Raw genomic sequence first — 41,065 nt, 5'->3', positions numbered from 1 at the left:
CGACCGCTACGGCAGCCCCGTCGGCGCCTGGAACTTCTGGCAGAACAACCACTGGTACTAAACCACCAGCGGCAAAGACGCAGACGCACCCCCGAGCACGGGTACGCATGCGAGGGCCCCGGTGGCCGGCCTCCCCAGGTCCGGCCCCCGGGGCCTTCGGCTTCCCATCCCACTGGGTTCGGTGCGCGCGGGGGTTCAGTGCGCCCCCGCGCGGGCGGTCACAGGCGCTGGATGATCGTGCCGGTCGCGAGCGCACCGCCCGCGCACATGGTGATCAGCGCGAATTCCTTGTCGCGGCGCTCCAGCTCGTGCAGCGCGGTGGTGATGAGGCGGGCGCCGGTGGCGCCCACGGGGTGGCCGAGGGCGATGCCGCCGCCGTTGACGTTGACCTTCTCCAGGTCCTGGTCGAAGACCTGGGCCCAGCTGAGGACCACGGAGGCGAAGGCCTCGTTGATCTCGACGAGGTCGATGTCCTTGAGCGACATGCCGGCCTTGCCGAGGACGGCGCGCGTCGCGTCGATCGGCCCGTCGAGGTGGAAGTGCGGGTCCGATCCGACCAGGGCCTGGGCGACGATCCGGGCGCGCGGGCGGAGCTTGAGGGCGCGGGCCATCTTGCGCGAGGCCCACATCACGGCGGCGGCCCCGTCGGATATCTGCGAGGAGTTCCCGGCGGTGTGGACGGCGGTGGGCATGACCGGCTTGAGTCGGGCCAGTGCCTCCATGCTCGTGTCCCGCAGGCCCTCGTCGCGGTCGACCAGGCGCCACATGCCCTGCCCGGCGGCCTGCTCGGCCTCCGTCGTGGGGACCTGGACGGCGAAGGTCTCGCGCTTGAAGCGCTCCTCGGCCCAGGCGGCCGCGGCCCGTTCCTGGGAGCGCAGCCCGAGCCCGTCGACGTCCTCGCGGGTCAGGCCGCGGTGGCGGGCGATCCGCTCGGCGGCCTCGAACTGGTTCGGGAGGTCGACGTTCCACTCGTCCGGGAAGGGCTTGCCGGGGCCGTGCTTGGAGCCCGAGCCGAGCGGCACCCGGCTCATGGCCTCGACGCCGCAGGCGATGCCGATGTCCATGACGCCGCCGGAGATCATGTTGGCGACCATGTGGTTGGCCTGCTGGGAGCTGCCGCACTGGCAGTCCACGGTCGTCGCGGCGGTCTCGTAGGGCAGGCCCATGGCCAGCCAGGCGTTGCGGGCGGGGTTCATGGACTGCTCGCCGGCGTGGGTGACGGTGCCGCCGACGATCTGCTCGACGCAGTCGGGCTGGATCCCCGTACGGGCGAGCAGCTCGCGGTAGGTCTCGCCGAGCAGGTAGGCGGGATGGAGGTTGGCGAGCGCGCCCCCGCGCTTGCCGATCGGGGTGCGTACGGCTTCGACGATGACGGGTTCCGCGGCCATGAGCTCGTCCTCTCCTGCACTGCGCCGACGCGGCGGGCCGTCCCGGCGCCCCGCCCGAACTAGTACGCGTTCTAGTTCTCCCCGCAGTCTTATGACCCGACACCCCGTCACGCAAGGGTCTTGCACGCGGCCTGCACGGATTCCACACGCAACAGGTGGCGCGCCGACCCTTGTCACTTCTGGAACTCGTTACTACCTTCGAGCCAACTTCTGATGGGCCGTCAGACCTTGGAGTCGCCCGATGTCCTGCCCCGCGCTGCCCGAAGGATTCGACGCCACCGACCCCGACCTGCTCCAGAGCCGCGTCCCGCTCCCGGAGTTCGCGCGGCTGCGGCAGAGCGCGCCCGTGTGGTGGTGCCCGCAGCGGCGCGGCATCACCGGTTTCGACGACGAGGGCTACTGGGTCGTGACCCGGCACGCGGACGTCAAGTACGTCTCCACGCACCCGGAACTCTTCTCCTCCACCACCAATACGGCCATCATCCGCTTCAACGAGCACATCCAGCGTGATGCGATAGATGCCCAGCGGCTGATCATGCTGAACATGGATCCGCCGGAGCACACGCGCGTACGCCAGATCGTGCAGCGCGGCTTCACCCCGCGGGCCGTCCGCGGCCTGGAGGGAGCGCTTCGGAACCGCGCCCGGAAGATCGTCGAGGAGGCCGCGGCCGTGTCCGGCGACGGCAGCTTCGACTTCGTCACGCAGGTGGCGTGCGAGCTCCCGCTGCAGGCGATCGCCGAGCTGATCGGCGTACCGCAGGAGGACCGGTCGCGGATCTTCGAGTGGTCGAACAAGATGATCGCCTACGACGACCCGGAGTACGCGATCACCGAGGAGGTCGGCGCCAACGCGGCGATGGAGCTCATCGGCTACGCCATGAACCTGTCCGCCGCGCGCAAGGAGTGCCCGGCCCAGGACATCGTGACGCAGCTGGTCGCCGCCGAGGGCGAGGGCAACCTCGGCTCCGACGAGTTCGGCTTCTTCGTCCTGCTGCTGGCCGTCGCGGGGAACGAGACGACCCGCAACGCGATCAGTCACGGCATGCACGCCTTCCTCACCCACCCCGACCAGTGGGAGCTCTACAAGCGGGAGCGTCCGGCGACGGCCGCCGAGGAGATCGTGCGCTGGGCCACCCCGGTGGTGTCCTTCCAGCGCACCGCCACGCAGGACACCGAGCTGGGCGGCCAGAAGATCAAGGCGGGCGACCGGGTGGGGCTGTTCTACTCCTCCGCGAACCGCGACCCCGAGGTCTTCCGGGACCCGGAACTCTTCGACATCACCCGCGACCCGAACCCGCACCTCGGCTTCGGCGGCGGCGGCCCGCACTTCTGCCTCGGCAAATCCCTGGCGATCATGGAGATCGACCTGATCTTCAACGCCCTGGCCGACGCCCTGCCGGACCTCCGCCTGACAGGCGAGGACCCCCGACGCCTCCGCGCGGCCTGGCTCAACGGCATCAAGGAACTCCGCGTAACCCACCCCTGACCCCACCACCCCCGCGTCGCCACCTCCTATGGCGCGACCCCACCACAGCCCGGGCGCGGACCACCCATTTGAGGCACGGGCCCATCCAGCCCCGCCGGCGTTTGAAGCGCGGGGGCATCCAGCCTCGCCAACGTTTCAGGCGCGACCCATCCAGCCTCGCCAACGTTTCAGGCGCGACCCATCCAGCCTCGCCGGCGTTTGAGGCGCGGGGGCAAGGGGCGGAGCCCCAACCAGCCCACCGCCGCTTCAGGCACGGGACCCGCCCCAGCCCCGCGAGCATCTCAGGCGCGCCCCATCCAGGCGCGGGGGCAAGGGGCGGAGCCCCAACCAGCCCCGCCGGCGATTGAGGCGCGGGGCTCGGGCAGCGCCCCGGCGGCGGACACGCACCCGCCCGAGCGGCCCCCGCCGCCCCGCACCGGCACCCCGCCGGACCGGACCGGGCCGCAAGACCCCCGCCCCCCCGAAGGGCTACGGCGCGCCCACCCGCACCCTCGGCGCCACCGCCCGCTGCCCAGGCAGGCTCACACTCAGCCGCCGCGGCCCCGACAGCGCGTACACGAGCCCGAACCCGGCCCCGACGACCACCGCCCCGCCGACCGCGTCCAGCACCCAGTGGTTCGCGGTGGCGACGATCGCGCACACCGTGATCAGCGGGTGCAGCGCCCCGAGCAGCTTCTGCCAGCCCTTCGGCGCGAGTACCACGATCACGATCCCGCACCACAGCGACCAGCCGAAGTGCAGCGAGGGCATCGCCGCGTACTGGTTGGAGATCGCCGTCATGGCCCCGTACGACGGGTTGGCGAGGTCCTGCGGCCCGTGCACGGTGTCGATGAAGCCGAGACCGGGCATCAGCCGCGGCGGCGCCAGCGGGTACAGCCAGAACCCTATGAGGGCGAGGACGGTGGCCAGCCCCAGCGAGGCCCGCGCCCACCGGTAGTCCCCCGGGCGGCGCCAGTACAGGACGCCCAGGATCGTCAGCGGGACGACGAAGTGGAAGGAGGTGTAGTAGAAGTTGAAGAACGACTCCAGCCAGGGCGTGTTCACCACCGCGTGGTTCACGGCATGCTCGATGTCGATGCCCAGGACCCGCTCGGTCCCGAGGATCTGGTCGGCGTTGCCCTCGGCGAGCGAGCGGCTGGTGGGGGCGGCGGCGCGGATGTGCGAGTAGAGCGAGTACCCGACCCGTATCAGCAGGAGTTCCAGCAGCAGGTTGGGCCGCGACAGCACCCGCCGCCAGAACGGCAGCAGCGGCACCCTCGCCCAGCGCGCCGGCGCGGGCTTCCCGTAGGCGGTGGGCACCGGCGTGCGCCAGTACTCGGAGGAGCGCGGCAGGAACGGCACCGCGCAGGCCGCGGCCAGCGCGGCCAGCAGCAGCACGTTGTCGCGTACGGGGGCCAGCGGCGCCAGGTTCGGCAGCAGCACCGTGCTCGGCAGGGTCATCGCCAGGACGACGGCCACCGGCCACACGGACCGGTCGGCGGCCCGCTTGCCGACCTTGCCGGCGACGGCGAGCAGCACCCACAGCAGCTGGTGGCGCCAGCCCGCCGGGGATACCGCGACCGCCACGCAGCCGGTGACGGCGACCGCGAGGAGCAGCTGCCCGTCACGGGCGTAGCGCACCGCGCGGCGCAGGCCGACCCAGACGATGCCGGCCGCGAGGGCGGCGTAGAGAAGGACCTCGACGGGCCCGGTCAGGCCCAGGCGCAGCAGCGCGCCATGCACGGACTGGTTGGCGAGGCTGTCGGGGGCGCCGCCGAGGCCCGTGCCGGCCAGGTGCTGGGCCCAGTACGTCCAGGAGTCGCGCGGCATCGCCGCCCAGGACAGCGCGGTGGCTCCGGCGAAGGTGGCGGCGGCGGTCTTCGCGGCGGGGCGGCGCCCGGACAGCCACAGCAGCGGGGCGAACAGCAGGAGCGCCGGCTGGAGCGCGGCGGCCAGGCCCAGGAGGAAGCCGGCGGGACGGTCGGCCGGCACCCGGAACACGGCGAGGAGCACCAGCAGCACCGGAAGGACGGCCGTCTGACCGGGCGAGGCGGCCTCGCGGACGGGCAGCGAGACCATCATCAGGGCGGTCAGGACGGGCGCGGCGAGCAGCGCGGTGCGCCGCGGTACGGGATCGGGCAGGCCGCGCGCGGCGACGAGGCCGACGGCGGCCACGAACAGCAGTGTCGCGCAGGTCCAGGCCACCTCCAGCGACGGGGCGGCGAAGCCGGTCAGCGGCTTGAGGACCAGCCCGGCGAAGGGGGTCCCGGTGAACTGGCCGGTGTCGTAGAGGGTGCCGGGCAGGGCACCGGGGAGGTGGAAGCCGCTGAGCCACTCGCCCGGAGGCACGCGCAGCACCGCGGCGGCCTGTCTGACCGCCAGCGCCCCCGCCAGCGCCCACAGGAGCAGTCGCGCCGCCCCCAGCCGGCCGCTACCGCCTATGACCCCGGCATGTCCGTTCGCACCACTGTGCTCCGCCGCGTTAGCCACGCCTCGCCGGCCTCCCGCCCTGTTGAACGCAACCCTGACTTCGCCCGGCTGCCGCGCTTCGTACCGCGTTTCATTACCGGGACGACGATATCCCCCGCGGGGTACCTAGGATGGCGCGCATGAGCATCGTGAAGATCAACGCACTGACTGTGCCCGCGGAGCAGCGTGAGGTCCTGGAGCGGCGCTTCGCCTCCAGGGCGGGGGCCGTGGAGGCGTCGGACGGCTTCGAGTGGTTCGAACTGCTGCGCCCGGTGGAGGGCACCGACCAGTACCTCGTCTACACGCGGTGGCGGTCCGAGGAGGACTTCCAGGCGTGGATGGACGGCCCGATGAAGGCGGCTCACCAGGGCGGGGAGGGCGGCGGGGAGCGCCCGAAGCCTGCCGCGTCGGGGTCGTCGGTGTGGTCGTTCGAGGTTGTCCAGCAGGCCGCGCCGAAGAAGGCCTGACGCCGCAGGCATGACGGGGAGAGGCCGGCGGCGACAGCGGCGCGGCCGTCTCCCCGGGCCGCCCGGGGGGGCTTTCGGTGAAACAGGTCACGTCGCGTTCTGCCGCATGCCGAGCCGCAGGAGTGCGGGCGCGGGCCGGTGCGGGTGCGGGCGGGTGCTCAGCTCCAGAAGGCGTCGATCTCGTCGATGTCCGCGGTGCACTCGTCGATGTCGGTGACCTTGTGTCCGATGATCGTGCAGAAGAGGCCGCCGCGGATCTCGATTCCGCGGTCGCCGCGGTCGCCGCGGGAGGTGTGGATGGCCATCACGTGGCCCCGGCCGTCGGCGAGTACCGTCTCCAGGTCGACCCGGAACGTTCCCTTCGTCTCCTCCCCGAGCCGCCGGTAGAGGTCGAGGACCGCCTCGCGCCCCTTGTGGTGCCCCGACAGCGGGCTGCTGCCGGGCACGTGGTGGATGACGTCGGCCGTCATCAGCGTGCTCAGGGTCTCCATGTCGCCCTTGCCGAAGGCCTCGTAGGCGCGGCGGATGAGGGCACAGTCCGGGTGCTCCGACATGGGGGTCCACCCTCCGTAGGTGCGATTTTCCTGTTTTCCCATCATGTGCCCGTGCTTGTGGATATTCCACGCGGGAGATCGCCGCCGGACTCCACAATGACGCCATGGACACACACAGCGAATACCGCACACCCACCGCCACCTCCCCTTCCTCGCCGGCTTCGTCGGCGGCTTCGTCGTCGGCCTCCGGTACGGCCTCGACTGCGACTTCGACCGGGGCCTCGACCGGGGAGGCGGCGCGCCGTGCCGACGGCCCGTCGTGGACCGTGGCGCCGGAGGCGTTCACCACGGCCGACGCCACGCGTCTGCGCCGCGCCTACTACGCGGAGGTCGCCGGCCGGTACTGGAAACGGGCCGTCAGCGAAGCGGAGGTCGACCAGGGGCTGCTGGACTTCCCGGATGACGCGCTGGTCCCGCCCACGGGCCGGTTCCTCGTCGGCAGACTCGGCGGCGAGCCCCTGGCATGCGGCGGCATACGGCTCCTGGACCCCTCCACCGCCGAGCTGACCAGGGTCTACGTCGACCCGCGCGCCCGCGGCACCGGTGGCGGGGCGGCCCTCCTCGCGGCGCTGGAGGACGAGGGTCGCGCGCTGGGCGCCGAGCGGGTCCGGCTGGACACACGGTCGGATCTGGTGGAGGCCCGCTCGTTGTACGCGCGGCACGGGTACGCGGAGATACCCGCGTACAGCGCCGGCCCGTATGCGGAGCACTGGTTCGAGAAGAGCCTCGCCCGTCCCGTCGGAGGCCGTCCGGCACGCTAGTGCGCGGCGTGGTCCCGTCGGGGGGCGGCGTCGTAGGGCTCCTCGGCGTCGGATCCGCAGAGCTCCGTGTTGATCTCGCGGACCAGCTCGATCAGGTCCGTCGGGCGGTCCGGGCCCCACCAGTCGCCGAGCAGTTCGGCGAGGGACTCCTCCCGGGCGCCGGCGAGCTTGGCGGCGGCCACGCGCCCCTTGTGGGTCAGGATGAGGGCCAGCCCGTCCCGGGAGGCGAGCCCGCGCTCCTCGACCTGGCGGGCGGCCTCGGTGACGGCCTTCAACGGCACGGCCGTGCGCTCGGCCAGCACGGCGGGCTCGGTCGACCCGTACCTGTTGATCCGCAGCAGCAGCCAGCTGGCGGCGGGCAGCAGGTCGTATCCCGCCTTCTGCGTGATCCTCTCGTAGACGTGGCGGCGCCCCTCACGGGTGCCGAGCACGGTCAGCGCGCGGGCTACCTCGTCGTGGGAGGAGCGGTGGACGGGGTTCGAGGCGAGGGTCTCGGTGACATCGGGCGCGGTGACCGAGCCGCGCAGTGTGTCCTCCTTGAGGAACCAGGCGATGACGAAGGCGACCAGGACGACGGGCACGGCGTAGAGGAAGACGTCGGTGATGGCGGAGGCGTAGGCGTCCAGGACACGGGGCCGCAGTTCGGGGGGAAGGGCCCCGATGGCCCGGGGGTCGGCCTCCAGCTGGGCGACGTCCGCCCCCGGGGGCAGCGCGACTCCGGCGAGGGAGGAGGACAGCTTGTCGTCCAGGCCGTTGGTGAAGACCGTGCCGAAGATCGCGACGCCGAAGGAGGCGCCGATGGAGCGGAAGAAGGTGGCGCCCGAGGTGGCGACGCCGAGGTCGGCGTAGCTGACGGAGTTCTGCACGACCAGTACGAGCACCTGCATGACCAGTCCGAGGCCGGCGCCGAAGACGAAGAAGTAGACGCTCATCTCCCAGGTCGAGCTGGTGCGCTGCAGCTGGTGCAGCAGGAGCAGGCCGACGGCGGTGACGGCGGTACCGGCGATGGGAAAGACCTTCCAGCGTCCGGTGCGGCTGACGACCTGGCCGGAGGCGGTGGAGGAGATGAGCATGCCGACCACCATCGGAAGCATGTGGACGCCGGACATGGTCGGCGAGACGCCCTGGACGACCTGGAGGAAGGTCGGCAGGTAGACCATCGCCCCGAACATCGCGAAACCGATGACGAAGCTGATGATCGAGCAGAGGGTGAAGGTGCGGATGCGGAACAGCGTGAGCGGCAGGACGGGTTCGGCGGCCCTGCGCTCCACGAGGACGAAGACGGCGATCAGCACGACGCTCAGGACGGCCAGTCCGATGATCCGGGCCGATCCCCAGCCCCAGGTGCCGCCGAGGGAGGCGACGAGCACGAGGCAGGTGGCGACGCAGGCGATGAGGAAGGTGCCGAGGTAGTCGATGGTGTGCTTCGAGGAGCGGGACGGGATGCGCAGCGCGCCGGCGATGACGGCCAGCGCGATGAGACCGATGGGGAGGTTGATGTAGAAGACCCAGCGCCAGGACAGGTGGTCGACGAACAGTCCGCCCAGCAGCGGGCCGAGGACGCTGGTCGCTCCGAAGACGCCGCCGAAGAGGCCCTGGTACTTGCCTCGTTCGCGGGGCGGGACGATGTCGCCGACGATCGCCATGGACAGCACGATGAGGCCGCCGCCGCCGAGGCCCTGCAGGGCGCGGAAGCCGATGAGCTGGGGCATGTCCTGCGCGATGCCGCAGAGGGCGGAGCCGATGAGGAAGAGGACGATGGCGTACTGGAAGAGCTTCTTGCGGCCGTACTGGTCGCCGAGCTTGCCCCACAGGGGGGTGGCCGCGGTGGAGGCCAGCATGTAGGCGGTGACGACCCAGGACAGGTGCGCCATGCCGCCGAGCTCGCTGACGATGGTCGGAAGGGCGGTGGAGACGATGGTCTGGTCGAGCGCCGCGATCAGCAGGCCGAGCAGCAGTGCGCCGATGGAGACGAGTACTTCGCGCGTGGGGTGCTCGGCGTCGGGGCCGGCCTTTCGCGGCCCGGAACCGGGGCCCGCGGCCCCCGTGGTCACATCCTGCGCCATCGATTCCTCCTCTGGCCGGATCAACATCTCCATCCTGAGCGGTGTGTCCGGTTATGGCCTCTCGGAGAGGTTGGGAGGTCCTCGGAGGGTCTGCATAATCGCAGGCAATGATGGCCAGGAAGGGATTCCAGTGAGCGGTGAGCACTGTCCAGATTGCGGCGCTGTCGGTGCCGGCTGCCGGTGTGCGCCGGGTGCGGGTTTCGATCCCTTGCGCATCCGCCCGTACGTGACGCTGCCCGATCCCGTCGAACCGGACGAGCCGCCGGTCACGGGCATGGTGGCTCCCGGGTACGACACGGCGCACGGGAGACCTCACGAGATACCGCACGCCGAACGCCGCGGCGGCCGGGGTGCGTTTCAGGGGTCCGGCGAGGCGGCGGCACCGGGACGGCACGACGAAACCCCGGCGTACGGCGTTCCCGTACCGCCGCCCGGCCGGCCCTGGCCGGACGCCCCGCCGACGCCGCCCCGCGCGGCCGACACGGTCCAGCTCGGCACAGTCCCGCCCGGCGGCGCGGCACCGCCCGGCACAGTCCCGCCCGGCGGCGCGGCACCGCCCGGCGCGGGCCTGCCCGGCGGCGCGGGACTGCAGGAACGGGGGACGCCGTTCAACAGGGGAAGGGGTGGGGGCGGGGGCGGGGGCCCCGAGGGGCGGGTCGGCTCGCCGTCCCGGCGTCGCCTGCTGCTGCCGCTCCTGCTCGGCGGCGCCGCGACCGTAGCCCTCGGCGGGACGGCGCTGGCTCTGTGGGCGCTTCCGGGCTCGGGGGACGGGGGCACGGCCCGGCTGGATGCCGCGGCGTCGGCCCCGCCGTCGAGCGCGGCGCCGGCCGTACCGTCGCCGGACCCCACCGCCGGCCCCACGGGCCCCTCCGCGTCCCCGTCGGCCTCCGCGTCCGCGTCCCCCTCGCCCAGCGCCTCGCGCTCCGCGTCCCCCTCCGCCTCCCCCAGCCCCTCCGTGTCGTCCTCGTCCTCGGCGTCCCCGTCCCGGACCCCGTCCCCGAGCGCGAGCCGCGCCCCCAGCTCGTCGCCGCCGCGTCCCGCGCCGGGCCCGACCCTGCGGTACGGGGACTCGGGCGCGGAGGTCGAGAAGCTGCAGCGGCTGCTGGCCGCGGAGGGGCTGTACCAGGGCAGGGTGCACGGGAAGTTCGACTGGCGGGTGGAGAACGCCGTGTCGACCTTCCAGTACGAGAGCGGCATCGACGACGAGGAGTGGGGCGTCTACGGCCCCGTGACGCGTCAGGCACTGGAGGGATGAGGGTCACACCCGCGAGAGTGGCGAGACCGCCCCGTATTTTGTATCGTGAAGGAACAAAGTGGTTCCGTCCTCAACCCCTGACCGGGGGACGGAACCGCTTGTTTTCTTTCCGGCCCGTCACACACCGCCCCACCGCACCTCCCGCACTGTCTGGAGACCCGCCGATGTCGGCAAGCACCACCACCACGCCCCTCGTCCTCACCGCCAAGGCCCTGCTCCTGGACATGGACGGGACGATCGTCAACTCGGACGCGGTGGTCGAACGCTGCTGGCGGGAGTGGGCGGTGTCGCACGGGCTGGACCCGGAGGAGGCACTCAAGGTGGTCCACGGCCGCCAGGGCTACGCCACCATGGCCATCCTCCTCCCCGATCGGCCGGTCGAGATCAACCACGCGGAGAACGCGGTGATGCTCGCCCGCGAGACCGCCGACACCGACGGCGTGGTCCCGGTCGCGGGCGCCCCGGAGTTCATGGCCGCCATCGACGGCCTCCCGCACGCCCTGGTCACCTCCGCCGACACGGCCCTGGCCACGGCCCGGATGACCGCCGCCGCATTGCCGATGCCCGCGGTGCGGGTCACCGCCGAGTCGGTGCGGGCCAGCAAGCCCCACCCCGAGGGCTTCCTCAAGGGCGCCGCCGCCCTGGGCGTGGATCCGGCCGACTGCGTCGTCTTCGAGGACTCGGCCGCGGGCATCGCCGCCGGCCGCGCGGCGGGCATGCGCGTCATCGGCGTCGGCCCGCGCGCCGCCGCCCACGCCCCTACGGCCCACGTCCCGGACCTGACCTCGCTGACCGTCACGCCCGCCGCCGACGGCTCGATCGACATCACCATCCGGCCCGCGGCCTGACCGGGACGGCTGTCGGCCGGCCCGCGTCCCCCACCGGGGGTCACCGCTCGTACTGAGGTGGCCGCTCGTCCCGGTGGCGGGCGTTCCCCGCGGGCGAGAACCCGCGACGCGGGGCCCCGAGGCCCCGAGGCCCCGAGGCCCCGAAGGATCGCGGCCCGCGACGGTCCCCCCGGACAACACCAGCCCTGCTGTTCCCCCCGAGGACCGGCGCCTACGGCCTGCCGGGAAGCCGCACCGTGACGAGGAGCCCGCCGGCGGGGCGCGGGGCGAGGTCCAGGGTCCCGTCGTGGGCGCGGACGATGCTCCGCACGATGGCCAGGCCGAGGCCGACACCGGCGTGCTCGTCGGTGCGTACCCGCTCCGTTCCGCGCCGGAAGGGTTCGGTGAGGGTCGGTACCAGTTCCGGTGGCAGTCGGCGGCCCGAGTTCTCGACCCGCAGCACGCTCGTGTCACCGTGGGGCTCGGTGTGGACCGTGACGGTGCCGCCGGCGGGGTGGTTGTGGACGACGGCGTTCTGGACGAGGTTCGTCACCAGGTGCAGGAGGAGCTCCGCGGACCCGCTGGTCGGGGCCGTCCCGCCGGTGACGTCGAGGGTGATCCGGCGGCGTTCGGCGAGGGGGAGCAGCGTCTCCGCCGCCTCCTCGGCGAGGAGGGAGAGGTCGACGCTCTCGCGGGTGACGTGTCCGCGGTCGCCGCGGCTGAGCAGCAGGAGGGCTTCGGTGAGGTCGATCGCCCGCGTGTTGACAGCGTGCAGGCGTTCGACGAGTTCGTCCCGGTCCCGGGTGGGGTCCTTGCGGGCGACATCGAGGAGCGTCCGTGAGATCGCCAGCGGGGTGCGCAGTTCGTGGGAGGCGTTCGCGGCGAACCGCTGCTGCTCGGCGACGTGGGACTCAAGTTGTTCGAGCATCGAGTCGAACGTGTCGGAGAGTTCGCGGAATTCGTCCTGGCGGCCCGCCATGCGGATGCGGTGGGACAGCGACCCGTTTCCGGCCGTGCGGGCCGCGTCGGCGATCTGTGTGAGGGGTGCGAGCATGCGGCCGGCCAGGATCCATCCGCCGAGGAGGCCGAACACGAGCAGGCCCGCCATGGCCACGGCCGCGGCGGGGGCGAACGTGCGCACGAGGAGGTAGCGGTTGGGGGAGACCCCGAGGAGGCCCTGGGAGTTGTCGGGGACGTAGCGCAGCAGGTACATCCATACGACGGCCAGCAGGAGGGCTCCGGCGAGGAGGAGGAATCCCGCGTAGCTGAGGGTGAGTTTCAGTCGGGCGCTGGGGCCGGGGCGTCTACGCATGCGTGCTGCCGCGGCGGGTGGGGTCCGTAGGGGTGTCGATCCGGTAGCCGACGCCGGGCACGGTGGCGATGGTCCATGGTTCGCCGAGTCGTTTGCGCAGTGCGGAGACGGTGATGCGTACGGCGTTGGTGAGGGGGTCGGCGTTCTCGTCCCAGGCCCGTTCCAGCAGTTCCTCGGCGCTGACGACACCGCCCTCGGCGGCGATGAGGACTTCCAGGACGGCGAACTGCTTGCGGGTGAGTGCGACGTGGCGTCCGTCGCGGAAGACCTCGCGGCGGAAGGGGTCGAGCCGCAGGCCGGCGATCTCGCGGACCGGGGGCCGGGCGTGGGCGCGTCGCCGGTCGAGGGCCCTGAGGCGCAGGACGAGCTCGCGCAGTTCGAAGGGTTTGGTGAGGTAGTCGTCGGCGCCGAGTCCGAAGCCGGAGGCCTTGTCGTCGATCCGGTCGGCGGCGGTGAGCATGAGGATCGGCATGCCGCTGCCGGAGGCGACGATGCGGCGGGCGACCTCGTCGCCGGAGGGGCCGGGGATGTCGCGGTCGAGGACCGCGAGGTCGTAGGTGTTGACGCCGAGCAGTTCCAGGGCGGAGTGGCCGTCGCCGGCGATGTCGGCGGCGATGGCCTCCAGCCGCAGGCCGTCGCGGACGGCTTCCGCCAGGTAGGGCTCGTCCTCGACGATCAGCACACGCATGGGTGCAGCCTAAGCAGCGCCGCGTATCGCCGCCGTATGCGAAGGCGGGTGCGCGCCGGGCACGCCGCTCAGCGCGCCGCGACCAGTGCGGGCCGGGGCCGGTCGGGCGACGCGTCCGCCCTGGTGCGCCACCAGCGGCGTGAGGCGACTGCGGCCAGCGCCGCGCCGGCGGCGTTGACCAGTACGTCGTCCACGGAGGACACCCGGTCCAGCCGTAGGACGTACTGGGCGGTTTCGACCAGCACCGAGCAGCCGGCTCCGAGGGCCAGGATCCGGGGCAGGGAGGCCAGCGCCGCGCACCGCACGGGTGCGAAGAAGCCCAGCGCCGCGAAGACCAGCAGGTTGCCGATGATCCCGCCGGGTCCCATCGTGAGCAGGTCCCGCAGCGGTATGAGGCTCGTCCGGCCGGGGACGGTGCCGGGCGCGGCCCCCGGCATCAGGGTCATCCAGAGGAAGGGCACCGTCCCGTGGACCATGCCCACCTCGGCCAGCGACAGCCGCCACGCCGACGGGACGCCGGCGGCGCGCCGTCGGCGTGCCAGGGCCCACGCCGCGAGCAGGGCCACCGGCACGGCGAGCAGGGTCATGAGGACGACGCCGTTGAAGGTGTCGAAGCAGCCGTGCCACCGCCCGGCCATGCACGCGGGCGCGGCCATCAGCAGCGGCCGCCGCAGGACGAGGACGGCGCCCGCCACGGCGAGGATCGCGGCGCAGAGGAGCACGATTTCGCGCGTGCGGCGGCGCGGGGGTGCGTGGTGGTCCATGCCCTGATGGGACGCGAGGGGGCGTTGCCGTGCCGTATGCGTTTCTCGATACGCCCGCGATATCTCCGGCGGGGGAGGGCCGTCAGCCCGCGATGGCCTCGTAGAGGGAGAAGGCGGCCAGGGCGGCCATGACGGCAGCGGCGATCTTGGTGATGAGGCGCAGCGGCACGTACCTCATGAGCGTGCGTCCGCCCAGGATGCCGATGCCGGCGACCGCCCAGAGGGCGAGTACGGCGCCGAGGCCGACGGAGACGGGGTTGTCGTAGCGGGCGGCGAGGTTGGCGGTCATGATCTGGGTGAGGTCTCCGAACTCCGCCACCAGGATCAGCATGAAGCCCGCTCCGGACACCTTCCAGAAGGACTGGTCGGCCGGCGGCTTGACCTCCTCGTCCTCGTCGTTCTTCTTCAGGAGCAGCATCGCCGCGCCCGCGAGGAAGAGGAGGCCGACGACGGCCTGGACGAGGCGGTGCGGGAGGAGGGTGAGGACGCTGCCCGCGGCGATCGCCAGTGCGACGTGGACGGTGAAGGCGGCGGCGACGCCCGCGAAGACGTACGAGGCGCGGTAGCGGGTACCGAGCATCAGGCCGGCGAGGGCGGTCTTGTCGGGGAGTTCGGCGAGGAAGACGACGCCGAAGGCGATCGCCGTGACGCTGAAGCTGAACACGGGGTGGAACCTCGATCGGTCGGGCAGGACGCCAGCGGTACCGAGAGACCTGGGGTGGTGCGGGGGTCGCTTCGGCTCGGCGGCGCCCTGGGGTGCGCGGGCGCGCACGAGGGCGCCTACGCGGGACAGGACACTGCGGCCGAAGGTCTCGCTGGCCCGCCGCCGTGGTGCGCGGCTTGCCTCCGGGCGCCGGCTGGGGTGACCCAGCAGTATGTCGACGGTCCGGCGAAGAGCTACTCCCCTTCTGCTCCGTACAGGGTACGTGACGCGCGGGGGTGGCCGGTATGGGCCTTTGGTCCCGGCTTCGGGTGACTCGGCTGGGGCGGCATCCGCTCCACCTGCGTGCGGAACGTCAACTTCCGCTCAATCCGGCCCCGTTGACCACTTGATGTGACGTGCCCATGTCGCCAGGCTGTCATCTGGCGCCCATCCCCGTGACATCCGGCGCCGCAAGCATGGCCGCGCCCCGCCGGGGCCGTACAGCCACACCCCCCGCACCCAGGGAGCCCTCATGGCACTCATATCCAGCGTCTACGCGCGTCGCATTGGCGTGCTCGCGTCAGTAGCGGCGCTCGCTTCCCTCACCTCCCTCGTCAACGCCCCGACCGCCGCGGCCGCGCCGCCCACCCCCATCAGCGCCTCGGCCGCCCGCTCCTACCTGGCGACCGTCACGCCGAAGGCGGAGGGGTCCAGCAGCGGCTACAGCCGCGACCTCTTCCCGCACTGGAGCACCGTCTCCGGCAGCTGCAACACCCGCGAGACCGTCCTCAAGCGCGACGGCGTGAACGTCGTCCAGGACTCCGCCTGCGCCGCCGTGAGCGGAAGCTGGTACTCCGAGTACGACGGCGCCACCTGGACGGCCGCCTCGGACATCGACATCGACCACATGGTCGCCCTGGCCGAGGCCTGGCGCTCCGGGGCCAGTTCCTGGACCACCAGCAAGCGCCAGCAGTTCGCCAACGACCTCAGCCGCCCGCAGCTCATCGCGGTCACCGACAACGTCAACCAGGCCAAGGGCGACCTCGACCCGGGCAAGTGGCTGCCGCCGCGCACCGCGTACCGCTGCACATACGCGCGCATGTGGGTCCACGTGAAGCAGCACTGGGGCCTGAGCATGGACTCGGGCGAGAAGACGGCCCTGGTCAACATCCTGAACGGCTGCTGACGCACGCGGAGATCCTCCCCCCGCCTCTCCCCCGCCAGGGGGAGGCGGAGCGGCCCCTCCGCGTCGTACGGTGATCGCAGGGGACACGAAGGAGGGGGAGTCGCATGGCCGGATTGCGGCTGGGGCCGGTGCTGCGCCACGTCGACTGGGACACGGGCGGTTCGGCCACCATATGGGTCGAGTCCGACCGCCCGTGCACCGCGGAGGTGCGGTGCGCCGACGGTGGGAGCGGCAGCGTGCGCACCTTCCAGATCGCCGGCCACCACTACGCGGTGGTGCCGGTGACGGGACTGACTCCGGGTGCCACGACGGAGTACGAGGTGCTCCTGGACGGCGTCCGCGTGTGGCCGCTGCCCGACAGCGGCTTCCCGCCGAGCACGATCAGCACGCCGGCCGTGACGGGCTCCGCGCTGACCTCGCCCGCTCTGCGCGTCACCTTCGGATCCTGCCGGCAGGCCGCGCCGCCCGCCGGGCGCCACGGTCCGCACGGCGCGGACGCGCTGGACACCCTCGCGGCGCGGCTGGCGGCCGACCCGGAGGCGGAGCGTCCGGACCTGCTGCTGCTGCTCGGCGACCAGGTGTACGCGGACGCGCTGTCCGCGGAGACCAGACGGTGGCTCGCGGCCCGCCGCGACCTGAGGGACCCGCCGGGTGCGCAGGTCGCGGACTACGAGGAGTACACCCGCCTCTACTACGAGTCCTGGCTCGATCCGGAGATCCGCTGGCTGCTCTCGACGGTGCCGAGCCTGCACATATTCGACGACCACGACGTCATCGACGACTGGAACACGAGCGCGGCGTGGCTGGCCGAGATGCGGGCGACGCCGTGGTGGCAGGAGCGCGTGCTCAGCGGGCTCATGTCGTACTGGGTCTACCAGCACCTGGGCAACCTCTCGCCGGCCGAGCTCGCGGCGGACGAGCTCTACGGGCTGGTGAGGCAGACCCCGGACGGCACGGACGCGCTGCGCACCTTCGCGGCGATCGCGGACGCCGACCCCACCACAGCGCGGTGGAGCTACCGGCGCGACTTCGGCCGGACCAGGCTGCTGATGGTGGACACCCGGGCGGCGCGGGTGCTGGCCGAGGACGGGCGGGCGATGCTCGACGCGGGAGAGCAGCAGTGGCTGCGCGACAACGCGCTGGCGGGACACGGGGGTTACGACCACCTGCTGATCGGCTCCTCGCTGCCGTGGCTGATGCCGCCGCTCATCCACGACGCCGAGACGTGGAACGCGGCGCTGTGCCGCGGGGAGCGGGGGCCGCGCTGGGCGCGGATCGGGGAGAACCTGCGCCGGCGCAGTGATCTGGAGCACTGGGCGGCGTTCCCGGCCTCGTTCGCGGCGCTGACCGATCTCATCGAGGAGGTCGGGACGGGGCCCCGGGCGCCGGCGACGGTGTGCGTGCTCTCCGGGGACGTCCACCACGCGTATGTGGCCGAGCCGCGCATACCGAGCACGTCGCGGGTGTTCCAGCTGACCTGCTCGCCCGCGCACAATTCGATCCACACCGCGGTGAAGTGGGGTTTCCGGTTGGGCTGGTCGCGTACGGGCCGGTGGTTGGGGCGGGGCTTCACCCGCCACGGCCGGACGGGGCGGCCGCCGCTGAGCTGGCGTCGTACGGGCGGCCCGTGGTTCGGGAACCAGCTGATGACGTTGGCCCTGGCGGGGCGGACGGCCCGGTTGCGGCTGGACCAGGCACGCAAGGGCCGCCAGGGCGCCCGACTGGTGACAGTGCTCGACCGGGAGCTCTCCGCGCCGGAGTGAGCCGCGGTACGGGGGCCGTCCCGCACCCGCGGCGGGCACGGGGGCGGGGCTAGGCGGGGCACGGGGCGGGCCCCGGGCGTCCGGGGAGTGGACACCGGGCGTACGCTGTCTGGCTGTCAAGCCGCTCCTGCCGCTCCCCGCGACGTCGCGGCGCTTCATGCCGCAGCACGTCAACCGGACTGGGGAGTCCCGCCTTGTTTGAGACGCTGGGGTCGCTGACCGCGAGCCCATGGATCTACGCCGTGGTGGCGGTGTCGGTCGTGCTCGACGTCTTCCTTCCGGTGCTGCCCAGCGGGGTCCTCGTGATCACCGCGGCCGCTGCCGCGGCCGCGGCCGGGGCGGCGGGGCCGGTGCCGGTTCCCGCACAGGTTCCGGACATCCTGGCCCTGCTGGTGATCGCCACGACGGCCTCGGTACTGGGCGACATGGCCGCGTACCGGCTGGCGCGGCGCGGCGGGGCCCGGCTGGACCGGGCGATCGCCCGCTCGCGCCGGCTGACACGGGCGCACGAGCGCCTCGGTACGGCTCTGGCGCGGGGCGGCGGCGCCCTGGTGGTGATCGCCCGCTTCGCACCGGCGGGGCGCTCCGTGGTGTCGCTGGGGGCGGGCAAGACGCATCGCAAGGTGACGGAGTTCCTGCCCTGGTCGGCTCTCGCGGGCATGGCCTGGGCCGGGTACAGCGTGGCGCTCGGCTACTTCGGGACGCAGTGGCTCGGCACGCAGTGGTTGGGGACCGCGGTGTCGATCGTCGCCCTCTTCGCGGCGGGGGCGCTGGCCGCGTTCCTCGTCCGCCGTCCGGTCGCGGCGCCGGCCCCGGCGGCGTAGCCCCCTCCCGCCCGGTCGCCCGCCCGCTCGGACCGCGGCGTTCCCCCGGGCGGAGCAGTGGCTCACCCGTTCACCCGGCCCCGATCGCCGGTCCCGGGCCTGGCTCCTAGCGTCCAAGACACGGTGCGAACCGAATCCGCGTCACACCCGTGGCCTGGTCGCACCGTTTCGAGGAGCCCGAGGAGTTCTCTCCATGCACGCCACGCCGCCTGCCACACCCCGCGCCACGCCCCTCGCCACACCGCGCCGCCTGCTGGCCGTCACCGCCGCCACCCTCGTCGTCGCTGCCGCCACTCCCGCCACGCTCGCTTCCGCCGCCCCCTTCGCCACCGTCTCTCCCTCGGCCGTCGCGCCGGGGGGCCGGGTCGCCCTGAACATCGAGGGCTGCGGCACCAGGACGGGCCGGGTGACGTCGAGCGCCTTCGGCGAGGTGCGGCTGACGCCCGGCAATCTGGAGGCCACCAACCTCTTCGGTGGCGCCACCGTGCACGGCAACGCCAATCCGGGCGCGCACCGCGTCACCTTCGAGTGCGGCGGTACCGGGGGCCAGCGCGTCACCCTCTCGCTCCAGGTCACCCCCGGCGCCGCGCGCGGCGGGACCGGCGGCAGCACGGGCTCGATGAGCCCGGCGCAGATCGCGGCGGGCGGCGCGCTCGTCGCGGGTGCGCTCGTCGCCGGGGTGTGGGTGGTGCGCCGCCGCTCCCACAGCGGCGCCTGACCAACTGCCCCGACCCGCCTGCCCCTGATCGCCTGACCAGCTGCCCCGACCCGCCTGCCCCTGACCGCCTGACCCGGCTCCCCGCCGCCGCGGCCTCCCCGCCCGCGGCTCAGGCGGGGGCGGTGCGGCCCCGTACATGCACCCCGTCGAGGAGGTCCCGGGTCGCTTCGGCGATGGCGTCCACGGCGGCCTCGAACACCTCCCGGTTGTGCGGCGCGGGTGCGCGGAAGCCCGACACCTTGCGCACGTACTGCAGGGCGGCGGCGCGGATCTCCTCCTCGGTGGCCTTCTCGGGGATGGCCGGCGGGCGCAGGGTCTTGATGGAACGGCACATACCTCCACTATCCCGCTAGCCGGGGAGCTCCGCCCCGGAAAGTCTCAGGATCAGTCCGGCTTGGAGCCGGGCCTTGAGGACCGGGTCGGCGACGTCGTCGAGCAGGCCGATGGCCTGCTGCGTCGTCTCGGCGGCCCGGCGGTCGTCGCGCAGCGAGGCGGTCTGGTCGGCCATGTGCTTGAGCGCGATGTCGGCCCGGCGGTGGAACAGCTGCCCGACGAGGGTGGTGACCAGCCCGAGCGCGCTCAGGACCACGCCGAGGTACAGCTCTCCCCCGGCCTCGGCCTTCCATACGGCGAGCGCCACTCCGAAGAGCAGGATCGCCGCGCCCGCCCCGGCGAAGAGCTGGCTGGTCGCGAAGCTGCTGCGGGCCTGGGTCAAGCCGTAGGCGTAGTACTCCACGAGGAGCGGCGTGAAATCGTCCCGCCGGTCGCCGAGCCGCGGCGGGCGCTGGCGCGGAATCCCGCCGACGTCCTGGAATCTCGGCAGCGGGTCCTCGACGGCGGCCGGCTCGGCCACCTGCGCGAGCAGCCGCTCCCGTTCCTCGGCCCGCCTGCGCTCGAAGAGGGAGCCGCGCACCAGCTCCAGCGCCGCGGGCGCCCCGACCACCACCACGGCCGCACCAGCGCCCAGGAGCCACTCCGTCACCGCCGCCATGCCCTCACCCCCGCCCCGACGATCCCACGGCGGCGAGCCGCCGAAACCCCGGCGGTGCGGCGGTTCGAAAGCGCCGGCCGCTGCCCGCGTGGGAAAGCGTCCTGAACCGCCTCTGATGCGGAGGAACCGGGGCGAATCTAAACTGGCGAGGCCATAAGTCACCGACGAGGGAGACGCCCACCATGGCCAAGCGAGGCAACAAGCGACGTGCCCGTAAGAAGAAGAAGGCCAACCACGGCAAGCGCCCCAACGCCTGACCACGCGAGCACAGGCCCCCCGCCCCACCGGCCGGGGGGCCTCCGCACGCCACCCGCGGCGTCCGGGCAGAAGGCACGGTCCGGGCGGCCGCCCCGGCACGCAAAGGCCCCCCGCCGTGATCGGCGGGGGGCCTTCGTGGTGGTGGGTGTGGACGGTTTCGAACCGCCGACATCTGCTGTGTAAAAGCAGCGCTCTACCCCTGAGCTACACACCCGTGGATGAGTCGACAGCCTACATGGCAGACGCACCCCCCACGCAAACCCGTTGCCGTGGGGGAGAATGGACCGGGGCACGGCGGACGCGGTACGGGAGAGGGATTGTGACGACGGCATCCCGGCGTTGGTTCGGTGGGCGGGACGAGAGTCGGCGGGCGGATGCGCAGGCGGCGAAGGATGCCGCCGCCGCCGCGTTCTACGAGCTGGACACGGCGCAGCGGGACCTGCGGATCTCGGTGGAGACCATCGCCGCCGCGGACGGTTCGCCGGCGGCGCGGCAGGCGGGCGAGGGGTTCGCCGCGCTCGGTCAGCGGATCGACCAGGTCAGCCACGCGTACATCGAGGCGATCGACGCGCACGACCTGGACCACCCCGAGCTGGAGGCCTCCGTCGCCGCGCAGGCCGCGCAGGAGCTGACCCGGGCGCGCGAGGAGCTCGTACGGGTCAAGGCGGAGCTGGACCGGTTCGCCCAGGGCCTGCAGCCGCTGCTGGACAAGGCCGAGACGCAGCTGGCGCGGGTGGCGCCCGCGCGGGAGCGGGCGAAGGCGGCGCTGCTGGCGGCGAGTGACGCGCTGGACGCGGTCCGGGCCTCGGGGATGCGCGCGGACGATCTGGCGGCGCGGCTGGCCGCGCTGGGGCCGGAGCTGACCAGGCTGAACCAGGGCGCGGGGGTCCACGGCGTGCAGGCGACGGTGCAGCGCGCCGACCGGGTCCTGCGGGACGCGGAGGGGGTGCGGGCCGAGGCCGCGCGGCTCCCGGAACGGGCCGCGGAGATCGACCGGAGGCTGGTGAGCCTGCGGACGCGGGCGCAGGCGCTGCGCAACCGGGCGGACCGGGTGGATCCGGTGCTCAGTGAGTTGCGCAGGCGGTTCAGCGCGGCGTGCTGGCAGGACCTGCAGCAGGTGCCGGACGAGGCGGTACGGGATGTGGCGCGCGCGGAGGAGCGGTTGCGGGACGCGGCGCGGGCGCGTGAGGAGCAGCGCTGGGCGGACGTCGGGACGCTGATCGAGGAGGTGCGGGCCGCGCTGGACTCCACGGACGGGGCGGTGTCGGCGGCGCAGGACCGGCTGACGCGGCTGGAGGCGGTGGCGCGGGACCCCCGGGCGGAGGTGGACCGGACGAGGTTCGCGATCCGGGACGCGCAGCGGCTGGCGATGGCGGGCCGCAGCGTGCCGGACCCCCGGCACGCGCGACCCCTGGACGAGGCGGTGGCCCGGGTGGCGCGGGCGCTGGCGGGGTTGGAGGAGCGGCATCCGGACTACTGGGCGTTCCTCCTGGAGATGGAGGACGTGCGGGTGTCGGTGAATCGGGTCGTGTCCGGGATCCGGGAGGACCTCGGCGGCCACGAGCACGGGCACTGACACGGCGTACGGGCGCCGGGTTGTCCCGGGGCGGCGGGCAGCGGATGCTGGGAGGGACGTACCGGCCGAGTGGAGGAGGGCGGTATGGCTTCGCACACCGCTCCGCGCGGCGCACACCTCAGGCGGCCCGTCAGGACCCGGCTGGACGAGCACCTTCCGGTGGACCACAGGCTCAGCAAGGTGTACCGCGTCGGCGCCGGGCTGACCGGCCTGCTGCTGGTGGTGTTCGGGATCCTGGGTCTGATCGACCGGATCGGGTTCTTCGACACCGGCGGGGACCGCGTGCTGACGCTGAACACGAACGGGGCGCTGAGCGTCCTGTCGATCGCCGTGGGGCTGCTGCTGCTGGGCGGCATGGTCGTGGGCGGGAACTTCGCGTCGACCCTGAACATCGTGCTGGGCCTGCTGTTCATCGCGAGCGGGTTCCTGAACCTCGCCCTCCTCGACACGGGGCTGAACTTCCTGGCCTTCCGGATCCAGAACGTGCTGTTCAGCTTCGTCGTCGGCGTGATGCTGATGTGGTTCGGCATGTACGGGCGGGTGGGCAGCGCGCTGCCGCACGACAATCCGTACTGGCGTGCCCGGCACCCCGAGCAGGCGGCCCGCGAGCAGCGTGCGGCACGGGCCCGGGGCGGACCGGCCGGGCGGGGGCCGGCCGGCTCCGGGGCGGGGCCGTTCGCGGGGCGGGCGTAGGCCGTTCGCGGGCGCTCGGGGGGTGGGGATACCCCTCGCGCGCCCGGCGGCTTAGCCTGTGCGCATGCCTCGATACGAGTACCGCTGCCGGACCTGCGACGACACCTTTGAGGTCAGCCGGCCCATGGCCGAGTCCGCCGCCCCCGCCGACTGTCCCGCCGGGCACGCCGACACCGTCAAGCTGCTGTCGGCGGTCGCCGTGGGCGGCGTCGGCGGCGCTTCGGCGCCCGCGCCCTCAATGGGCGGCGGTGGCGGCTGCTGCGGCGGTGGCGGCTGCGGGTGACCCGCCGCCGCGCTCCCTCGGCGGCCGGCCGCCGCTGACGCCTGCGTGGCCGGCGGGGCGGTCCCCCGCCGCCCGCGACGGCGTCAGCGCTTGCGCGACAGGGTGAGGCCGTCCGAGATCGCCAGCAGGACGGACTCCATCCGCGGGTCCGCCGAGACGTGGTCGTTGAAGGCGCGGACCCCCGCCGCCGAGCCGGTGGCCGACGCGTCGAGGACGGCGCCGTGGAAGAGGGTGTTGTCCGTGACGATCAGGCCGCCGGGGCGGAGCCGGGGCACCAGTTCCTCCCAGTAGGCGATCTGGTTCTCCTTGTCCGCGTCCACGTAGGCGAGGTCGATGTGCGGCTCCGCCGGCATGGCGCGGAGCGTGTCCAGCGCCGGGGCGATACGCAGTTCGATGCGGTCGGCGACGCCGGCCGCCTCCCAGGCCCGCCTGCCGTACGTCGTCCACTCCTCCGAGACGTCGCAGGCGATGAGGCGGCCGCCCTCGGGCAGCGCCCGGGCCATGGAGAGGGTCGAGAAGCCGGTGAAGGTGCCCACTTCCACGATGTGGCGGGCGCCCGTCAGCCGGACCAGGAAGGCCAGCAGGGGGCCCTGCTCCTCCGCCGACTGCATGTCGGCGACGTCGGGGAACTTCTCGTAGGTGGTCGCCACCAGCCCCCGCTGGATCTCGTCCAGCGGGGGGTTGTGGGCGAGCATGTACCGGTAGAGCTCGTCAGTGATCTTGGTGCTGTTGCCCTTGGTCATGCGCCCAGTGTGCCGAGCCGCTCCGCTTCGCGGATGAACGCGCGGACGATTTCCTCGCCGGCCAGGACGCCCGCCGTGGCGAGGGCCGTCACCGCGGGCGCCGTCCAGCCGGCGTCCGCGAGTTCGCCGTGGCCCGGGCGCCATGCCGCGTCCGCCGCCAGGAGCAGGTCGGCGTCGAGCAGGGAGTCGCCCGCGGCGAGGGTCGCGGTGGCCCCGGTCCGGCGGGCCACCTCGCGCATCGCCGAGCTCTTGGTCAGCGGTTTGGGCACGGCGTAGATCTTGCGGCCCTGGAGGGAGACGGTCCAGCCCCGCTCCTCCGCCCAGCGGGCGAGGGACTTGACCCACTCCTCGGGGACCTCGGCGCGTTCGACGACGAGGTACGCGAAGAGGTCCTCGGCCAACCGCGCCTTGCGCAGCCATGCCGGGTCCGCCACGGCCAGGAGGTGGGCGTGCACCTCCGCCAGGGGGGCGCACTCCTCGGCCAGGCGCGCGGCGACCTGCCGCCGCCAGTCGCGGTCCGGGACTCCGTCGACGAGCAGCTGGCCGCCGTTGGCGCAGATCGCGTACGGGATCGGCCGTCCGGGGAAGCGGATCCGCTGGTACTGCTTGCGTGTGCGGGTGGTCGTGGGGACGAAGACGACCGTCGGGTCGGCGGTCAGTTGCGCCAGCAGTTCCGCCGCCGTCTCCGTCATGTAGGACAGCGGCTTGCTCTCGTGCACCTCGACGCTCAGCAGCCGGGGCGCCACCGGGTCGGGCATGGTCAGGCCGAGGGCGGCCGCCGAGTAGATGAGCGTGCGGTCGAGATCGCTGGCTATCAGGACAGTCACTTCGAGGCCACAGCCTTTCCGTCGGCGCCGGTGGCGCCGCGCGTGAATCGGGGGTGGATGAGTCCGACGCACGTGTACGGCAGTCCGTCGACCTCTTCCACGGGGACCCCGCGCTGCTCGGCGAGCAGCCGTACGTGGTCCAGGTCCGCCCCGGCGCCGCGCTGCGCCAGGATCTTCCACGGCACGCGGCGGAGCAGCACCCGGGTGGTCTCGCCGACTCCGGGCTTGACCAGGTTGACGTCGTGGATGCCGTACTCCTCGCTGATCCGCTCGACCGCCGCCCAGCCCTCCCAGGTGGGGGTGCGGTCGGCCGCGAGCATCTCCTTGACCTCCCCGGCGACGGCGTCGGCGACCTCGTCGAAGTGTGCGGCGACGGTGTCGACGAAGGCGGCGGAGACGTCGGCCCCGGCGAGCTCGCGGTAGAACTTCGCGCCGTGGAAGTCGGCGGGTCCGACCAGGTCGGACCTGAGCACCGTACGCGAGATGAGACCGGAGACGGTGGAATTGAGACAGGCGGAGGGGATCAGGAAGTCCTCGCGGGTGCCGTACGTGGGTACGCAGGAGCCGGGGTCGGCGAGGACGACGATCTCGGGGTCGATGCCGGGGAAGTCCGCGAGGGCGGCCTTCAACTCGCGGGTGATGGCGCCCTTGCCGGTCCAGCCGTCGACGAACACGATGTCGGCGGGGTCGTGGTGGGCGGTCAGCCAGCGCAGGGCGTTCGCGTCGATGCCGCGGCCCCGCACGATGGAGACGGCGTAGTGCGGGAGGTCCAGGCCGTGGCGGGCCTGCGCCCAGCGGCGCATCAGCACGCCGACGGGGGTGCCGGCGCGGGCCAGGGAGACCAGCACGGGGGACGGGGAGCGTTCGGCGAGGACGGTCTCGGTGACCGTGCCGACGGCCCGGGCTATACGGGCCGCGGACGCGGTGAGGGCGCTCTGGTACAGCTCCTGGTACTGGGGGGAGGGCTGGTACTCGACCGGGAGGGACTCGGCGTAGTGCGCGCCGCCCGCCTGGATGGCCTCCTCGCGCTCCTCGGTCGGGGCCTCCAGTTCCACGTCGGAGAAGTCCTGGAGCAGCCAGCCGACGTCCTCGGGGGCGTACGAGGAGAAGGCGGGGCCGCGCAGGGGCTCGGGCATGGTCGGCTCCTGCCGGTCGGAGGTGTGGGGGGTGGCCCGGGGGGTGCGGGACGGTACGACGGCGAGCAGGACGCGGCCGGTGTGCGGGGCGAGGCGGGCCAGGAGTCCGGTGCGGAGCTCGGGGGTGTCGCCGGCGGAGTCGACGACGGCGAGGACGGTGTCGAAGCCGGCTCCGGCGACGTTGTAGGCGTACCGGTCGCCGGGTCCGTCGGCCGGGGTGTCGTGGGCGGGGAAGACGAGCCGGGTGCGGATGGCGTATCCGGGGTCGTCGACGGCGAGCACGGGCGAGCGGGTGGTGGTGGAGAAGCGGACCTCGTCGGCCGTGCCCGCCTCCTCCAGGGCCTTGGCCAGGCGCAGCGGCGCGTACATCAGCTCCTCGTTGCCGAGGACGAGGATCCGGCCGGGCCGCGGGCCGAGGGCGTCGGTGAGCTGCCGGGTGAGGCGGGGAAGGGCGGCGTCGAGTGCGGTGCGGTGGGCAGGGGTGAAGCCGTGCCGGCCGCCGTCGGGGACGCCCGCCGGCCAGTCGAGGGCGACCGGCTCCCATGCTGCCGTGCGGCGGCCACTGCCCGGTACGGGCCGCGGGTCCGGGTCGGCGGTCGCCCGGGACTCGTACTCCTCGATCAGGGCCTGGCCCTTGGCCAGCACGCCCTCCGGGAGGGACACGGTGCCGGACGCCAGCGCCACCAGGTCGACGCGGGCGCCGATCTCGGCGGCGAAGGCGGTGAGCCGGTCGCGGTCGGCCGGTGAGCGCATGTCGACGAGGGCGACGACCACGTAGTGCGCGCGCGGATGGCGGGCGTGCAGGTCGCGGATGGTGTTGAGGACGGTGTTGCCGGTGGAGAACTCGTCGTCGACGAGGACGAGCGGCCCGCTGCCGGCGAGAAGGGCCGGGTCCTCGGGCAGCAGGAGGTGCGAGGTGGCGTGGGAGTGGGCTTCCTCGAAGCCTCCGGCGGGCTCGACGCCGGGGACGGGCCGGCGCGTGGAGTGCAGGTAGGGCGCGGTGCCCAGCCCGTCGGCGACGCAGTGGCCCAGTCCGGTGGCGGTCTCGGCGTAGCCGAGGACGACGGCGCGGGCCGCGTCGGCGGCGCCCAGCAGTTCCCGGACCCGTACGCCGAGTCCGTGGCCGGCGGCATAGACGGCCTCCGGCGACTGGGGGACGTGTTTGCCCAGCACCTGGGAGACGAGCAGGTGCGCCCGCTTGGGGTTGCGCCGCAGCGCCAGCCCGAGCAGTTCCGCGAGCCGCGGCGCTCCGGGCTCGGCGGCCCCGCAGGCTCCGGCGGCCCCGAAGGCTCCGGCGGCCTCCTGCAGGCGAACGCCCAGCCGGTCCGCGACCCAGGTTCCCGACCACACCGCTTCGATCGTCTTGCCTTTCCTCGTCGTCAAGGACGGACTCACACCTGGAGCCCGGCCGTGAGCAGGTCGACGAAGCCGACCTCCTCCTTCGCCACACCGAAGACCTCCGCGCGCTGCATGGTGCGCTCGGCCCAGGCCCGGTGGGGTTTCACCTCGTTCATCTTGTTCGTATAGGCGGAACGCATCACTCCGCCACCGCCGCGCTCGGGGCGCAGGATGTCCTGGGCGTCGCTGAACTCCTCGTGGGAGACCACTGACAGGGCGTGCACCGGCGTGACGTGGGCGGGATGGATGCAGGTTTTTCCGAGGAGTCCGTTGGCCCGGTCGAGTTCGATCTCGCGCAGCAGGCCGTCGAGGTCGTGCTCGATCAGGGAGGTGCGCAGGTCCTCCACGCCCTCCTCCAGGAAGGGGCTGCGGCGCAGCTGGGGCTTGAAGAGGCGCTGCTGGCTGCGGAAGTACTCCCACACCGGTCCGGTGACGGTGAAGCCGGTGCCGTCGGCGCGGCTGAGGACGTTGACGACGTCCGCGATGACGCCGGCCACGATCTGGACGTCGTAGGCGGTCATGTCCGGGGTGCGGCGCAGGCCGTACGCGGAGCAGAAGTCGGTCACGCCCAGGCGTAGGGCCAGGACCCGCTCGCGGTACTGGTTGACCGTGCGGGAGATGCCGGCGAGGGCTTCGACCCGGGTTTCGAGGTGGAGGAGGTCGGGGGTCTCCAGGACGGGCATGGCGTACAGGCGGGGCAGTCCGGCGGCGGCCTCGGCCGCGGCGACCGCGTCCAGGAAGGCCGTGCCGCGGCTCTCGGTGAACTTCGGGAGTACGAATCCGGCCAGTCTGCGCGCGGGGCCGCCCAGGCGCCGTACGAGGTCGGGTATCTGCTCGGGCGTGCGGACCCGGACGAAGAGCAGCGGGAGCTCCGACTCGTCCGCATCGAGCTCGGTGAACTGCCGGACGAGGTTCTCCTCGCCTCCGGCCACGTCCGCGTCGCTGATGGAATCCTCCAGGCAGAGGACCATGGAGACGACTCCGCGGCCTGCCTGCTTGCGGATGTCGTCGGCGAGCCTGGGGCGGGTGGCGGGGCTGTACAGGGTGGCGCCCAGGGCGGCGGCGAGGGTACGGGCGGGTGAGGCTCCGGTGAACTCGGCCGGCTCCTGGTGGAAGAGGTCCTTTCGGACGGTGGGCGATATGTGCCCGAAGTGACGCATGTGCTTCCCCCGTACTGCTTCGGCGGCCCAACTGGCGTGGCCGGTAATAGTACGTACGAACACGAGTCAAGAGTTCCTCAAGCACATGAAGTTCAGGTAACCCTCTTGCACCATGCCCAGGTCTCCCGTTCGAAACAAGGCCCTACGGGGGGCCGCATTGTCCCGATCCACCCGGGGAGGGCAGGATGACGGGCATGACGCACGCGATGCAGAAGGGCTCGAACGTCCCGGTGACCGCCGTGGCGGTCCGGGCGGTGCTGCGCTGGACCAGTGGCCCCGAGGTGCCGGACGTGGACGCCTCCGCGCTGCTCGTGGGGGCGGACGGCCGAGTGCGTTCGGACGAGGACTTCGTGTTCTACAACCAGCCCCGGCACCCCTCGGGGGCCGTCTGGCGCCTGGGCAAGAAGCAGCTCGGCGAGGCGGTCACCGACGCCGTGCAGGCCGACCTGCGGACGGTGCCCCCGGTGGTGGACCGGATCCTGGTGGTCGCCTCCGCGGAGGACGTCCCCTTCGAGCACGTCCGCGACCTGCGGATCCTCCTGTACGACGCCACCGCGACGGGGGGCTCCGAGCCGCTGGCCTTCTTCGACGTACGGCCCGAGACGGGCGCCGAGACGGCGCTGATCTGCGGGGAGCTCTACCGCAGGGGCGAGGGGTGGAAGTTCCGCGCGCTCGGCGAGGGCTACTCCGACGGGCTGATCGGGCTGGCGACGGACCACGGCATCTCGGTCGACGAGAGCGCGGGCGAGGCCGCCGCGGGTCAGGCACCGGGGCCCGCCTCCGAGGAGACGACCGCGATGGCGCCGCCCACGCAGGCCCCGCCCTCCGACCCGCCGGCGTACGGGTACCCGCAGCCGGTGTCCCCGGCCCCGGTGCCGGGACCGGGCGGCGATCCGTCCTTCCGGCTGCCGGTGCAGGGCCCCCAGTTCATCCGCCGCTGACGGGCCCGGGCGGGGCACTCAGGCCTTGGTGGACTTGTAGCCCCGCCCCCACTGGAGCCCCCACCCGTACAGGCGGTCCAGCTCGGCCTGGAATCCGTACACGAATTTCACCTCGCGCCGTACGACGAGCTCGCCCTTGACCTTCTCCAGCGAGACCACCGCGCAGGACCTCGCCTGCGGCTGCCGTTCCTCCAGCGGGATCTCGATCCGCGGCCCTGTGACCGGGTAGAGGGTGATCATGGCGTGGGTCCGGTCGAAGGCCGGGGTCTGGTCGTAGATGTAGACGAAGACCAGCAGCCGTTTGATCTCGTCCGCGTGGTCGAGGTTGACGTAGAGGGTCTCGCCCGAGGCCGAGCCGAACCGGTCGTCGCCGCTGAGCTTGACGTACGGCGGGTCGTTGATGTCGCCGAGGAGGTTCCCCAGCGGCTGCACGGCGCCCCGGGTGCCGTCGGTCAGTTCGTACAGGCAGCCCATGTCGAGGTCGACGTTGACCATGCCCTGGGTGTGCGCCTGCACCATGTCGGGCTTGAACAGCTTGAACGGATGCCGGAAGAGCTGTCCGCTCTGCCCGGAGCGGCCGCCGATGTCCGAGGTGCGCATGCGCCAGGAGAGGTTCACGCGCAGATTGCCGTGGACCGCTCCCTGTTTGGTCAGCGACACCGTCGGATGCCGCTTGGTCAGCTCGATCGCGTTCGACGAGGCGCTGCCCGACTGGAAGTGCACCGCCCTGCTGCCCCTGATGCCGTCGAAGAAGCCCATCCCCTGCCCCCCTGCTCCCTTGCGTCCCCTGGTGTCCCTACGGAAGCGGGGCGGCCCGCCGGGTCCTCGGACCCGCCCGGCCGCCCCGCCATGGAGCGTTCCGCATTACCGCCGCGATCATGCCTTCGCGGCGGATTCCTCCAGTTCGAGGCGCTTGTTGCGGCGCAGCGAGGACCAGAAGGAGGCGGCGATCAGCACCACGCCGATGAGGCCGGTGATGATCTCGCTGATCTCGTGCTGGATGGTGATGAGCAGGATGGCCGCCAGGGCGCCGATCGCGTAGTGCGCGCCGTGCTCCAGGTAGACGTAGTCGTCGAGGGTGCCCTGGCGGACCAGGTAGACCGTGAGCGAACGGACGTACATGGCGCCGATGCCGAGGCCGAGCGCCATCCAGAAGATGTGGTTGGTGATGGCGAAGGCGCCGATGACCCCGTCGAAGGAGAACGAGGCGTCGAGGACCTCCAGGTAGAGGAACAGGAAGAACGCGGCCTTGCCGGCCAGTCCGACGGCGGAGACGGGCTTGCCCTGGGCCGCGGCCTGCTTCTCCTCCTCGAACTCCCGCTCCTCTTCCTCCTCCAGCTTGCCCTCGAAGAACGAGGAGAGGCCGCCGACGATGAGGTACGTGATCAGACCGCCGACGCCGGCGAGCAGGACGGTGGCGGACTTGTCCGCGTGTCCGGTGCTGGTGTGCGCGTTGACCGCGAAGGTCATCGCCGAGCCGAGCAGGGCGATCAGGGCGATGCAAACCGACAGCATGTCGACCTTGCCGAGCTTGGCCAGCGGGCGCTCAAGCCAGGAGAGCCACTTGTGCTCGCGGTCCTCGAAGACGAAGTCGAGGAAGATCATCAACAGGAACATGCCACCGAAGGCGGCGATGGCCGGGTGCGCGTCGGTGACCAGTGCCTCGTACTGCTCGGGGTGGTCCAGGGCCAGCTGGATGGCCTCGATGGGGCCGACCTTGGCGCTGATGGCGACGATCGCCACCGGGAAGACCAGCCTCATGCCGAAGACGGCGATCAGGATGCCGACGGTGAGGAAGATCTTCTGCCAGAAGGCGTTCATCTTCTTCAGGATTCCGGCGTTGACGACCGCGTTGTCGAAGGACAGCGAGATTTCGAGGATCGACAGGATCAGTACGACCCCGAACGCCTCCCACCCCCACTGCCACGCGGCAAAGGCGAGGCCGAGCGCCGTGATGGCGAACGACCAGCCGAAGGTTTTCAGAACCACTGGCACCTGACACCCCATACGTCTTGTTGCGGCTTTACGAAACGTTGACCCCGAAGTCTAGAGCGATGCCCCGCAGCCCTGACGCGTACCCCTGTCCCACGGCCCGGAACTTCCATTCGCCTCCGTACCGGTAGACCTCACCGAAGATCATCGCGGTTTCGCCGGAGGCGTCCTCGGAGAGGTCGTAGCGGGCCAGTTCCTGCCCGTCCGCCTGGTTCACGACGCGGATGTAGGCGTTGCTGACCTGGCCGAAGCTCTGCCGGCGGTTGTCCGCGTCATGGATCGAGACCGGAAAGACGATCTTGTCCACGTTCTGCGGGACCTTGGTGAGGTCGATGATGACGGTCTCGTCGTCCCCGTCGCCCTCGCCGGTGAGGTTGTCGCCCGTGTGCTCGACGGAGCCTTCGGGGCTCTGCAGATTGTTGTAGAAGACGAAGTAGCTGTCCCCGAGCACCCGGCCGCTGTTGCACAGCAGCGCACTGGCGTCGAGGTCGAAGTCGGCCCCCGTGGTCGAGCGCGCGTCCCAGCCGAGGCCGATCAGGATCCTGGTGAGGTTCGGTGCGGCTTTGGAGAGGGAGACATTGCCCCCCTTGGCGAGTGTGACGCCCATGCTGTTGTCCTCCCCGAACGACGGTGATGCGGGTGGCGCGGTACGCCCGCAGAGCGGGTCCAGCGCGTGGAACGGGTCAAGCGGGCGGAGCGGATCGAGCGAGTGAAGCGGGTCGAGCGCGTGGAGCGGAGCAGCCGAAGCCCGTCCGGCGCCGTACACACAGTGCACGGCGCCGGACGGGCGGGACTACTGCTGGGGCGCAGGGGCTCAGACGTTGACGCCGAAGTCCTGTGCGATGCCGCGCAGGCCGGAGGCGTAGCCCTGGCCGATGGCGCGGAACTTCCACTCCGCGCCGTTGCGGTAGAGCTCGCCGAAGACCATGGCGGTCTCGGTCGAGGCGTCCTCGGAGAGGTCGTAGCGGGCGAGCTCGGTGTTGTCGGCCTGGTTCACGACGCGGATGTACGCGTTGCGGACCTGGCCGAAGCTCTGCTGGCGGCTCTCGGCCTCGTAGATCGAGACCGGGAAGACGATCTTGGCGACCTCGGCGGGGACGCCGGCGAGGTTGACCTTGATGGCCTCGTCGTCGCCCTCGCCCTCGCCGGTGGTGTTGTCACCGGTGTGCTCGACCGAGCCGTCGGGGCTCTTGAGGTTGTTGAAGAACACGAAGTTCGCGTCGCTGCTGACCTTGCCCTGGTCGCTGGTCAGGATCGCGCTGGCGTCGAGGTCGAAGTCGACACCGGTGGTGGTGCGAGCGTCCCAGCCCAGACCGACGATGACCGCCGTCAGGTTGGGTGCGGCCTTGGTCAGTGAGACGTTGCCGCCCTTGCTGAGGCTGACTCCCACGGGTCCTCCATAGGTTTCGTGTGGGGCGGGGCCCCGTCGTGCGTTTGCTACCGGATCAACGATTCGATCCTAGTGACGGGTTCCCGCCCGCAAGCGGTTTTCGCGGGGAACTGCGGCGTTGAGCCGGCGACGGCCTCAGAGGCTGTCGAGGGCCTTGATGTACTCGTTCAGGTCACGCGCGTCGGGCAGCCCGTTGACGACGGTCCACCGCACCACACCGTCCTTGTCGATGATGAAGGTGCCGCGGACCGCGCAGCCCTTGTCCTCGTCGAAGACGCCGTACGCGCGCGAGGTCTCCCCGTGCGGCCAGAAGTCCGACAGGAGCGGGTAGTCCAGGTGCTCCTGCTCGCCGAAGACCCGCAGGGTCGGCACGGAGTCGTTGGACACCGCGAGGAGCTGGACGTCCTGGTTCTGGAAGCGGGGCAGCTGGTCGCGCAGCTCGCACAGCTCACCGGTGCAGACACCGGTGAAGGCGAACGGGTAGAAGAGCAGCACGACGGCCTTCTCCCCCCGGAAGTCGGAGAGCCGCACGGTGGCGCCGTGGTTGTCCTTGAGCTCGAAGTCCGGGGCCTTGCTGCCGACCTCGATCGCCATCTCTCGCATCCCTTCGTTCCTGCTTCAGTGCGTTGGGCCGTTCGGGTGAGGCCAAGCCTAGGCGCGGTCCCGCCGGGAACGCACGCACCCCGCCGACCGGGGTGGGTCGGCGGGGTGCGGTTGCGTGTCCGCTCGGCTGCGGGCGCGGCTCAGCGCTTGGACTTGACGGCGGTCTTGGGCGTCACCAGCTTGGTGGCCGCCCACTCCTTGCCCACACTGATGCTCCTGGTCTGCGAAAGGCCGGCGGTCTCGGCGGCCTCGCTGATGTCGCTGGCCTCGACGTAGCCGGGGCGGCCCGTCTTGGGGGTCAGCAGCAGGATCAGTGCGCCGTCCTCGACCAGCTCTGTGGCGTCGACCAGCGTGTCGGTCAGATCGCCGTCTTCCTCCCGGAACCACAGCAGCACCGCGTCGGCAACGTCGTCGTACTCCTCGTCGACGAGGTCGTTGCTGATGTGGTCCTGGATGGACTCACGGAATTCCTGATCGACGTCGTCGTCGTAGCCGATCTCCTGGACCACCTGTTCGGACTGGAAACCCAGCCGGGCGGCCAGGCTCTCCGCGTGGTCCGCGGTCGCGCTCACGGGGTGCCTCCTGCTCATGTTCGGTGAATGTCTCGGGGCGGCGCGCGTACGCGCAGCATTGGGCGTAGTCCACACGGGCGCGGCGGATCGCGCAAGTACCCGGCCGCCGAGACCGTCGAAACGGTGACGATTGCGGCCGTCTCGCCGCAACTTTCAGCCTCCCCGCGTACAGCTCTCGTGATTCATCCCACACCATTGCAGCTCATTCGGCACCGCTTGAGGACTTTCCTACCTGTTTGAGGGACGAACGGCCATACGAAAACGATGCCCGGCTTGAGCGTATGGTTGCGGTTTGACCGCTCCCCCCATGATCCTCCCCTGCCGCGGACCTCGCCCGCCCCAGGGGTTACCCGGGGGTAAAGATGACGATTACGGTCCGGCGTAAGAGCATGGGAGGCGGCGAACCCAAGGAACGACTCCCCCGACAGCGAAGGAACAGCGTGGCTTCCGCATCCGATCGCAATCCGATCATCATTGGCGGCCTCCCGAGTCAGGTCCCGGACTTCGATCCGGAGGAGACGCAGGAGTGGCTCGACTCCCTGGACGCCGCCGTCGACGAGCGGGGCCGCGAGCGCGCCCGCTACCTGATGCTGCGGCTGATCGAGCGGGCCCGCGAGAAGCGCGTGGCCGTGCCGGAGATGCGCAGCACGGACTACGTCAACACGATCGCCACCAAGGACGAGCCGTTCTTCCCCGGCAACGAGGAGATCGAGCGCAAGGTCCTGAACGCCACCCGGTGGAACGCGGCCGTCATGGTCTCGCGCGCCCAGCGCCCCGGCATCGGCGTCGGCGGCCACATCGCCACCTTCGCCTCCTCGGCGTCCCTCTACGACGTGGGCTTCAACCACTTCTTCCGGGGCAAGGACGAGGGCGACGGCGGCGACCAGATCTTCTTCCAGGGCCACGCCTCCCCCGGCATCTACGCCCGCGCCTACCTCCTGGACCGGCTCACCGAGCAGCAGCTCGACGCGTTCCGGCAGGAGAAGTCGAAGGCCCCGTACGGCCTTTCGAGCTACCCGCACCCGCGGCTGATGCCGGACTTCTGGGAGTTCCCGACCGTCTCGATGGGCCTGGGCCCGCTCGGTGCGATCTACCAGGCCCGGATGAACCGGTACATGGAGGCGCGCGGTATCGCGGACACCTCCAAGTCCCACGTGTGGGCGTACCTCGGCGACGGCGAGATGGACGAGCCGGAGTCGCTCGGCCAGCTGTCGATCGCCGCCCGCGAGGGCCTGGACAACCTGACCTTCGTCGTCAACTGCAACCTTCAGCGGCTCGACGGCCCGGTACGCGGCAACGGCAAGATCATCCAGGAGCTGGAGTCGCAGTTCCGGGGCGCCGGCTGGAACGTCATCAAGCTGATCTGGGACCGGTCCTGGGACCCGCTGCTGGCCCAGGACCGCGACGGCATCCTGGTCAACAAGATGAACACGACGCCGGACGGGCAGTTCCAGACGTACGCCACCGAGTCGGGCGCGTACATCCGCGAGCACTTCTTCGGCGGGGACCACCGCCTGCGCGCGATGGTCGAGAACATGACCGACCAGCAGATCCAGCACCTCGGCCGCGGCGGCCACGACCACAAGAAGGTCTACGCGGCGTACGCGGCGGCCAAGGCCCACAAGGGCCAGCCGACCGTGATCCTCGCGCAGACGGTCAAGGGCTGGACCCTCGGCCCGAACTTCGAGGGCCGCAACGCCACGCACCAGATGAAGAAGCTGACGGTCGACGACCTCAAGCGGTTCCGCGACCGACTGCACATCCCGATCACCGACCAGCAGCTGGAGAGCGGCGCGCCGCCGTACTACCACCCGGGCCGCGATTCGCCCGAGATCCAGTACATGCACGACCAGCGCAGCGCGCACGGCGGCTACGTGCCGACCCGGGTGGTGCGCGCGAAGCCGCTGCCGCTGCCGGAGGACACGGCGTACGCGGCGGCCAAGAAGGGCTCGGGCCAGCAGTCGATCGCCACCACGATGGCCTTCGTCCGCATCCTCAAGGACCTGATGCGGGACAAGGAGATCGGCAAGCGCTTCGTGCTGATCGCGCCGGACGAGTACCGGACCTTCGGAATGGACGCGTTCTTCCCGAGTGCCAAGATCTACAACCCGCTGGGCCAGCAGTACGAGGCGGTCGACCGCGACCTGCTGCTCGCGTACAAGGAGTCGCCGACCGGACAGATGCTGCACGACGGCATCTCCGAGGCGGGCTGCACGGCCTCGCTGATCGCCGCGGGTTCCGCGTACGCGACGCACGGCGAGCCGCTGATCCCGGTCTACGTCTTCTACTCGATGTTCGGTTTCCAGCGCACCGGTGACCAGTTCTGGCAGATGGCCGACCAGCTCGCGCGCGGTTTCGTCCTCGGCGCCACCGCGGGCCGGACCACCCTCACGGGTGAGGGCCTGCAGCACGCGGACGGTCACTCCCAGCTGCTCGCCTCGACGAACCCGGGCTGCGTGGCGTACGACCCGGCCTACGGCTACGAGATCGCGCACATCGTCCAGGACGGCCTGCGGCGGATGTACGGACCTCAGGCCGAGGACGTCTTCTACTACCTGACCGTCTACAACGAGCCGATCCAGCACCCGGCCGAGCCGGCGGGCGTCGACGTGGAGGGCATCCTCCAGGGCATCCACCGGGTGTCGCAGGGCGCGTCCGGAACGGTCGGCGCGCAGATCCTGGCCTCGGGCGTGGCCGTGCCGTGGGCGCTGGAGGCGCAGCGGATCCTGGCCGAGGACTGGAACGTCAGGGCGGACGTCTGGTCGGCGACCTCCTGGAACGAGCTGCGGCGCGAGGCCGTGGAGGTCGAGGAGTACAACCTGCTCCACCCGGAGGAGGAGCAGCGCGTCCCCTACGTGACGCGCAAGCTGTCCGGTGCGGAGGGTCCCTTCGTGGCCGTCTCCGACTGGATGCGGGCGGTCCCGGACCAGATCTCGCGGTGGGTGCCGGGCCGGTACACCTCGCTGGGCGCGGACGGCTTCGGCTTCGCCGACACCCGCGGCGCGGCCCGGCGCTTCTTCCACATCGACGCCCAGTCGGTGGTCCTGGCGACGCTCACCGAGCTCGCCAAGGACGGCCGGATCGACCGGTCGGTGCTGAAGCAGGCGGTGGACCGGTACCAGCTGCTGGACGTGGCCGCCGCCGATCCGGGCCCCGCGGGCGGCGACGCCTAGAGGTGCGGGTGACAGCGTGAGGTGGCCCCCGGCGGATGCCGGGGGCCACCGCCGTTTACGCGTTCCTTACGATGCTCGGCATGAAGGAACCCTCCCGCCAGCTGCTGTGGGAGCGGCGGAGCCAGACTCCGCTGCTCGTCCTCGCCGTGGCCTTCGCCGTCGCCTACGCCGTGCCGATCGTCGTTCCGGACGCGCAGGCGTCGGTGCACCGGGCGTGCACGGTCGTCGAATGGGCGGTGTGGGGGGCGTTCGCGGCCGACTACCTGGTGCGGCTGTGGCTGTCGCCGGCGCGCGGGGCGTTCGTACGGACGCACTGGCTGGACCTGGCGGCGGTACTGCTGCCGCTCATCCAGCCTCTCCGGCTGCTGCGGCTGGTCTCCACGCTGCTGCTGGTGGGCCGCCGGGCCCGGATGGCCCCGCAGATCCGGTTGACCACGTATGTGGCGGGGGCGGTCGTGGGGCTGCTGATGTTCGGCTCGCTGGCGGTGCTGAGCGTGGAGCGGGACGCCCCGGAGGGCAATATCCGCAATCTCGGGGACGCGGTGTGGTGGAGCTTCACGACCATGACGACCGTCGGGTACGGGGACCACTCCCCCACCACGGGGCTGGGGCGGGTGCTCGCGGTCGGGCTGATGCTGTCGGGGATCGCCCTGCTCGGTGTGGTGACCGCCAACATCGCGGCCTGGTTCATCTCCCGCTTCGAGCGCGACGACCGGGTGGAGCGGGCGCAGACCGCAGCCATCGCCGAACTGGCCGGGGAGGTACGGGCGCTGCGCGCGGAGGTCGCCCGGCTGCGCGACCCGGCCGGCGTCCCGGCCGGGGCCGCGCACGGTCTACCGGCACCGGCACCGGTACCCCTCACGGCACCGGCGCCGGCCCCTGTCGCGGTCCCGGCTGCGGCGCCGGGCACCGCACCGGCTAGCTCTCCCACACCTTGAACGCCCGCACCTGGTACGGCGACTGCGGCAGCCAGACCCCGTCCCCCGGGTAGGTCTGGAACTCCCCCGTCTCGGCGCACTCGGCCGACTGGTAGGTCGTCACGGGGCGGCCGGTCCGGTTGGCCAGGGACTGCGCGCTCCTGCCGGCCGGCAGGGCGGTGCAGCTGTTGACGTCCAGGGTGCTGAGCTCGTGGACCTGGCGGGTGCCCTTGAACTCGGGCTTCGCCCAGACGCACAGCTGCCCGGTGGCGCAGGTGCCCAGCGGCGGGCCCGCGGCGTGCGCCGCGGTGGCCGTGCTGGGGACGAGAGCGGTCGCGGCCAGGGCGGCCGCGGCCAGGAACGTGGTGAGGCGTGCGGTGTTCCTCGTACGCATGACAGATCGGCTCCTCGGTTGACGCGGAGGCCCCGGACCGTTTCCGGAGCTCCGACGACACCACGCTGACCTGCGCGGACGGCCGGGCGGAAGAGGCGCCGGGCCGGTCCATCCGGATAGGCGACAGCCCCCGCGCGGTACTCCGCGGGGGCTGTCGTACGTACGGGGTTGACGCTTGCGGTACAGAGCCGGGGGCGCGCCCCCGGGGCCTCAGACGTGGGCCGCGCCCGCGCCGGCCGGGGCGTTCTCGCCGCGCTTGGTGAAGCAGGCGACGACGGCGGCGAGGACGGCGACGGCGCCCGCGACGGTGAAGGCGGTGCCCATGCCGGACACGAACGTGTCGTGCGCGACCTCGGTGATCGCCTGTGCGACGCCTTCGGGGGCGCCCTCCGGGACGGGGGCGATGCCGACCTGGACCCCCTTCTCCGCGAGCTCCAGCTGCTCGGGGGTGAGCGGGGGCAGCTGGGCCGCCCGCCAGTTGTCCCCGAACGAGTTGCCGACCGTACTGGCCATGACCGCGCCGAGGACGGCCGTGCCGAGGCTGCCGCCGACCTGCATGGCGGCCTGCTGGAGCCCGCCGGCCACGCCGGACAGCTCCAGGGGGGCGTTGCCGACGATGACCTCGGTGGCGCCGACCATCACGGGTGCGAGGCCGAGGCCGAGCAGGGCGAACCAGAGGGACATGGTGAGCGCGCCGGTGTCGGGGGTGAGCCGGGCCATCCCGAAGCAGGCGGCCGCGGTGGCGGCCATGCCGGCGACCAGCGGGATCCGCGGGCCGACCTTGGTGATCGCCGCGCCGGCCAGCGGCGAGCCGATGATCATCATGCCGGTCAGCGGGAGGAGGTGCAGGCCGCTGTCGACCGGGCTCATGCCGTGCACGTTCTGCAGGTAGAAGGTGACGAAGAAGAGGCCGCCCATGAAGGCGAAGGCCATGAGCACCATCAGGACGGTGCCCGCGGACAGCGGCAGGGAGCGGAACATGCCCAGCGGGATCAGCGGTTCGCCGACCTTGCCCTCCCAGACGGTGAAGAGCACGAAGCAGAGCACGGCCGCGCCGAGGAAGAGCAGGGTCCTGCTGTCTCCCCAACCCCACTCGGAGGCCTTGATCAGGGCCCAGATCAGCGAGAACATCGCGCCCGACAGGAGCAGCACGCCCACGAGGTCGAAGGAGCGGGGCGCGTTCTCGGCCCGGTGGTCGACCAGGATGAAGAGGCCGAACACGAGGGCGAGGATGCCGACGGGCACGTTGATGAAGAAGACGGACTGCCAGCTGACGTGCTCGACGAGCAGGCCTCCGACGATGGGTCCGGCGGCGGTGGAGGCGCCGATGACCATGCCCCAGATGCCGATGGCCATGTTGAGCTTCTCGGCGGGGAAGGTGGCGCGCAGCAGGCCGAGCGCGGCGGGCATCAGCAGCGCGCCGAAGAGGCCCTGGGCGACGCGGAAGCCGATGACGAGCTCGACGCCCGAGGAGAGGCCGATCGCCGCGGAGGAGACCGCGAAACCGGCGATGCCTATGAGGAAGGTCTGGCGGTGGCCGAAGCGGTCGCCGAGCTTGCCCGCGGTGATCAGGGAGACCGCGAGGGCCAGCAGGTAGCCGTTGGTGATCCATTGGACCTCGGCGAGCGAGGCGAGGAGGTCCTTCTGGATGGCGGGGTTGGCGACGGCGACGATCGTGCCGTCCAGAGTGACCATCATGACGCCGATCGCGACGGCGAAGAGGGTCAGCCAGGGGTGACCGCGCAGCCCGGTGCGGGCCGGTGCCGAGCCCGGTCCCTTGGCGGGGACCTGGTCGTCGACGGTGATCTGACTAGTCATGCGAACAGGCTAGTGACAGCGACTGACAGTTCACAGACGGCTCAACGGCGCAGTCTCTGTCACGTCGGTCACAGGTACCCTGTCCGCTCACTCAGCGTCAGACAATCCATGGGAGAGGACCGTTGCGGTGATGACCGAGGAGCGGCCCGCGCCTGTCGCGCGGGCGGCCGGGGCCGGAGCCGGGCTGCGCGAACGCAAGAAGCGGCGCACCCGGGACGCGCTGCTGCGCGCCGCTCTGCTCCTGTTCATCTCCCAGGGCTACGAGAACACCACGGTCGACGAGATCACCGAGGCCGTGGACGTCTCCCAGCGCACCTTCTTCCGGTACTTCGCCAACAAGGAGGAGGTCGCCTTCGCCGTCCAGGACCTGGTGGAGTCGCACTTCGTGGCCGAACTGCGCGCCCGGCCCGCCGCGGAGGGGCCCTTCGAGGCCATGCGCGGCGCGGTGCTCGCCGCCTGGGACACCGTCGAGGAGGCCATCTCCGAGGTGGTCCCCGTCGACCTCTACATGCGCAGCTACCGGCTGATCGAGTCCACCCCCGCGCTGCTCGCCGTGCACCTGCGGCGCTCGACCGAGCTGGAGGAGCGGATCTCGCGGCTGATCGCCGACCGCGAGGGCCTGGACGTGGACGCCGATCCCCGGCCGCGGGTGGCGGTCGCCGCGTTCTCCGGCGTGATGCGGGTGACCGGGCGGCTGTGGGGGCAGGGCGAGGACACCACGGTGGCCGCGATCCGGCGGATGACCGAGGCCTACCTGGACCAGATCGGCCCGGCGCTCGCGTCGGACTGGCGCCGCGCGCCGATGGCGCACCGGGCCCGGACGGGCGGCGCCGGCGGCTGACTCCCCGCGCCGCCGCGGCCGGGCGGTGCGGTGCCCGCCCGGACGGCTCACCCGCCCGGCCGACGCGTCCCACGGACGGCCGTGAGGCCCGTCACCCGGCGCGCCGTCCCCTGGAACGGTCTCCTACGCTGGTGCCAGTGAACCTGCCCGGCCACGCCCACCCCACCGCTTCCGGCGCCGACCCGCGCCCCGCCGTCCGGCGCGTCCTG

The 41,065-nt window shown here is 72.1% G+C and carries 39 protein-coding genes and 1 tRNA gene; 17 read left to right on the top strand and 23 right to left on the bottom strand.

Annotation, left to right across the window (positions count from 1 at the left end; all coding sequences use genetic code 11):
* Window positions 1–218: 218 nt before the first annotated feature.
* Complete coding sequence (locus tag ACFWUQ_RS07595; RefSeq protein WP_384534221.1) at window positions 219–1,388, bottom strand: steroid 3-ketoacyl-CoA thiolase; 1,170 nt, start codon at window positions 1,386–1,388, stop codon at window positions 219–221.
* A gap of 241 nt (window positions 1,389–1,629) precedes the next feature.
* Between ACFWUQ_RS07595 and ACFWUQ_RS07590 the strand changes: the two genes are divergently transcribed.
* Window positions 1,630–2,874, top strand: a complete 1,245-nt coding sequence (locus tag ACFWUQ_RS07590) for a cytochrome P450 (RefSeq protein ID WP_384534219.1) — start codon at window positions 1,630–1,632, stop codon at window positions 2,872–2,874.
* A gap of 468 nt (window positions 2,875–3,342) precedes the next feature.
* On the opposite strand, the gene ACFWUQ_RS07585 is transcribed toward ACFWUQ_RS07590, so the two are convergent.
* A complete protein-coding gene (locus ACFWUQ_RS07585; protein WP_384534217.1) occupies window positions 3,343–5,343 on the bottom strand; it encodes a bifunctional glycosyltransferase 87/phosphatase PAP2 family protein in 2,001 nt (666 codons plus the stop codon).
* 119 nt (window positions 5,344–5,462) lie between these two features.
* Between ACFWUQ_RS07585 and ACFWUQ_RS07580 the strand changes: the two genes are divergently transcribed.
* Window positions 5,463–5,789 carry an antibiotic biosynthesis monooxygenase family protein gene (locus ACFWUQ_RS07580; protein ID WP_384534214.1) on the top strand — a complete coding sequence of 109 codons (327 nt, stop codon included), beginning with the start codon at window positions 5,463–5,465 and terminating at the stop codon, window positions 5,787–5,789.
* Window positions 5,790–5,947: 158 nt separating this feature from the next.
* Here the strand turns inward: ACFWUQ_RS07580 and ACFWUQ_RS07575 are convergent, their stop codons facing one another.
* Window positions 5,948–6,343: a nuclear transport factor 2 family protein gene (locus ACFWUQ_RS07575; RefSeq protein WP_384534212.1), complete on the bottom strand. Its 396-nt coding sequence runs from the start codon at window positions 6,341–6,343 to the stop codon at window positions 5,948–5,950.
* Window positions 6,344–6,609: 266 nt separating this feature from the next.
* Between ACFWUQ_RS07575 and ACFWUQ_RS07570 the strand changes: the two genes are divergently transcribed.
* Window positions 6,610–7,104: a GNAT family N-acetyltransferase gene (locus tag ACFWUQ_RS07570; RefSeq protein ID WP_384534244.1), complete on the top strand. Its 495-nt coding sequence runs from the start codon at window positions 6,610–6,612 to the stop codon at window positions 7,102–7,104.
* Here ACFWUQ_RS07570 and ACFWUQ_RS07565 read toward each other — a convergent pair.
* Window positions 7,101–9,170, bottom strand: a complete 2,070-nt coding sequence (locus ACFWUQ_RS07565; protein WP_384534209.1) for a DHA2 family efflux MFS transporter permease subunit — start codon at window positions 9,168–9,170, stop codon at window positions 7,101–7,103. The genes ACFWUQ_RS07570 and ACFWUQ_RS07565 overlap by 4 nt on opposite strands.
* 226 nt (window positions 9,171–9,396) lie before the next feature.
* Between ACFWUQ_RS07565 and ACFWUQ_RS07560 the strand changes: the two genes are divergently transcribed.
* Both ACFWUQ_RS07560 and ACFWUQ_RS07555 read left to right on the top strand, forming a co-directional pair.
* Complete coding sequence (locus ACFWUQ_RS07560; protein WP_384534207.1) at window positions 9,397–10,425, top strand: peptidoglycan-binding protein; 1,029 nt, start codon at window positions 9,397–9,399, stop codon at window positions 10,423–10,425.
* 164 nt (window positions 10,426–10,589) lie between these two features.
* Window positions 10,590–11,273, top strand: a complete 684-nt coding sequence (locus ACFWUQ_RS07555) for an HAD-IA family hydrolase (protein WP_384534204.1) — start codon at window positions 10,590–10,592, stop codon at window positions 11,271–11,273.
* Window positions 11,274–11,484: 211 nt separating this feature from the next.
* On the opposite strand, the gene ACFWUQ_RS07550 is transcribed toward ACFWUQ_RS07555, so the two are convergent.
* The 4 genes from ACFWUQ_RS07550 to ACFWUQ_RS07535 form a co-directional block, all read right to left on the bottom strand.
* Complete coding sequence (locus ACFWUQ_RS07550) at window positions 11,485–12,564, bottom strand: sensor histidine kinase (RefSeq protein WP_384534201.1); 1,080 nt, start codon at window positions 12,562–12,564, stop codon at window positions 11,485–11,487.
* Window positions 12,557–13,252 carry a response regulator transcription factor gene (locus ACFWUQ_RS07545; protein ID WP_384534199.1) on the bottom strand — a complete coding sequence of 232 codons (696 nt, stop codon included), beginning with the start codon at window positions 13,250–13,252 and terminating at the stop codon, window positions 12,557–12,559. Before ACFWUQ_RS07545 ends, ACFWUQ_RS07550 begins: the two co-directional genes overlap by 8 nt.
* 68 nt (window positions 13,253–13,320) lie before the next feature.
* On the bottom strand, window positions 13,321–14,016 hold the full coding sequence (locus ACFWUQ_RS07540) for a VanZ family protein (RefSeq protein WP_384534196.1): 696 nt from the start codon (window positions 14,014–14,016) through the stop codon (window positions 13,321–13,323).
* An 82-nt stretch (window positions 14,017–14,098) separates the two neighbouring features.
* Entirely contained in the window at window positions 14,099–14,680 is a 582-nt protein-coding gene (locus ACFWUQ_RS07535) for a TMEM165/GDT1 family protein (RefSeq protein WP_384534193.1), read from the bottom strand.
* A 520-nt stretch (window positions 14,681–15,200) separates the two neighbouring features.
* Between ACFWUQ_RS07535 and ACFWUQ_RS07530 the strand changes: the two genes are divergently transcribed.
* From ACFWUQ_RS07530 to ACFWUQ_RS07515, 4 genes are all read left to right on the top strand, one after another.
* Complete coding sequence (locus ACFWUQ_RS07530) at window positions 15,201–15,845, top strand: HNH endonuclease family protein (RefSeq protein ID WP_384534241.1); 645 nt, start codon at window positions 15,201–15,203, stop codon at window positions 15,843–15,845.
* Between the two features lie 104 nt (window positions 15,846–15,949).
* Window positions 15,950–17,608, top strand: coding sequence for an alkaline phosphatase D family protein (locus ACFWUQ_RS07525; RefSeq protein WP_384534190.1), 1,659 nt, complete (start codon window positions 15,950–15,952; stop codon window positions 17,606–17,608).
* A gap of 194 nt (window positions 17,609–17,802) precedes the next feature.
* Window positions 17,803–18,432, top strand: a complete 630-nt coding sequence (locus ACFWUQ_RS07520; RefSeq protein ID WP_384534187.1) for a DedA family protein — start codon at window positions 17,803–17,805, stop codon at window positions 18,430–18,432.
* A 193-nt stretch (window positions 18,433–18,625) separates the two neighbouring features.
* Window positions 18,626–19,150, top strand: coding sequence for a hypothetical protein (locus tag ACFWUQ_RS07515; RefSeq protein ID WP_384534184.1), 525 nt, complete (start codon window positions 18,626–18,628; stop codon window positions 19,148–19,150).
* Window positions 19,151–19,259: 109 nt separating this feature from the next.
* Here ACFWUQ_RS07515 and ACFWUQ_RS07510 read toward each other — a convergent pair whose 3' ends face one another.
* Window positions 19,260–19,484, bottom strand: coding sequence for a DUF2277 domain-containing protein (locus ACFWUQ_RS07510; RefSeq protein ID WP_384534181.1), 225 nt, complete (start codon window positions 19,482–19,484; stop codon window positions 19,260–19,262).
* Between the two features lie 15 nt (window positions 19,485–19,499).
* Window positions 19,500–20,141, bottom strand: a complete 642-nt coding sequence (locus tag ACFWUQ_RS07505) for a hypothetical protein (RefSeq protein WP_384534178.1) — start codon at window positions 20,139–20,141, stop codon at window positions 19,500–19,502.
* Between the two features lie 182 nt (window positions 20,142–20,323).
* Here ACFWUQ_RS07505 and ACFWUQ_RS07500 point away from each other — a divergent pair, with 182 nt between their 5' ends.
* Window positions 20,324–20,398 (top strand): 50S ribosomal protein bL37, encoded by a 75-nt coding sequence (locus ACFWUQ_RS07500; protein ID WP_100661309.1) that lies wholly within the window; start codon window positions 20,324–20,326, stop codon window positions 20,396–20,398.
* Window positions 20,399–20,538: 140 nt separating this feature from the next.
* Here ACFWUQ_RS07500 and ACFWUQ_RS07495 read toward each other — a convergent pair.
* Window positions 20,539–20,613: transfer RNA gene (locus tag ACFWUQ_RS07495), tRNA-Val, on the bottom strand.
* A 21-nt stretch (window positions 20,614–20,634) separates the two neighbouring features.
* On the opposite strand from ACFWUQ_RS07495, the gene ACFWUQ_RS07490 reads away from it, so the two are divergent.
* The 3 genes from ACFWUQ_RS07490 to ACFWUQ_RS07480 all read left to right on the top strand — a co-directional run bounded on the left by ACFWUQ_RS07490 (window position 20,635) and on the right by ACFWUQ_RS07480 (window position 22,951).
* Entirely contained in the window at window positions 20,635–21,975 is a 1,341-nt protein-coding gene (locus ACFWUQ_RS07490; protein ID WP_384534175.1) for a hypothetical protein, read from the top strand.
* Window positions 21,976–22,059: 84 nt separating this feature from the next.
* On the top strand, window positions 22,060–22,668 hold the full coding sequence (locus ACFWUQ_RS07485; protein WP_384534172.1) for a DUF4383 domain-containing protein: 609 nt from the start codon (window positions 22,060–22,062) through the stop codon (window positions 22,666–22,668).
* A gap of 64 nt (window positions 22,669–22,732) precedes the next feature.
* Window positions 22,733–22,951 (top strand): zinc ribbon domain-containing protein, encoded by a 219-nt coding sequence (locus ACFWUQ_RS07480; RefSeq protein WP_384534169.1) that lies wholly within the window; start codon window positions 22,733–22,735, stop codon window positions 22,949–22,951.
* An 83-nt stretch (window positions 22,952–23,034) separates the two neighbouring features.
* On the opposite strand, the gene ACFWUQ_RS07475 is transcribed toward ACFWUQ_RS07480, so the two are convergent.
* The 4 genes from ACFWUQ_RS07475 to ACFWUQ_RS07460 are packed head-to-tail and all read right to left on the bottom strand — an operon-like array spanning window position 23,035 to window position 28,215.
* Window positions 23,035–23,694 (bottom strand): O-methyltransferase, encoded by a 660-nt coding sequence (locus ACFWUQ_RS07475; protein ID WP_384534166.1) that lies wholly within the window; start codon window positions 23,692–23,694, stop codon window positions 23,035–23,037.
* Window positions 23,691–24,521, bottom strand: a complete 831-nt coding sequence (locus ACFWUQ_RS07470) for an HAD family hydrolase (RefSeq protein WP_384534164.1) — start codon at window positions 24,519–24,521, stop codon at window positions 23,691–23,693. Before ACFWUQ_RS07470 ends, ACFWUQ_RS07475 begins: the two co-directional genes overlap by 4 nt.
* A complete protein-coding gene (locus tag ACFWUQ_RS07465; protein ID WP_384534161.1) occupies window positions 24,518–27,040 on the bottom strand; it encodes a phosphoribosyltransferase in 2,523 nt (840 codons plus the stop codon). The genes ACFWUQ_RS07470 and ACFWUQ_RS07465 overlap by 4 nt, the downstream gene beginning before the upstream one ends.
* An 8-nt stretch (window positions 27,041–27,048) precedes the next feature.
* Window positions 27,049–28,215, bottom strand: coding sequence for an HpcH/HpaI aldolase/citrate lyase family protein (locus tag ACFWUQ_RS07460; protein ID WP_384534158.1), 1,167 nt, complete (start codon window positions 28,213–28,215; stop codon window positions 27,049–27,051).
* Window positions 28,216–28,409: 194 nt separating this feature from the next.
* Between ACFWUQ_RS07460 and ACFWUQ_RS07455 the strand changes: the two genes are divergently transcribed.
* Window positions 28,410–29,156, top strand: a complete 747-nt coding sequence (locus ACFWUQ_RS07455; protein WP_384534155.1) for a TerD family protein — start codon at window positions 28,410–28,412, stop codon at window positions 29,154–29,156.
* An 18-nt stretch (window positions 29,157–29,174) separates the two neighbouring features.
* Here ACFWUQ_RS07455 and ACFWUQ_RS07450 read toward each other — a convergent pair whose 3' ends face one another.
* The 6 genes from ACFWUQ_RS07450 to ACFWUQ_RS07425 form a co-directional block, all read right to left on the bottom strand.
* Window positions 29,175–29,915: a Tellurium resistance gene (locus ACFWUQ_RS07450; RefSeq protein WP_384534153.1), complete on the bottom strand. Its 741-nt coding sequence runs from the start codon at window positions 29,913–29,915 to the stop codon at window positions 29,175–29,177.
* A gap of 117 nt (window positions 29,916–30,032) precedes the next feature.
* On the bottom strand, window positions 30,033–31,145 hold the full coding sequence (locus tag ACFWUQ_RS07445) for a DUF475 domain-containing protein (RefSeq protein WP_384534238.1): 1,113 nt from the start codon (window positions 31,143–31,145) through the stop codon (window positions 30,033–30,035).
* Between the two features lie 34 nt (window positions 31,146–31,179).
* The gene (locus tag ACFWUQ_RS07440) at window positions 31,180–31,755 is read right to left on the bottom strand and encodes a TerD family protein (RefSeq protein ID WP_384534150.1); all 576 of its coding nucleotides are present in this window, start codon (window positions 31,753–31,755) and stop codon (window positions 31,180–31,182) included.
* Between the two features lie 207 nt (window positions 31,756–31,962).
* Window positions 31,963–32,538, bottom strand: coding sequence for a TerD family protein (locus ACFWUQ_RS07435; RefSeq protein ID WP_384534148.1), 576 nt, complete (start codon window positions 32,536–32,538; stop codon window positions 31,963–31,965).
* A gap of 135 nt (window positions 32,539–32,673) precedes the next feature.
* Entirely contained in the window at window positions 32,674–33,132 is a 459-nt protein-coding gene (locus ACFWUQ_RS07430) for a peroxiredoxin (RefSeq protein WP_384534236.1), read from the bottom strand.
* 149 nt (window positions 33,133–33,281) lie between these two features.
* Window positions 33,282–33,713, bottom strand: a complete 432-nt coding sequence (locus tag ACFWUQ_RS07425) for a DUF3052 domain-containing protein (protein ID WP_384534145.1) — start codon at window positions 33,711–33,713, stop codon at window positions 33,282–33,284.
* A gap of 440 nt (window positions 33,714–34,153) precedes the next feature.
* On the opposite strand from ACFWUQ_RS07425, the gene aceE reads away from it, so the two are divergent.
* Entirely contained in the window at window positions 34,154–36,886 is a 2,733-nt protein-coding gene (gene aceE, locus ACFWUQ_RS07420) for a pyruvate dehydrogenase (acetyl-transferring), homodimeric type (RefSeq protein ID WP_384534142.1), read from the top strand.
* An 80-nt stretch (window positions 36,887–36,966) separates the two neighbouring features.
* Window positions 36,967–37,824 carry a potassium channel family protein gene (locus ACFWUQ_RS07415; RefSeq protein WP_384534140.1) on the top strand — a complete coding sequence of 286 codons (858 nt, stop codon included), beginning with the start codon at window positions 36,967–36,969 and terminating at the stop codon, window positions 37,822–37,824.
* Here ACFWUQ_RS07415 and ACFWUQ_RS07410 read toward each other — a convergent pair.
* On the bottom strand, window positions 37,805–38,197 hold the full coding sequence (locus ACFWUQ_RS07410) for a peptidase inhibitor family I36 protein (protein WP_384534137.1): 393 nt from the start codon (window positions 38,195–38,197) through the stop codon (window positions 37,805–37,807). The genes ACFWUQ_RS07415 and ACFWUQ_RS07410 overlap by 20 nt on opposite strands.
* A 210-nt stretch (window positions 38,198–38,407) precedes the next feature.
* Window positions 38,408–40,003, bottom strand: coding sequence for an MFS transporter (locus ACFWUQ_RS07405; RefSeq protein WP_384534233.1), 1,596 nt, complete (start codon window positions 40,001–40,003; stop codon window positions 38,408–38,410).
* Window positions 40,004–40,145: 142 nt separating this feature from the next.
* On the opposite strand from ACFWUQ_RS07405, the gene ACFWUQ_RS07400 reads away from it, so the two are divergent.
* Window positions 40,146–40,856: a TetR/AcrR family transcriptional regulator gene (locus ACFWUQ_RS07400; protein ID WP_384534135.1), complete on the top strand. Its 711-nt coding sequence runs from the start codon at window positions 40,146–40,148 to the stop codon at window positions 40,854–40,856.
* Window positions 40,857–41,065: the final 209 nt, after the last annotated feature.

The sequence above is a fragment of the Streptomyces sp. NPDC058662 genome (assembly GCF_042716255.1).
Taxonomy (GTDB): Bacteria; Actinomycetota; Actinomycetes; order Streptomycetales; family Streptomycetaceae; genus Streptomyces.
The sequence above is the reverse complement of the archived record's forward strand: the minus strand, read 5'-3'. Positions and strand labels throughout refer to the sequence as shown.

Excerpts from the sequence above, each read along its gene's own strand:
- ACFWUQ_RS07595 (WP_384534221.1), bottom strand. The coding sequence starts at position 1,388 with ATGGCCGCGGAACCCGTCATCGTCGAAGCCGTACGCACCCCGATCGGC.
- ACFWUQ_RS07590 (WP_384534219.1), top strand. The coding sequence starts at position 1,630 with ATGTCCTGCCCCGCGCTGCCCGAAGGATTCGACGCCACCGACCCCGAC.
- ACFWUQ_RS07580 (WP_384534214.1), top strand. The coding sequence starts at position 5,463 with ATGAGCATCGTGAAGATCAACGCACTGACTGTGCCCGCGGAGCAGCGT.
- ACFWUQ_RS07575 (WP_384534212.1), bottom strand. The coding sequence starts at position 6,343 with ATGTCGGAGCACCCGGACTGTGCCCTCATCCGCCGCGCCTACGAGGCC.
- ACFWUQ_RS07565 (WP_384534209.1), bottom strand. The coding sequence starts at position 9,170 with ATGGCGCAGGATGTGACCACGGGGGCCGCGGGCCCCGGTTCCGGGCCG.
- ACFWUQ_RS07555 (WP_384534204.1), top strand. The coding sequence starts at position 10,590 with ATGTCGGCAAGCACCACCACCACGCCCCTCGTCCTCACCGCCAAGGCC.
- ACFWUQ_RS07550 (WP_384534201.1), bottom strand. The coding sequence starts at position 12,564 with ATGCGTAGACGCCCCGGCCCCAGCGCCCGACTGAAACTCACCCTCAGC.
- ACFWUQ_RS07545 (WP_384534199.1), bottom strand. The coding sequence starts at position 13,252 with ATGCGTGTGCTGATCGTCGAGGACGAGCCCTACCTGGCGGAAGCCGTC.
- ACFWUQ_RS07540 (WP_384534196.1), bottom strand. The coding sequence starts at position 14,016 with ATGGACCACCACGCACCCCCGCGCCGCCGCACGCGCGAAATCGTGCTC.
- ACFWUQ_RS07525 (WP_384534190.1), top strand. The coding sequence starts at position 15,950 with ATGGCCGGATTGCGGCTGGGGCCGGTGCTGCGCCACGTCGACTGGGAC.
- ACFWUQ_RS07515 (WP_384534184.1), top strand. The coding sequence starts at position 18,626 with ATGCACGCCACGCCGCCTGCCACACCCCGCGCCACGCCCCTCGCCACA.
- ACFWUQ_RS07510 (WP_384534181.1), bottom strand. The coding sequence starts at position 19,484 with ATGTGCCGTTCCATCAAGACCCTGCGCCCGCCGGCCATCCCCGAGAAG.
- ACFWUQ_RS07505 (WP_384534178.1), bottom strand. The coding sequence starts at position 20,141 with ATGGCGGCGGTGACGGAGTGGCTCCTGGGCGCTGGTGCGGCCGTGGTG.
- ACFWUQ_RS07490 (WP_384534175.1), top strand. The coding sequence starts at position 20,635 with ATGGCAGACGCACCCCCCACGCAAACCCGTTGCCGTGGGGGAGAATGG.
- ACFWUQ_RS07485 (WP_384534172.1), top strand. The coding sequence starts at position 22,060 with ATGGCTTCGCACACCGCTCCGCGCGGCGCACACCTCAGGCGGCCCGTC.
- ACFWUQ_RS07480 (WP_384534169.1), top strand. The coding sequence starts at position 22,733 with ATGCCTCGATACGAGTACCGCTGCCGGACCTGCGACGACACCTTTGAG.
- ACFWUQ_RS07475 (WP_384534166.1), bottom strand. The coding sequence starts at position 23,694 with ATGACCAAGGGCAACAGCACCAAGATCACTGACGAGCTCTACCGGTAC.
- ACFWUQ_RS07460 (WP_384534158.1), bottom strand. The coding sequence starts at position 28,215 with ATGCGTCACTTCGGGCACATATCGCCCACCGTCCGAAAGGACCTCTTC.
- ACFWUQ_RS07455 (WP_384534155.1), top strand. The coding sequence starts at position 28,410 with ATGACGCACGCGATGCAGAAGGGCTCGAACGTCCCGGTGACCGCCGTG.
- ACFWUQ_RS07450 (WP_384534153.1), bottom strand. The coding sequence starts at position 29,915 with ATGGGCTTCTTCGACGGCATCAGGGGCAGCAGGGCGGTGCACTTCCAG.
- ACFWUQ_RS07440 (WP_384534150.1), bottom strand. The coding sequence starts at position 31,755 with ATGGGCGTCACACTCGCCAAGGGGGGCAATGTCTCCCTCTCCAAAGCC.
- ACFWUQ_RS07430 (WP_384534236.1), bottom strand. The coding sequence starts at position 33,132 with ATGGCGATCGAGGTCGGCAGCAAGGCCCCGGACTTCGAGCTCAAGGAC.
- ACFWUQ_RS07415 (WP_384534140.1), top strand. The coding sequence starts at position 36,967 with ATGAAGGAACCCTCCCGCCAGCTGCTGTGGGAGCGGCGGAGCCAGACT.
- ACFWUQ_RS07410 (WP_384534137.1), bottom strand. The coding sequence starts at position 38,197 with ATGCGTACGAGGAACACCGCACGCCTCACCACGTTCCTGGCCGCGGCC.
- ACFWUQ_RS07400 (WP_384534135.1), top strand. The coding sequence starts at position 40,146 with ATGACCGAGGAGCGGCCCGCGCCTGTCGCGCGGGCGGCCGGGGCCGGA.